Source organism: Deinococcus arboris (genome assembly GCF_009755355.1).
Lineage (GTDB): Bacteria > Deinococcota > Deinococci > Deinococcales > Deinococcaceae > Deinococcus > Deinococcus betulae.
In genome coordinates this window covers 168844-225930 of record NZ_WQLB01000002.1, presented here as the reverse complement: position 1 = coordinate 225930, position 57087 = coordinate 168844, and the positions used below count along the sequence as shown (strand labels likewise).

The 57087-nt window shown below is 66.2% G+C and carries 53 protein-coding genes and 1 pseudogene (2 of these 54 cut by a window edge); 27 read left to right on the top strand and 27 right to left on the bottom strand.

Annotated features, from left to right (window positions below):
• The 12 genes from GO986_RS23180 to GO986_RS02485 form a co-directional block, all read left to right on the top strand.
• Positions 1–118: the 3' portion of a hypothetical protein gene (locus GO986_RS23180; RefSeq protein WP_255449179.1), read on the top strand. The gene continues 14 nt to the left of window position 1, outside the view; only the last 118 of its 132 coding nucleotides appear in the window; its start codon lies off the left edge, out of view; the stop codon is at positions 116–118.
• Between the two features lie 12 nt (positions 119–130).
• Complete coding sequence (locus GO986_RS23175; RefSeq protein ID WP_255449178.1) at positions 131–259, top strand: hypothetical protein; 129 nt, start codon at positions 131–133, stop codon at positions 257–259.
• A gap of 12 nt (positions 260–271) precedes the next feature.
• Entirely contained in the window at positions 272–400 is a 129-nt protein-coding gene (locus GO986_RS23170; RefSeq protein ID WP_255449177.1) for a hypothetical protein, read from the top strand.
• 113 nt (positions 401–513) lie between these two features.
• Positions 514–1446, top strand: a complete 933-nt coding sequence (locus GO986_RS02525) for an ABC transporter ATP-binding protein (RefSeq protein ID WP_157457631.1) — start codon at positions 514–516, stop codon at positions 1444–1446.
• Entirely contained in the window at positions 1439–2218 is a 780-nt protein-coding gene (locus GO986_RS02520; RefSeq protein WP_157457630.1) for an ABC transporter permease, read from the top strand. Before GO986_RS02525 ends, GO986_RS02520 begins: the two co-directional genes overlap by 8 nt.
• Complete coding sequence (locus GO986_RS02515; RefSeq protein WP_157457629.1) at positions 2218–4905, top strand: insulinase family protein; 2688 nt, start codon at positions 2218–2220, stop codon at positions 4903–4905. Before GO986_RS02520 ends, GO986_RS02515 begins: the two co-directional genes overlap by 1 nt.
• A complete protein-coding gene (locus GO986_RS02510) occupies positions 4902–5870 on the top strand; it encodes a DUF6895 family protein (protein ID WP_157457628.1) in 969 nt (322 codons plus the stop codon). Before GO986_RS02515 ends, GO986_RS02510 begins: the two co-directional genes overlap by 4 nt.
• Positions 5867–6775 carry a hypothetical protein gene (locus GO986_RS02505; RefSeq protein ID WP_157457627.1) on the top strand — a complete coding sequence of 303 codons (909 nt, stop codon included), beginning with the start codon at positions 5867–5869 and terminating at the stop codon, positions 6773–6775. The genes GO986_RS02510 and GO986_RS02505 overlap by 4 nt, the downstream gene beginning before the upstream one ends.
• Positions 6756–7304 (top strand): hypothetical protein, encoded by a 549-nt coding sequence (locus GO986_RS02500; protein WP_157457626.1) that lies wholly within the window; start codon positions 6756–6758, stop codon positions 7302–7304. Before GO986_RS02505 ends, GO986_RS02500 begins: the two co-directional genes overlap by 20 nt.
• Complete coding sequence (locus GO986_RS02495) at positions 7291–8004, top strand: ATP-binding cassette domain-containing protein (protein WP_157457625.1); 714 nt, start codon at positions 7291–7293, stop codon at positions 8002–8004. Before GO986_RS02500 ends, GO986_RS02495 begins: the two co-directional genes overlap by 14 nt.
• On the top strand, positions 7997–9502 hold the full coding sequence (locus GO986_RS02490) for a hypothetical protein (RefSeq protein ID WP_157457624.1): 1506 nt from the start codon (positions 7997–7999) through the stop codon (positions 9500–9502). Before GO986_RS02495 ends, GO986_RS02490 begins: the two co-directional genes overlap by 8 nt.
• Positions 9499–10113, top strand: coding sequence for a helix-turn-helix domain-containing protein (locus GO986_RS02485; RefSeq protein WP_157457623.1), 615 nt, complete (start codon positions 9499–9501; stop codon positions 10111–10113). Before GO986_RS02490 ends, GO986_RS02485 begins: the two co-directional genes overlap by 4 nt.
• Positions 10114–10647: 534 nt before the next feature.
• Here GO986_RS02485 and GO986_RS02480 read toward each other — a convergent pair.
• Genes GO986_RS02480 through GO986_RS02470 form a run of 3 tightly spaced genes read right to left on the bottom strand, consistent with a single transcriptional unit; the run spans position 10648 to position 13673 of the window.
• Complete coding sequence (locus tag GO986_RS02480) at positions 10648–12714, bottom strand: MDR family MFS transporter (RefSeq protein WP_157457622.1); 2067 nt, start codon at positions 12712–12714, stop codon at positions 10648–10650.
• Positions 12711–13178: a MarR family winged helix-turn-helix transcriptional regulator gene (locus tag GO986_RS02475; protein ID WP_157457621.1), complete on the bottom strand. Its 468-nt coding sequence runs from the start codon at positions 13176–13178 to the stop codon at positions 12711–12713. Before GO986_RS02475 ends, GO986_RS02480 begins: the two co-directional genes overlap by 4 nt.
• A 30-nt stretch (positions 13179–13208) precedes the next feature.
• Positions 13209–13673 (bottom strand): universal stress protein, encoded by a 465-nt coding sequence (locus GO986_RS02470; RefSeq protein ID WP_157457620.1) that lies wholly within the window; start codon positions 13671–13673, stop codon positions 13209–13211.
• Positions 13674–13865: 192 nt separating this feature from the next.
• On the opposite strand from GO986_RS02470, the gene GO986_RS02465 reads away from it, so the two are divergent.
• From GO986_RS02465 to GO986_RS02440, 6 genes are all read left to right on the top strand, one after another.
• Complete coding sequence (locus GO986_RS02465; RefSeq protein ID WP_157457619.1) at positions 13866–15068, top strand: ROK family transcriptional regulator; 1203 nt, start codon at positions 13866–13868, stop codon at positions 15066–15068.
• 189 nt (positions 15069–15257) lie between these two features.
• Positions 15258–16886 (top strand): ABC transporter substrate-binding protein, encoded by a 1629-nt coding sequence (locus GO986_RS02460; RefSeq protein WP_157457618.1) that lies wholly within the window; start codon positions 15258–15260, stop codon positions 16884–16886.
• A 60-nt stretch (positions 16887–16946) separates the two neighbouring features.
• Complete coding sequence (locus GO986_RS02455) at positions 16947–17933, top strand: ABC transporter permease (protein ID WP_157457617.1); 987 nt, start codon at positions 16947–16949, stop codon at positions 17931–17933.
• The gene (locus tag GO986_RS02450) at positions 17930–19876 is read left to right on the top strand and encodes a dipeptide/oligopeptide/nickel ABC transporter permease/ATP-binding protein (RefSeq protein WP_157457616.1); all 1947 of its coding nucleotides are present in this window, start codon (positions 17930–17932) and stop codon (positions 19874–19876) included. Before GO986_RS02455 ends, GO986_RS02450 begins: the two co-directional genes overlap by 4 nt.
• Entirely contained in the window at positions 19863–20909 is a 1047-nt protein-coding gene (locus GO986_RS02445) for an ABC transporter ATP-binding protein (RefSeq protein WP_157457615.1), read from the top strand. The genes GO986_RS02450 and GO986_RS02445 overlap by 14 nt, the downstream gene beginning before the upstream one ends.
• A 29-nt stretch (positions 20910–20938) precedes the next feature.
• On the top strand, positions 20939–22768 hold the full coding sequence (locus GO986_RS02440; protein WP_157457710.1) for a glycoside hydrolase family 3 protein: 1830 nt from the start codon (positions 20939–20941) through the stop codon (positions 22766–22768).
• Between the two features lie 61 nt (positions 22769–22829).
• On the opposite strand, the pseudogene GO986_RS02435 reads toward GO986_RS02440, so the two are convergent.
• Positions 22830–23468, bottom strand: a pseudogene (locus GO986_RS02435) (SDR family NAD(P)-dependent oxidoreductase); the annotation flags it as partial.
• 265 nt (positions 23469–23733) lie between these two features.
• Between GO986_RS02435 and GO986_RS02430 the strand changes: the two are divergent.
• Positions 23734–24153 (top strand): winged helix-turn-helix transcriptional regulator, encoded by a 420-nt coding sequence (locus GO986_RS02430; RefSeq protein WP_198170359.1) that lies wholly within the window; start codon positions 23734–23736, stop codon positions 24151–24153.
• 307 nt (positions 24154–24460) lie between these two features.
• Here GO986_RS02430 and GO986_RS02425 read toward each other — a convergent pair whose 3' ends face one another.
• Complete coding sequence (locus tag GO986_RS02425) at positions 24461–25660, bottom strand: LysM peptidoglycan-binding domain-containing protein (RefSeq protein ID WP_157457613.1); 1200 nt, start codon at positions 25658–25660, stop codon at positions 24461–24463.
• Positions 25657–26448: a M23 family metallopeptidase gene (locus GO986_RS02420; RefSeq protein WP_232337350.1), complete on the bottom strand. Its 792-nt coding sequence runs from the start codon at positions 26446–26448 to the stop codon at positions 25657–25659. The genes GO986_RS02425 and GO986_RS02420 overlap by 4 nt, the downstream gene beginning before the upstream one ends.
• Before the next feature lie 1021 nt (positions 26449–27469).
• Between GO986_RS02420 and GO986_RS02415 the strand changes: the two genes are divergently transcribed.
• Positions 27470–28756 (top strand): M1 family metallopeptidase, encoded by a 1287-nt coding sequence (locus tag GO986_RS02415; protein WP_198170358.1) that lies wholly within the window; start codon positions 27470–27472, stop codon positions 28754–28756.
• Positions 28757–29322: 566 nt separating this feature from the next.
• On the opposite strand, the gene GO986_RS02410 is transcribed toward GO986_RS02415, so the two are convergent.
• From GO986_RS02410 to GO986_RS02360, 11 genes are all read right to left on the bottom strand, one after another.
• Positions 29323–30331 (bottom strand): IS630 family transposase gene (locus tag GO986_RS02410; RefSeq protein WP_157457611.1). Its coding sequence is split into 2 segments (ribosomal slippage): positions 29323–29862 and positions 29864–30331, totalling 1008 coding nucleotides; the frame shifts between segments, so codons are not numbered across the junction.
• Positions 30332–30650: 319 nt separating this feature from the next.
• Positions 30651–30851 (bottom strand): transposase, encoded by a 201-nt coding sequence (locus tag GO986_RS22500; protein WP_198170357.1) that lies wholly within the window; start codon positions 30849–30851, stop codon positions 30651–30653.
• A 248-nt stretch (positions 30852–31099) separates the two neighbouring features.
• Positions 31100–31465: a hypothetical protein gene (locus tag GO986_RS02400; RefSeq protein ID WP_157457610.1), complete on the bottom strand. Its 366-nt coding sequence runs from the start codon at positions 31463–31465 to the stop codon at positions 31100–31102.
• 68 nt (positions 31466–31533) lie between these two features.
• A complete protein-coding gene (locus tag GO986_RS02395; RefSeq protein WP_369409104.1) occupies positions 31534–32937 on the bottom strand; it encodes an aminotransferase-like domain-containing protein in 1404 nt (467 codons plus the stop codon).
• 47 nt (positions 32938–32984) lie between these two features.
• On the bottom strand, positions 32985–33293 hold the full coding sequence (locus tag GO986_RS02390) for a hypothetical protein (protein WP_157457608.1): 309 nt from the start codon (positions 33291–33293) through the stop codon (positions 32985–32987).
• 292 nt (positions 33294–33585) lie between these two features.
• Positions 33586–34644 (bottom strand): 3-isopropylmalate dehydrogenase, encoded by a 1059-nt coding sequence (gene leuB, locus GO986_RS02385; protein ID WP_157457607.1) that lies wholly within the window; start codon positions 34642–34644, stop codon positions 33586–33588.
• A gap of 57 nt (positions 34645–34701) precedes the next feature.
• Complete coding sequence (locus tag GO986_RS02380) at positions 34702–35202, bottom strand: 3-isopropylmalate dehydratase small subunit (RefSeq protein WP_157457606.1); 501 nt, start codon at positions 35200–35202, stop codon at positions 34702–34704.
• A gap of 9 nt (positions 35203–35211) precedes the next feature.
• Positions 35212–35550, bottom strand: a complete 339-nt coding sequence (locus tag GO986_RS02375) for a hypothetical protein (protein ID WP_157457605.1) — start codon at positions 35548–35550, stop codon at positions 35212–35214.
• Position 35551: 1 nt separating this feature from the next.
• Complete coding sequence (locus tag GO986_RS02370; RefSeq protein WP_157457604.1) at positions 35552–36787, bottom strand: hypothetical protein; 1236 nt, start codon at positions 36785–36787, stop codon at positions 35552–35554.
• A 214-nt stretch (positions 36788–37001) separates the two neighbouring features.
• The gene (locus tag GO986_RS02365) at positions 37002–37166 is read right to left on the bottom strand and encodes a hypothetical protein (RefSeq protein ID WP_157457603.1); all 165 of its coding nucleotides are present in this window, start codon (positions 37164–37166) and stop codon (positions 37002–37004) included.
• A 2-nt stretch (positions 37167–37168) separates the two neighbouring features.
• Positions 37169–38443, bottom strand: a complete 1275-nt coding sequence (locus GO986_RS02360; protein WP_157457602.1) for a homoaconitate hydratase family protein — start codon at positions 38441–38443, stop codon at positions 37169–37171.
• A 301-nt stretch (positions 38444–38744) separates the two neighbouring features.
• Here GO986_RS02360 and GO986_RS02355 point away from each other — a divergent pair, with 301 nt between their 5' ends.
• Complete coding sequence (locus GO986_RS02355) at positions 38745–41468, top strand: hypothetical protein (RefSeq protein WP_157457601.1); 2724 nt, start codon at positions 38745–38747, stop codon at positions 41466–41468.
• A 51-nt stretch (positions 41469–41519) separates the two neighbouring features.
• Here GO986_RS02355 and GO986_RS02350 read toward each other — a convergent pair whose 3' ends face one another.
• A complete protein-coding gene (locus GO986_RS02350; RefSeq protein WP_157457600.1) occupies positions 41520–41840 on the bottom strand; it encodes a hypothetical protein in 321 nt (106 codons plus the stop codon).
• A gap of 175 nt (positions 41841–42015) precedes the next feature.
• On the opposite strand from GO986_RS02350, the gene sdhC reads away from it, so the two are divergent.
• The 4 genes from sdhC (at position 42016) to GO986_RS02330 (ending at position 45480) form a co-directional block, all read left to right on the top strand.
• On the top strand, positions 42016–42417 hold the full coding sequence (sdhC, locus tag GO986_RS02345) for a succinate dehydrogenase, cytochrome b556 subunit (RefSeq protein ID WP_369409103.1): 402 nt from the start codon (positions 42016–42018) through the stop codon (positions 42415–42417).
• Entirely contained in the window at positions 42417–42794 is a 378-nt protein-coding gene (locus GO986_RS02340) for a succinate dehydrogenase hydrophobic membrane anchor subunit (RefSeq protein ID WP_157457598.1), read from the top strand. Before sdhC ends, GO986_RS02340 begins: the two co-directional genes overlap by 1 nt.
• Positions 42795–42818: 24 nt before the next feature.
• On the top strand, positions 42819–44570 hold the full coding sequence (sdhA, locus tag GO986_RS02335) for a succinate dehydrogenase flavoprotein subunit (protein ID WP_157457597.1): 1752 nt from the start codon (positions 42819–42821) through the stop codon (positions 44568–44570).
• A 145-nt stretch (positions 44571–44715) separates the two neighbouring features.
• Positions 44716–45480 carry a succinate dehydrogenase iron-sulfur subunit gene (locus tag GO986_RS02330; RefSeq protein ID WP_157457596.1) on the top strand — a complete coding sequence of 255 codons (765 nt, stop codon included), beginning with the start codon at positions 44716–44718 and terminating at the stop codon, positions 45478–45480.
• 391 nt (positions 45481–45871) lie between these two features.
• Here the strand turns inward: GO986_RS02330 and GO986_RS02325 are convergent, their stop codons facing one another.
• The 9 genes from GO986_RS02325 to GO986_RS02285 all read right to left on the bottom strand — a co-directional run bounded on the left by GO986_RS02325 (position 45872) and on the right by GO986_RS02285 (position 53903).
• The gene (locus GO986_RS02325) at positions 45872–47395 is read right to left on the bottom strand and encodes a GGDEF domain-containing protein (protein ID WP_157457595.1); all 1524 of its coding nucleotides are present in this window, start codon (positions 47393–47395) and stop codon (positions 45872–45874) included.
• 268 nt (positions 47396–47663) lie between these two features.
• Positions 47664–49430: an HD domain-containing phosphohydrolase gene (locus tag GO986_RS02320; RefSeq protein WP_157457594.1), complete on the bottom strand. Its 1767-nt coding sequence runs from the start codon at positions 49428–49430 to the stop codon at positions 47664–47666.
• Positions 49431–49768: 338 nt separating this feature from the next.
• Positions 49769–50263: a hypothetical protein gene (locus tag GO986_RS02315; RefSeq protein ID WP_157457593.1), complete on the bottom strand. Its 495-nt coding sequence runs from the start codon at positions 50261–50263 to the stop codon at positions 49769–49771.
• Between the two features lie 76 nt (positions 50264–50339).
• The gene (locus GO986_RS02310) at positions 50340–50936 is read right to left on the bottom strand and encodes a cyclin-dependent kinase inhibitor 3 family protein (RefSeq protein WP_157457592.1); all 597 of its coding nucleotides are present in this window, start codon (positions 50934–50936) and stop codon (positions 50340–50342) included.
• Positions 50937–51015: 79 nt separating this feature from the next.
• A complete protein-coding gene (gene hemB, locus GO986_RS02305) occupies positions 51016–52023 on the bottom strand; it encodes a porphobilinogen synthase (RefSeq protein ID WP_157457591.1) in 1008 nt (335 codons plus the stop codon).
• Positions 52024–52117: 94 nt separating this feature from the next.
• Positions 52118–52438: a roadblock/LC7 domain-containing protein gene (locus tag GO986_RS02300; RefSeq protein ID WP_224576870.1), complete on the bottom strand. Its 321-nt coding sequence runs from the start codon at positions 52436–52438 to the stop codon at positions 52118–52120.
• On the bottom strand, positions 52435–52776 hold the full coding sequence (locus GO986_RS02295; RefSeq protein WP_224576871.1) for a roadblock/LC7 domain-containing protein: 342 nt from the start codon (positions 52774–52776) through the stop codon (positions 52435–52437). The genes GO986_RS02300 and GO986_RS02295 overlap by 4 nt, the downstream gene beginning before the upstream one ends.
• Complete coding sequence (locus GO986_RS02290) at positions 52773–53123, bottom strand: roadblock/LC7 domain-containing protein (RefSeq protein WP_157457590.1); 351 nt, start codon at positions 53121–53123, stop codon at positions 52773–52775. The genes GO986_RS02295 and GO986_RS02290 overlap by 4 nt, the downstream gene beginning before the upstream one ends.
• Positions 53124–53222: 99 nt before the next feature.
• Positions 53223–53903 carry a tyrosine-protein phosphatase gene (locus GO986_RS02285; protein ID WP_157457589.1) on the bottom strand — a complete coding sequence of 227 codons (681 nt, stop codon included), beginning with the start codon at positions 53901–53903 and terminating at the stop codon, positions 53223–53225.
• A gap of 217 nt (positions 53904–54120) precedes the next feature.
• Between GO986_RS02285 and gyrA the strand changes: the two genes are divergently transcribed.
• A complete protein-coding gene (gene gyrA / locus GO986_RS02280) occupies positions 54121–56556 on the top strand; it encodes a DNA gyrase subunit A (RefSeq protein WP_157457588.1) in 2436 nt (811 codons plus the stop codon).
• A 278-nt stretch (positions 56557–56834) separates the two neighbouring features.
• On the top strand, positions 56835–57087 hold the 5' end (the start) of the coding sequence (locus tag GO986_RS02275) for a helix-turn-helix domain-containing protein (protein WP_198170356.1). It continues 353 nt past the right edge of the window; the window shows 253 of its 606 coding nt (coding positions 1–253); the start codon lies at positions 56835–56837; its stop codon lies off the right edge, out of view.

Here is a 57087-nt window from a genome sequence, read left to right as displayed (position 1 = left end):
CACTGTGCAGAACGAACTCGACGGCGTGGCCGTCCTGGCCCTGACCGGTTACGTCCTGATTATCGCCAACGATGAGCAGCCCGCTTTCGACAGCCTGATCGCGGCTGACGTCAAATAAAGGAGACCTGACATGAACAACTTCACTGTGCAGAACGAACTCGACGGCGTGGCCGTCCTGGCCCTAACCGGTTACGTCCTGATCATCGCCAACGACGAGCAGCCCGCTTTCGACAGCCTGATCGCGGCTGACATTAAATAAAGGAGACCTGACATGAACAACTTCACTGTGCAGAACGAACTCGATGGCGTGGCCGTCCTGGCCCTGACCGGTTACGTCCTGATTATCGCCAACGACGAGCAGCCTGCTTTCGACAGCCTGCTGACCAGCGAAGTCCTGTAATCCACGCCCCGAGAGCCGCCCCCAGGTCTAGCCTGGGGGCGGCTCCCTTTGTTTCTCCGTGCTTTCTCTCTGGCCTGCGTACCGTGCGCGTGACCCACCAGGAGGGGGGAAACATGGACGTATTGCAGGCGACGAACCTCAGAAAGTCGTACCGGTCCGGGGCGCAGGTGGTGGAGGCGGTGCAGGGCGTGAGCCTGAGCTGCCGTGCAGGCGAGGTGGTGGCGTTCCTGGGCGCAAACGGCGCCGGGAAGACCACCACGCTAAAGATGCTGACGGGCCTGATTCGCCCTGACAGCGGCGAGGTGCGTATTTGCGGCGGCGACCCCCACGCAGATGTGCGGGTGCTGGAACGCATCGGTGCGGTGCTGGAGGGCAACCGCAACACCTACTGGACGCTGACCGTGCAGGAAAACTTCGAGTATTTCGGCGTGCTGCGCGGCCTGAGCCGCGCGCAGGTGCGCCGCCGCGTGCCGGGCCTCCTTGAAGAATTTGACCTGACCGACAAGCGCCACACGCAGGTGCAGCGGCTGTCGCGCGGGATGCAGCAGAAGCTGGCCATCGCGCTGGCTGTCCTGCCAGAGCCGCAGCTGCTGCTGCTGGACGAGCCGACGCTGGGGCTGGACGTGCAGGCGACGCTGGACATGCAGGCGCTGGTCAGGTCGCTGGTGGCGCGCGGCTGCGCGGTGCTGCTCACGACCCACCAGCTGGACGTGGCGCAGAAACTCTCGGACCGGGTGGTCATCATGCGCCGGGGGCAGGTCATCACCGAGCAGCCCACCCGCGAATTGCTGCGCGCCTACAGCGGCAGCGGCTTTGACCTGCGGTTTGAGGGCACCCTAAGTGAGCCTCAGCGCCGCGCGCTGCTCAGCCTGGGTGCCGAGGAAGTGGAGCCGGGCCGCCTGTCGTACTTTGGGCCGGGCGCGCTGCTGTACGAGGTGCTCGATGCCCTGCGGCCCCTGGAACTGCGGGCGGTGACCCCCGGCGAGGTGGACCTGGCCGACGTGTTCCTGCGGGTCAACAGCGAAGCGGAGGTGGCGTATGCGTGACGCCGCGCGCCTTTTTCAAGCCGAGTGGCTGCGCTCGGTCATCCTGATGCGCCGCTACCTGGGCAACACGGTGGGCAGCGTGCTGGGCCTGACGGTCGTGTTTCTGGGGTTGTTTTTCAGCACGCGGTACGTGTCGGGCATGAGCAGTTTCGGCGAGCGGCTGGACAGCGTGGTCGTGGGGTACGTACTGTGGTCGCTAATTCTGTTCGTGCTGGCCGACGTGAGCATGGACGCGCAAAATGAGGCGCAGACCGGCACGCTGGAGCAGATCTGCCTGTCCCGCTTTGGGCTGACGCGGGTGTTCGTGCTGCGCAGCCTGACGCGGGTGGTGTGGACCCTGCTGATGAACGCGGTGGTCCTGAGCGTCATCTGTCTGGTCACGGGTACGCGCCTGCACCTGAGTCCCTGGCTGATCGTGCCGGTCGCCTCAGCGCTGATGGGCGCGTTTGGGCTGGCCTTTATGTTTGGGGCGCTGGCCCTGGGCGCCAAGCGCATTCAGCAGCTGCTGAACCTGGCCAATTTTGCCCTGCTGTTCGTGGTGATGACGCCGTTTGAGAAGACGGCCCCCGCCCTGTTCCCCCTGCTTTCGCTGCTGCCGATGGTGCCGGGCGCGGCGGGCGTGCGGACTGTCATGGTGGACGGCAGCGCCCCGAGCCTCCTGAGTGCGGCCGTCATGCTGATCGGCGGCGCGCTGTGGTTCGGGCTGGGCATGCAGGTGTTCCGCCGCGCCGACCGCGCGGTGCGGACACGCGGTCTGCTGGGGAGCTACTGATGACGCCCCCCTGCCCCCCGGCTGCTCACCTGCATGGGTTCCGCCTGGAGCGGCTGCGCCCCCTGCCAGTCCTGGGTGGGTCGTTCGGAGAGTACCGGCACGAGAGCGGCGCGCGGCTGCTGCACGTGGCGGCGCCCGACGAAAGCAGCGCCCTGAGCGTCTCGTTCCGCACGCCCGCCTGGAGTGACGCGGGGCACCCACACGTTCTGGAACATCTGGTGCTGATGGGTTCGCGGCGCTTTCCCGGCCGCGACGCCTTTCAGGCGTGGCAGCGCTGGCAACTGCTGGATTACCTGAATGCCAGCACCACCCGCGACTGGACGGCGTTCACGGCCTCTGGCACGGTGCCCGGCGACCTGCTGGAGACCCTGGACTTCCTGCTGGACGCGGCCTTTCATCCGCTGCTGGAAGACGGAGCGTTCCGGCAAGAAGCGTGGCGCGTGCAGGCCGACGGCTCGCTGGGCGGCGTCATCCTGAACGAGATGCGTGGGGCGCAGGCCCACCCGGCGCGGCGGCTGCGCGAAGCGGCCGGCGCGGCGCTGTTTCCGGGCTCGCCCTACGCCTGGCAATCAGGCGGCACACCTGAAGCCCTGCCAGACCTCACGGTGCAGGCCGTGCGGGCCTACCACGCGCAGCACTACGTGCCGGCCAACCTCACGGTGTTTGTGTACGGCCTGCTGCCGCTGCCCGAGGTGACGCGGCGCGTGGACGAGGTGCTGCGGGAGCTGCGGCGCGGTGAGGCGGCCCCCGCGCCACAGCCGGTCTCGGCCGGGGTGCCCAAGTGGACCGTGACGCACCCCAGCAGCGCCCAGACCCTGGTGGCGTGGGCCCTGCCAGCCAACCTGACCCCGCTGGAGGTTCAGGGCCTGAATGTGTTGGGGCTGGCGCTGCTGGGCCACCCGGACGCGCCGCTGCCCCGCGCCATGCGGGCGCTGGGCGGTCCACTGGCCGACGGCAGTGGCCTGCACGCGGACACCGCCCAGCCCGTGCTGGCCGCCGGGGTGGCGGCGGCCGTGGACGGCAGCGTACTGCTGGAGACCCTCCTGAAGGTGGTGCGTACTCCGCTGTCTGAGTCAGAGGCGCGCGCGGCGCTGGGCCGCTACACCCTGAGCGCCCTGGACACCCAGCACCACGGCTTTCCGTACGGCGTCCAGCTGTCCTTTGACGTGCTGGGCGCGGCGCACCACGGCTACGACGCGCTGCCGCAGGCGCTGGCGGGTGCGGTGCAGACGCTTCAAAGCCTGCCGGACCTGCCGGGCTTCCTGACGGACCTGACGCGCCGACTGGTGGTAGACAATCTGCACCGCAGCGTGGTGCAGCTGGCCCTGGCGGCTGACCCCGCCCCCCGCACCGGGGTCCCGGTGCCGGCCGAGATGAGTACTCCTGAGATGACTCACGCCCCTGCCCAGATCAGCGCACGCCCAGGGACGCTGGCCGAACGGGTTCGTCTGCCCCGTGCGGCGGCCCTTCACGCGGGCGAGGTTCTGGATGTACCGGTGCAGGCGGCGCAGGTAACGGGCGCCCTGACGCAACTGAGCGTCAGCCGGGATCTCAGGAGCCCTCTGACGCTGCTGGGCTGGCTGCCCGCCTACCTGGCTGTGCTGCCGCGCAGCCCGCTTGGGCAGGCACTGACGCGTGAAGTGCAGGCCCTGGGCGCAACCTGGAGCGTGAATGCGGACACCACGCACGATCCACATGATCCGGCCCAGGTGACCCTGAGCGTCACCCTGAACGTGCGGGGCCTGAGTGGCCGCATGCCCGACGTGCTGGCCCGGCTGGGCCAGGACTGGACAGCTCTGAGCCCCGTGTCCGTGGACGCCCCCCAGGCCCTGCGTGACCGGTCCGCCCAGCTGCGCACCCACCTGACCACGCAGGCGGCGCAACTGGGCATGCTGCGCGCCGCGCTGGCCGTCAATCCCGGTTTTGGGGTCCGGGAGCTGTGCGACGGCACCACCGGACACGACCTGCTGACGGCGGCGGCGGCTCACCCAGCGCTGGACAGTACGCTGCGCGCCCTGCATGCCGCCCTGTGGTCCCGCGAAGGCTTGCGCGCGGTAGTTGTGGCCGACGCACCCGGCGCGGCGTTGCCTTCCGTGCTGCGGCCCCTGCTGGCGGGCTTGCCGACTGGCGTCAGCGGCGCGCTGCCCCCTCTGAGCGCCGAACCGACCTGGCCAGCGCTGACCGGCTCGGCGGCGCTGGCCTGGCCAACGGTGCCTTACGCGCACCCCAGCGCCCCGGCCTTTGCCCTGCTGGGCCGCGCCCTTCAGGACGCGCTGCACGCCCCGGTGAGGGCGCAGGGCGGCGCGTACGCCGTGACGGTTCGCGCTCTGCCAGAAGCGGGGGTCATGCTGGCTGTCTCGGCGCGCGACCCGCACCCAGAGCGCACGCTGGAAGTTTTCCGCGCGGCGGCCCGCCACCTGCCCGACCTGCGCGGCGAGGCCCTGGAAGCTGCGCGGCTGGGCGCCGTGCGGCAGGTGCTGCCCCTGCGTTCACAGGCCATGCAGGCGCGGCAGGCGGCCCTGGACGTTCAGTTCGGGTTCGAGCCGCACCGCGCGGCGTTCCTGCGGGGCCTGCTCTCGGCCACACCAGACGATCTGGACCGTGTGGCGGCCAGCCTGACCGCCCCCAGTCTTCCCCCTGACCGCCCTTCTCTGGCGGTTCCCGCTGTTGCCCTGGGGGCCCTATGACCACGGACCATCCGGCGCTGCCGGTCTTTCGCCGCGCGCTCGCGTGGGTGTCGGCGCACCTGGACGCCTTTCATCCCGACCACGCATTCGTGTCGGACCATTCGCTGCGCGTCAAGCCGTTCATTGAGCTGGTGTTCGTCCTGAACCCCTTTCTGCGGCGCGGCCTGCACCATCAGGAGCCGCACCTCGCGGCCCTGGCGGCCTTCTGCGCACAGACGTTCAGCACCTACGATTTTGCCGCCTTCGCGCATCAGGACCCGGCGGGCCTGATCGTGTTCGCCCTGCGCGATGAATTTGACGCGCTGTGCGGGCGCGCTGCGGCGCGGGACGGCCTGCTCGCCCGTTACCGGCAGACCGGCCTGCCCGACCTGGTGCGGGTGAGCCGCACGCCCTACCGCGCGATGGACCTGGCCTACAGCGTGGCGCGCGCTGAGCTGCATTTTGACCCCCGGTCGCTGCTCCCGGACCTGCCCCGTACGGTGCTGGGGACGGGGCGGCCCCTGCCCCACTGCACCGATTCGGACCTGTATTCACTGACGCACACCCTCTTTTACCTGGCCGACCTGGGCGAGGCGGACCTGAGGGCGTGCTGGTCAGACACAGCGGGGCTGGGCGAGACCCTGTGCGGGGCGCTGGGCCTGACCCTGCGCGCGGGCAACGCAGACCTGAGCGGCGAACTGCTGATGTGCCTGGCCTTTCTGGGTGAAACCGACTCGCCAGCGGCCCGCCTGGCCTGGGAGCGGCTGGCGGCCCTGCAACTGCCGTGCGGGGCGGTCCCTGCCCCCAGCTACCGCCCTGGGCGGGACGACGCGGCGCCTGACAGCCAGGCCGGCCACTACCGCTTCACGCAGAGTTATCACACCACGCTGGTGATGCTGGGCGCGGCGATGCCTGCCCTGTTTCCTGCGGCCCACAATCTCCCCGAACTGCCCGCGCTGGGTACGAAAGTGCCGGTGGCCTCATGACGGCGCTCCTGCCGCCGCCAGTGCCCGCTGCCCCTCTGGAAACCCAGGCGTGGCTGACGGTGCTGAACGACACGCTGCCGCGCCAGGTGTTCGGCCCGGAAGCAAGCCGGGACGTGCAGCAACTGGCGACCATCTGCCGCAGCCTGCTGTGCCTGCCCGCCGGGCTGGCCCTGCCGGGCGACACCCGACTTCAGCGGGTGATGGGCGCGCTGCTGCGTCATCCCCTCTGGGAGGACCTGCTGCTCACGAACGCCGAGTGGCTGCACCCGGCCCTGCCAGCCCTGCACCTGTGGCACCGGCACTGGGCGGCCCTGCCGGGCGCACTCAGGCCGGTGCAGCGCACGCTGGACGCCCAGCTGCTCACCCGCGCCGAGTGGACGCCCATGCACCTGCTGGACCTGAGCGTGCACCTGCACGCCCTCCAGGCCGACGGCCTGAACCTGAGCCGCGCAGCCCTGCCCGTTCCGGCGGACGTGGCGCAGACCTCTGCCCTGGGCACCGGCGCCCCAACCTGGCTCTGGTGCTACGAAAAGGTCAGCGTCCTGAACTATCTGCTGCGCGCGGCCCGCAGCGGCGGCCTCGCGGTGCCGACCTGGAGCACCGGGGTCACGGCGGCCAATCTCATTCACGCGCTGCGGGGCTTGCAGGCCCCAGACACGGCCGACCGCGAGGGCGCGCTGCGGGCTGCGGCCGACCACGCGCTGGCCCACGCCCTGAGCGCCGCGCCCAGTTCGCCCCTGCTACGCCGCGCGCTGCAAGTCGCGGCAGACACCCTGGCGGCGTGGCCAGATCCTCAGGACCGCTGGTTGTGGCCCGTGGTGGCCGCCAATCTGGGCGCCGCCGCCAGCCAACTAGAGCCCCTAGTCCCCTCAGGAGACCCACAAGATGCGCGTCGTTCCCTTTGACTTTGAAGCGGCTGCCCGCTGGGCAGCGGACCTGCTGACCCTGCCCCTTTCAGAAGACGCGGCCCAGCTGGCGCGCGACACGGTTGCCTGCGCTGGTCTGACGGTGCCGGCGCTGCCGGCGCAGGCCGAGCCCTTACCCCTGACCACCTGGCTGGACCTGGAGTCGGCGGCGCTTCAGGCGCAGGTGCGGGCGGCGCTGGTCCGGCCACACCCTGCCGGGCTGGACCCACTGGCCGGCATGGTCGTGCCCGGCTGCGCGTTTGCGGCCTGCCGGGACAATGACCTCTCCCTGGCTGCGGCGCTGCTGGAGCTGCTGCTGCACTGGCGCAGCCCCCACGCCGTGGACGTGGCGGATTTTCTGGCCTTCCAGCAGCGGGCCGACGGGGCGTGTGGGTATCTCAATCCACTGCGGCCCGCGCCATTCGCGCGGCACGAGGCGGCCCTGCGTTTCCACCTGCCCGCCACACACGCGGTCACCCGCGCGCTAGCGGCCTACGAACTCAGCGAGGTGGCCCGTGTCCACGCTTGAGGTGCGCGACCTGCGGGTGCGCTTTGGCCGCGCGGAAGCGCTGCGCGGCGTAACGCTGAGCCTGCGCCCCGGCGTGACCGGCCTGGTCGGCGCGAATGGAGCCGGTAAGAGCACGCTGATCCGCACCCTGGCGACCCTGCAGCGCCCCAGTGGGGGCCAGCTGGTCTGGGACGGGCAGGACGTGACGCGGCGCCCTAATGCCCTGCGCCGCGTGCTGGGCTACGTGCCGCAGTCGGGGGGCGCGTATCCGCAGCTCACGCCCACTGAATTTTTGCAGTACATGGGGGCCGCCAAGCGCCTGAACGCGCGCGCGGTGGACGCCCAGATTCCGGCGCTGCTGGACGCCGTGAACCTGAGTGCGCACGCGGGGAGGCCCATCGGATCCTTCTCGGGCGGTATGGCGAGGCGGGTGCTGATTGCCCAGGCGCTGCTGGGTGACCCGGCCCTGCTGATTCTGGACGAGCCCAGCGTGGGCCTGGACGCCGAGGAACGCGCGCGCTTTCAGGCGCTGCTGCGCGAGCAGGGCAAGCGGGCCGCCGTGCTGCTGGTCACGCATATTCAAGAAGACCTGGACGCGGCAGCTGGCCGGCTCCTGACGCTGGAAGGAGGCGTCATTGCCGGAGAGACGGTGCAGCGGCGCACGCCTTCCCCGGTTAGCGGCCCCTTTCCCCTTCCCGAATGGGAGGTGGCCCGTGCCTGACCTGCTGTGGTTGCTGGCGCTGGAACTGCGGCTGCGGGCGCGGCAGGGTGGGTTGCCTCTGCTGGTGCTGAGCATGGTGGTGGTCACGGCGCTGTACCTGCCTGCCAGAGACGCGGCCTACCTGACCCTCAGTGTGGACGGCCAGCGCGGCGTCTACTCGTGGGCCTGGGTCGGCCTGGTGACGGGCATCCTGGGGGCGCTGGCCTTCAGTCTGGCGGCCTTCTTGCTGGTGGGCCGCCGCCCTCAGCGCGACGCGGCGGCTGGCGTGTGGCCCGTGCTGACGGCCAGCCCGGCCTCGCGCGTGGCGCTGCTGGGGGCACGCACCCTGGCCGATACCCTGCTGCTGTGGGCCCTGTGGGGCGTGGTCTTGCTGGGCAGCGCCGCCGTGGTGGCCGCGCGGGCCGAAGCCACAGGCGCGCCTGACCTCCCAGGTCTGCTGCTGCCCGGCATACTGATTGCCTTTCCGGTGCTGGCCCTCGTGGCGGCCCTGGGGACCCTGCTGGACTCTGTGATGCCCCGCGCCCGTCTGGGACGCGGCGCGGCCGGGGTGATGCTCTGGACCGCGCTGGTCGGTGCCGCGCTGGGCACGCCCGCGCCTGTCCCAGACCTACTGGGCGTCCGCGAGCCGCTGCGGCAGGCGACGTTGGCCCTGACGGGCCATGTCCCGGAGCCGTTCACCCTGGCGCAAAGCGGCGTGAACGTGGGCCTGGCTGCCCGCACCGCCCCCCTGGTGCCCCAGCCCTGGACGGGGCTGACCTGGACCCCCACCCAGGTTGCCGAACGTGCTCTGCCGCTGGCGCTGGCCGCGCTGCTGGTGGGTGTGGCGGCCCTGATTGACCCCAGGCGTGGCCAGCCCCGTGCGGCGCGTCCCGTGGGTGCAGCCCGCACCCTGCGGCCCTGGCCCCTGCCAGCCCGGTCAGGGTTGCGGCTGGCTGCCCTGGACCTGCGCGCTGCGCTGCTGGGCGTGCCGCGCTGGCTGCCCCTGCTGGCGGCCTTGCTGGGCGCGGCGGGCCTGAGTGCCGCTACGAATCCCGGTTCACCGCTGCTGCCTCTGCTGCTGATTGTGGGCGTGCCGGTGGCCACGCGGGTGCTGTTTCAGGACCGCGCCGCTGGTGTAGAAGCCCTGCTGGGAACCGTACCGGCTGGCGCGGCGCTGCCCCTGGTCCGAGCCGCGACGGCGTTCGCGGCGCTGCTGGTGCCCACGTCAGGTGCGCTGCTGGTGCTGCTGCCCACCCGCCCCGACCTGAGCCTGGCGCTGCTGGCGTCTGCGCTGTTGACCGCGCTGCTGCTGCTGACCCTGCGTGACCTGGCGGTCAATGACGCCGCCAGCGAGGGCCTGCTATTTCTGGCGTGGTATCTCGGGCCGTTCAATCACCTGGGGACCCTGGACACGCTGAACCCCGAGCACACCCCCCTCGTGCTGGTCCTGAGCGCCGTCCTCATCGCCGCGCATCTGGTCCGCCGCCTGCCCCGCCGCTTCTCGGAGGTACCCGTATGACCACTCCGGCCCCCACCCTGCCGCCGGTTGCGCTGCATGACACGACCGGGCTCTACCTGACCTTTCTGGGTGCCGAGCAGGCCACACTGGACGGCCAGACCCTCAAACTGCGCCGCCGCTTCTGCGAGATTCTGCTGATTCTGGCCACCAACCCCAACGGCTTGACCGGGGGGCAGCTCTCGGCGGCGCTATACGGCGAATGGAGCGACACCCAGAACCAGGCCGTCGAAGTCCACCGCCTCTCCAAGTTGGTGGAGCTGAGCAGTAAACCCTACCGGCTGGTGCGGGTGGTGGGCGCGGACTTTCTGAGCGTGCAGGACCTCTTGATGGAGGGCCGGACCCGTGAGGCCGCGCTGCTGTACCGAGGGGAACTGCTTCCCCTGTCAGATGCCCCGGCGGTGAACGAGTACCGCGAGTATCTGCACGAGAGCATTCGGCAGGCCGCCCTGCTGAGTCAGGAACTGGAGCCTCTGTGGACGCTGGTTGCCCGCTTTCCAGACGACCTGGAACTTATCGAGGCGCTGAACGAGCGGCTGCCGCGTGAAGACGTGCGGCGCGGGATGGTTCAGGCCAGGATGCGTCTGGCCCAGCGCCGGCTGTGCGCTTCTTGACCCGTTGTGGCCTGCGTGGCGGCCGTCCATGAACCGCTTGAGTCAAGTTGAGGTAGATGTGATCCGCATAGCTAAGGTGCAGGAGAGCCGGTTCAAGGCCCGGCGGCGGTATTCCGCGTCAGAATCGTCCATGTAGACCGCTGTCCGTAGTGGTGACTCGCTCCTCTATGAAGCTGTGCTGGCCCACTCACCTCAGGGCGCTTGAAAGACCTCAGGGCCAGATTCCTGTTCAGTAATGCCTCGAATGTCTTATTGATAACGGCATAGGTTCGCCTTGGCACTTTCTACACTTGGCCAGTTTGAAGTTGTCTGGAGCGCCAGCAGCTCAGCAATCTGTGCAAACCTGCGGCGCGATCAACAGATGACCAGCCTGATTTCGAGGTGACGTGCTCTGCCAGTGGCCGTGCGATCCACCTGACTTCTGGACGTATCCCGCGCGGCTCAGGCTGTGCCTAAAGGGAGTTGAGGACGCCTTGGTCATACAAAGAAAAAGGGCGGCGTCATGTGGATATGACGCCGCCCCCTTCTTCACCTTTAATCGGTTCCGATCTCCGTGGACCGGAATTCATCTTCAAGCAGGGTCTCACGAGTGACTTCACGGGGTTTGGCCTCGGGCAGCAGGAAACTGAGCAGCAGGGCCAACACGGTGATGCCCAGTCCGACCTGATAGAGGAGTTCCACTGACCCGGTAAACGCCTGTTTGATGCCCAGGCCCACCCGGTCAATCACGGGCAGTATGTCCGCGCGGGTGGTCTCCAGCCCCTTCAGCACGGGGGCGAGCAGGACTGCCGGTTGGGTGGCCCGCGCCGCCTGCTGCTGAGCCACCAGGCCAGCCTCCACCTGCGCAAAGGCCTGCGGTCCCTGGTCGCCAGCCCCAGTTTGAGCCAGCGTACGGACCTGGGCCGGGGTCTGGGGACTCTGCACCACTGCGGCAATGGCCGCCGGCTCACGGCCCACGATGGCCCGCCGCAGCAGTTGCCGCTGGGCTTCAAACTGCGCGTCAATCGCGCCGGGAAAACCGCCCTGGTTCAGCACCGCGCGCAGTTGCTCAGGCGTCTGTGGGTCGGCCAGCATCTTCTGTATGGCGGCCTGGTTCCCGTCACGCAGCGCTGAGGTATACAGGTCCCGCTGGGTATCGAAACGCTCGTTCACCTGACGCTTGACCTGAGCCGCGTCAAAGCCTTGACTGCCTGCACTGGCGCCGCCAGCGGGGCTGAACTGACTGCGCACGGCGGCGGGCAGGGTGGTGGTGGCCGCCGTCACGCTGGTCTGAATGTTGTCTTTCAGGGTGCTGGCAAACAGGGTGCCCAGAATCGCCACCCCGATGGTGCTGCCCAGAGAACGCAGGAAGTTGCTGGCCCCGGTGGCTGAACCGATATCGCGCGGATGGACGGTGCCCTGAATCGCCAGAGTGAGCATCGGCAGCACAGGCCCCAGCCCCAGCCCCACCACGATCATCTTCCAGGTCAGTTCAAACTGCGTGCTCTGCGGGCTGAGGGTCCAGCCCATCAGGGCAAACCCGATCAGCAGGATGACCGTGCCCAGCACGATGATGGGTTTAATGCCCCCCGTGCGTGCGAACACCTGGCCCGCCACGATGCTGCTGAGCACCAGACCGATGGTCAGCGGAAAGGTCGTGAGCCCGGCGTTGGTGGCCGACAGCCCGATGACATTCACCATGAACAGCGGCAGAAAGACGGTCGCCGCGAAGAACACCACCCCGAGCAGAAAGGTGATCGCCATGGCCACCGAGAACGTGCGGTCCTTGAACATGCGGATGTCGATGATGGGATCGGCGGCGCGGCGCTCGGTGGCCAGGAAGGCGAGGAACGTCACGAGGGCCACCGCGCCCAGACTCAGAATCTGCCACGAGCCCCAGAGGAAACCGCTCTCTCCGGGGGCCACGGCAGTTTTGCCCAGCGAGAGCGCCAGCAGCAGCGAAATACTGAACACGCTGAGCAGCAGGACACCCGGCACGTCAATGGGCGCCCGCTCACGCTCTTGCCGCAGGGCCGGCATAAACAGCATGAAGGCCAGCGCCGCGATGCCCAGCGGCACACTGATGAAAAAGACGTTGTGCCAGCCGAAGTGGTCGGTCACGTAGCCGCCCACCACAGCGCCCAGCACCGTCGAGAGGCTGAACACCGCGCCGATGATGCCGGTGTAACGCCCCCGTTCTTCCGGGAGATAAAGGTCAGCGATGACGGCGTACATCAGGCCGATCAGTGCGGCGCCGCCCAGCCCCTGCACGGCGCGCCCGGCAATCAGGCCGCCGACGCCGTCGGCCAGACCACACACGATGGACCCCAGAATAAACAGCACCGTCCCGAAGATCAGGATGACCTTGCGGCCCCACAGGTCGCTAAGTTTGCCGTAGATGGGAACCAGGGTGGTGCTGGCGAGCAGGTAAGCGGTGGTGATCCAGGAATACAGGCTGTTCTCAATGCCCAGGGCTTTTTGAATGGCCGGGCCGGCCGTGGACACGATGGTCTGGTTCATGCTGGCCAGCAGCACAGCCAGAATGAGAGAGATCAGGCTCAGATTCCTCTGAGCGGGCGTGAGTTTCAGGCCTGTGAGGGCCACAGGTGTCGAGGTGGTCATTCGGACTCCGGGCGAGGTGCGGTGATGGGCGAAGGCAGAGAATCGGTGAGGGCCAGCACGTCAATGGCCGCCAGCAGGGCCGAGAGCCGCTCGGCACCCATGCCCTGCAAATGTGCGGAAATAACCTGCTGAATGGCCTGACTGGCCTGCTGGGTGAGGGCGGCGCCCGGCGGCGTGAGGCTGAGCCGAATGCGGCGGGAATCTTCCGGGTCCAGCTGACGTTCCAGCCAGCCGCGCGCCACCAGGGACTCCAGCAGGCGGCTGAGCTGCGTCGGAATGATGCCCAGATGCGCCGACAGGTCTTTGGGGTAGACGAGACCGCGCTCGACGGCCCGCAGCAGAATGAACCGCTGCAGGTCCAGTTCGCCGGCCTCGGCCAGAACCGGTTCGGCCAGCTGTTTCAAGCGGCGGTTGAGTTGCCAGAGGCCCCCCAGAAAGCGCGCGACCGCATCTTCTGGCAGCACCGCAGGAGCATCTGTCGCGGGCGACGCCACTCAGCGCACCACCAGAACGTCAACGGGCGAGGCGTGGCTGACCATATCGGACACGCTGCCGGCCAGAGCCGCACTCCAGGCACTGGTGTGGCGCCGCCCCAGAACAATCAGGTCGGCCTGCACGTCGTGGGCAACCGTGAGGATGGCGTCAGCGGGTTTAAGGGCAGTGACCAGATGTTCCCGGACCGTCAGGCCACGGCTCCGCAGCGCCTGGGCGGTCTGCTGCAAATGTGTTTCAAAGCGCTGCCGCTCTGCCTGAGCGGTGCGGGTATCGGGACTGCCGGCACCCAGGGCCAGAGCAACATTTTCCAGCCCGCCCTGGCCCTGAGGAATCACTGTGACCAGATGAATGGCCGCGCCGTAGTGTTGGGCCAGTTGCGCGGCCCGCTCGACCGCCAGCACCGAATGGGGAGCGCCGCCCGTGGCAACGAGCAGGCGCGAATAGAGGGGAGGGAGGGGAGACATACCCTCACTCTAAGTCAATAGTTATCTAGTGGCAATAGTTTGCCTTGAGTGAATAAGTAGAAAGGCGCCGATTTGCTTAGTGAAAACGTAGGCAGGAAGCATTGCGGCCTGATGCGGGTCTCCCTGGCTTGACAGCTCGTTTTTGCCGGAGGTACTGTAGACCCATTAAATTAATTAAATAAAGGAGACGAGATGCGCTCCCAGAAAGTGGACCAGCGAGCTGCGCGGGTCATCCACCGAACCATGATTCTGAACGAGCTTCGCCGCTGCGGCCCCCTCAGCCGAACCCAACTGGCGGAACGCACTCAACTCAGTCCTGCCGCCGTCTCTTTCGTGACCGCCGACCTCCTGACCGAAGCCCTGCTGATTGAGCAGGCGCAGCACACCAGCCGGGGCCGTGCCGTGCCGCTGGACGTGAACTATGCCGGGCATTTCGCCGTGGGGCTCAAGGTGATGGAGACCCATCTGGAAGCCGTGCTGACCGATCTCTCGTTGAGCGTCCTGGGCGACCTGACGGTGGCCTACGCCGACCACACGCCGCAGCGGGTGACAGCCGCCGCTGTAGAAGCCACCAACTTGTTGCTGGCACAAGCGGGCCTGAGCCGCGCCCGGCTGGGCGGCGTGGGGCTGGGCCTACCCGGCAACATTGACCCACACACGGGGACCTGCCTGAAGTCCTACCGGCTGGACTGGACCGAGGTGCCCATCACTAGCATGATTTCGGACGCCCTGGGGGTGCCGGTGTGGGCCGACAACGATGTGAACGCCTTCGCCACCGCTGAGCGGCTGGTCGGGCGGGGCAAGCACGCCCGCGACTTTCTGGTGGTCACGGTAGGACGCGGCATTGGCTCGGGGCTGGTGCTGGGCGGCGAACTCTACCGGGGCGGCCGGGGCGGTGCGGGCGAACTGGGGCACCTGCTCTCGGAACCGGGCGGGCGGGTGTGCGAGTGCGGCAAGCGCGGCTGCCTGGAGGCCTACGCCGCCGAGCCCAGCCTGGCGCAGCAACTGGCCGAGTCGGGCGCAAATGTGCCGAACGCCGCCGACTTTGCTGCCCTGGTGGCGAGCGGCGACCCCGGCGCCCTGACCTTGGTGACGGACGCCGGCACGCGGTTGGGCCGCGCGCTGGCGCAGGCTGCCAACTTGCTGGACCCCGAATTGATCATCGTGGGCGGCGAGGGCGTGAGGCTAGGCGAGCCGCTGTTTACGCCGATGCGTTCTGCCCTGTACGCCCACCTGCACACCGCCGATGCCCAGAGCCTCCCTGTGCTCATTGACCCGTGGGGCGACGACGCCTGGGCGCGCGGCGCTGCTGGCCTGGTGGTCGAGCAGTTTTTTGGCGAGTCCTCTCCATCTCCACCAGTTGAAGCCGCAGCGACTTATACGGATTCCGCTTAATTACAGCACAGCCGGAAGGGCACCGTCTGCGCTTCCATATCGCGAAATCCGTACCTGCTCGCTCCGCTCGGATTTCATCGAGCAAAATGCTTGATTCAATCGGAGCCCGTATTAAACCGCCCAACCAAGTTGACGCAGCACACCCTGTCTTGTGCGCCGGGACCCGCTCTGGTCCCGAAAGGACCATCCATGAAGAAGCGCCTCACCCTGACCGCCCTACTCGCCGCCGCCCTGACCGTCTCCGCCCACGCGCAGCAGCCCAAGAACGTCTTTACCGTGGTGCGTCCGACTCAGTGGGGCGCGCAGAACTTCAATCCCTTCGCGCCCGGCGACCAGCACCTGTTGCCGACCAACAGCGCCATCTATGAGTCGCTGTTCTACGTCAACACCCTGAACGGCAAGGTGACGCCGGTCCTGGGCACCAAGTACACCTGGAGCGCCGATAACAAGACCCTGACCGTCAGCACCCGCCCCGGCGTGAAGTGGCATGACGGCTCGGCCTTCAGCGCCCGCGACGCGGCCTTTACCTTCAACTACCTCAAGCAGTACCCGGCGCTGGACACGTCGGCCATCTGGAAAAACGGGCTGGCGGGCGCCAGGGCCACGAACGACACGACCCTGGTCCTGACCTTCTCGAAGGCCAACACGACCATCTTCCCCTACATCGCCGGGCAGATGATCGTGCCCGAAGCGATCTGGAGCAAGATCTCCTCGCCCCTGACCGAGACGAACGCCAAGCCGGTGGGCACCGGCCCCTTCACCTTTGACGCCTACAGTCAGCAGGCCCTGCGCGTGCTGAAAAACCCCAACTACTGGATGAAGGGCCAGCCCTACATCGACGCGGTGGTGTGGGTCTCGACGAACAGCAACGACGCCGCGCTGCTCAAGCTCCTGAAGGGCGAGGCCGATTACGGCTACGTCGGGCAGGCCGACCCCGTGAACGGCTACCAGAAGAAGGGCCCCAACAACCAGTTCTGGTGGCCGGTGACGGGTGACAACTACCTATACTTCAACACCACCAAGGCGCCCTTCAACGACCCAGCCTTCCGGCGCGCCATCTCGCAGGCGGTGAACACTGCGAACGTGGCCGAGAAGGCCTACGCCGGGGCCGCCAAGGCCGCGCACAGCAGCGGCGTCATCCCGGGGCAGCAGGCGCAGTGGCTGCCGGCCGGCACCGCCAGCCTGAAGTACGACATGGCCGCCGCCGACGCTGCGCTGACCAAGGCCGGCTACAAGAAGAATGCTCAGGGCGTGCGTCTGGGCAAAGACGGCAAGCCCCTGCCCACCTTCAAGATTCTGGTCGGCGCGGGCTGGACCGACTTCATCACGATGGCGCAGGTCATCGGCGGCGACCTCAAAAAGATCGGCCTGAACACCCAGATTGACCAGCAGGCCTGGAGCAGCTACGCGGGTGGCCTGCAGACCGGCACCTTCGACATGGGCATCAGCTGGGGCTGGGGCGGCGGCCCGACCCCCTATTACCTGTTCAACCAGAGCTTCGGCCCCGAGTACAGCGCGCCGGTGGGCAAGACCGCGCCCAGCAACCTCTCGCGCTACACCAACCCTGCCGTCACGGCGGCCCTGACACAGTTCCAGAGCACCAGCGACGCGGCCACTCAGAAAAAGGCCATGGCGACCATCGTCAAGACCGTTATGACCGACATGCCCTGGCTGCCGCTGACGGACCGCTCGGAGTTCTCGAACTACTCCACCGTGCGCTTCACTGGCTTCCCGACTGCCCAGAACCCCTACAACGCGGGGACGGCCGACGACACGGCGGGCGCCCGCCTGCTGTACCTGAACGTCAAGCCCAAGTAAGCCCGCCGGGGAGGCCGGGAGGTCTTGCCCGCCTCCCGGCCGAGTCTTTTCGAGGTGTCCATGCCCTACCTGCTGCGCAAATTCCTTTTTCTGCTGCTCACCCTCTGGGCGGCGGTCACGCTCAACTTCGTCCTGCCGCGTCTCGTGCCCGGCGACCCCATCGGCGCCATGCTCGCCAAGTACCAGGGCAAGCTCGACCCTTCGGCGGTGGACGCCCTGACGGTCGCCTACGGCCTGAACGACCAGGGCAGCCTCCTGACGCAGTACGGGACCTACCTGGGCCACATGCTGCGCGGCGACTTCGGGCGCTCCATCGGGCAGTTCCCGACCCCGGTCGTGGACATCGTCGCGCAGGCCGCGCCCTGGACCATCGGGCTGGTGGGGGTCTGCACCGTCCTGGCCTTCCTGCTGGGCAGCGCCCTGGGGCTGTACAGCGCGTGGCGCCGGGGGGGGCGGGTGGCCGACGCCCTGCCGCCCATCGCCCTGTTCCTGAACTCCATGCCGTACTTCTGGTTCGCGCTGCTGCTGCTGTACCTGCTGGCCTTCCGCACCGGCACCTTTCCGCTGAGCGGCAGCCTCGACCCCTTCCTGACGCAGTTCAGCGTCGACTGGTGGAAGAGCCTGCTGCGCCACGCCGCGCTGCCGGCCCTGACCATCGTGGTGACGGCGGCGGGCGGCTGGCTGATCACCATGCGCAACAACGTGATGGGCGTGATGGGCGAGGACTACGTCGCCTTCGCGCGCGCCAAGGGCCTGAGCGAGGGACGGCTGCTGAACCGCTACGTGCTGCGCAACGCCCTGCTGCCGAGCTTCACGGCCTTCGGCATGGCGCTGGGCTTCGTGGTGGGCGGCAGCATCCTGACCGAGACGGTGTTCTCGTATCCGGGGCTGGGCCTCCAGCTCTACAACGCCGTGACCACCCTGGACTACCCGCTCATGCAGGCGATCTTCCTGTTCATCTCCCTGGCTGTGCTCATCGCCAATTTCATCGTGGACGCGCTGTACGCCGTCCTCGACCCGCGCGTGCGCGACGGGAAGGCCGGATGAGAAATCTCCTGACCTTCCTGCGGCGCTCGCCGCGCGCGGCGGCCGGGGCGGCGCTGCTGCTCCTCATGTTCGCGCTGGCGCTCTTCGCGCCGCTGCTCACGCCCTACTCGCCCACCTCGCAGGACTTCGGGACGTGGCTGCCGCCGCAGGCCGGGCACCTCCTGGGCACGACCGCGCTGGGCCAGGACATCTGGACGCAACTGCTGTACGGCGCGCGGCTCACGCTGCTCATCGGCTTCGCGGCCGGTATCGTCGCCACCTTCATCGGTACGGCGCTGGGGCTCACGGCGGCCTACTTCGGGGGCAAGGCGGACGAGGCCATCAACGTGCTCGTCAACGTGTTCCTGGTGCTGCCGGGGCTGCCGCTGCTCATCATCGCCAGCGCTTTTTTGCGCGGCGGCGGCGTGTGGTCCATCATCATCGTCATCGCGCTCACCGGCTGGGCCTGGGGGGCGCGCGTGCTGCGCTCGCAGGCGCTGGCGCTGCGCGGGCGCGACTTCGTCTCGGCCGCCATCGCCTCAGGCGAGCGCCCGCTGCGCATCATCTTCGCGGAGATGCTGCCCAACCTCGCGGGCCTCATCGCGGCGAGCTTCTTCGGCACCGCGCTCTACGCCGTGCTCTCGGAGGCCGGACTGGCCTACCTGGGCATGGGCGACGTGTCGCAGGTCACCTGGGGCACTATGCTGTACTGGGCCGGGGCGCGCGGCGCGCTGCTCCAGGGCGCGTGGTGGTGGATCGCCGCCCCGGGCCTGATGATCGCGCTGCTGGGCACGGCCTTCGCGCTCATCAACTTCGGCATTGACGAGATCACCAACCCGCGCATCGTGAATGCGGGGATGGGCCGCCGCAGGGACCGGCGCCGGGCGGGCAGGGCGAAGGTGGCCCCGGCCCTGGCCGCCACGCCTGCCCCGGCCGCTGACCCGGCTGCTGCGCCGCTGCTGGCCGTCTCGCACCTCGACGCCGGCTACCTCACGCCGCGCACCGGCCGCGCGGGCAGCGGGCGCGTGCGGGCCGTGCGCGACGTGTCGCTGGACATCGCGCCGGGCGAGTTCGTGGGGCTGGCGGGCGAGTCGGGCTGCGGCAAGTCCACCCTGGCCTTCGCGGCGACGCGGCTGCTCGAAGCTCCGGGCACGGTCTTCGGCGGCGAGTCGCGCCTGTCGGGCCAGGACCTGCTGTCGCTGAGCCCCGAGGAGCTGCGCCGCGTGCGCTGGCGCGACTACTCGGTGGTGTTCCAGGCGAGCATGAACATCCTCAACCCCGTGCTGCGCGTGCGCGAGCAGGTGTACGACGCGATGCAGGCGCACGGCGTGAAGGACCCGGCCCGGCTGGAGGCCCGCGCCCGCGAACTGTTCGAGCTGGTGGGCATCCGCCCGGACTACCTGGCCGCCTACCCGCACCAGCTCTCCGGCGGCATGAAGCAGCGCGTGGTGATCGCCATCGCGCTGGCCCTCGAACCCAAACTCGTCGTGATGGACGAGCCGACCACGGCGCTCGACGTGGTGGTGCAGCGCCAGATCCTCCAGGAAATCGACGCGGCCCGCCGCCGCCTGGGCATCTCGGTCATCTTCATCACGCACGACCTGTCGCTGCTCGTCGAGATGAGTGACCGCATCGCCATCATGTACGCGGGCGAGATCATCGAGGAGGCGCCGGCCGCCGACCTCTACGCCCGCCCGCTGCACCCCTACACCGAGCGCCTGATGCATGCCTTCCCGCCGCTGGACGGCCCGCGCGAGCGCCGGGGCGGCATTCCGGGCCGGCCCCCACCGCTGAGCGCCGAACTGCCCGGCTGCCCCTTTTTCGACCGCTGCCCGAGCCGCATGCCCGGCAGGTGCGACACCCAGAAACCCGCCAGCGTGGAGATCGCGCCGGGCCACCGCGTCGCGTGCTTCCTGCACTCGACGGCCGTCAAACCCCAGGAGTACCCCGATGCCGCCGACTGATCCCTCGCCCGTTGCCCCCGCCCTGGAACTGGACGGCCTGACCAAGGTGTTTACGGTGGGGAGGTCCGGCCGCAGCGTGACCGCCGTGAACGACGTGACCCTCACCCTCGGGCGCGGTGAGGTGCTGGGGCTGGTGGGCGAGTCCGGCAGCGGCAAGAGCACCGTCGCCCGCCTGCTCTCGCGCCTGCACGAGCCGACGCGTGGCGCGCTGCGCCTGAACGGCCAGCCGGTCCCCGCGCGGCTCTCGGGCCGCTCCTTGCAGTCCTTCCGCCGGCAGGTCCAGATGATCTTCCAGGACCCCTTCGCCAGCCTCAACCCGCTACACACGGTGGGCTACATCGTGGGGCGGCCCCTCCAGATTCACGGACTGGCGCGCGGGCGCGAGGTGGGGCCACAGGTCGCGGCGTTGCTGGAGCGCGTGGGCCTCTCGCCCGGCGCGGACTACGCCGCCAAACGGCCCCACGAACTTTCGGGCGGGCAGCGCCAGCGGGTGGTGATCGCCCGCGCCCTGGCCGCGCGCCCCGGCGTGATCCTGGCCGACGAGCCGACCTCGGCGCTCGACGTGTCCATCCGGCTCGACATCATGAACCTGCTGCTCGACCTGCGCGACCAGGAGGGCCTGTCCATGCTGTTCATCACCCACGACCTCGCGGGCGCGCGCTACATGAGTGACCGCGTCGCCGTGATGTACGCCGGGCACCTCGTCGAGATCGGCCCTTCCGAGGCGGTGATCGGCAACCCCCAGATGCCCTACACGCAACTGCTCCGGAGTGCGGCGCCCAAACCCGAGGGCAACCTCGGCGCCGGTCCCCTGGAGGCGCGCGGCGAGGTGCCCGACCTCGGCCACCTGCCGCCCGGCTGCCCCTTCGAGCCGCGTTGCCCCCACGCCCGCGCCGCGTGCCGCGAGGGTCTGCCCCGCATGTACGACGTGGGGCCGGGGCATCAGGCCCGCTGCATCCTCCACGACCCGGTGCTGGCCGCGCAGCCGCCCCTCCACCCCCAAGTACCCGCGACCCCCCACGCCCAGATCTGATCCGGACTTTTCCGCACAAGGACGTTTCCATGCTCCAGCACATCCCCTTCGTAGAAGACCTCCTCGCGCGCATGACCCTGGACGAGAAGATCGGCCAGATGACCCAGCCCGAAAAGAACAGCGTGAAGCCCGGCGACGTGGCCCGCCTCGGCCTGGGCTCGGTCCTGAGCGGCGGCGGCGGCAACCCCGACCCCAACAGCCCCCGGGGCTGGCGCGACATGGTGACGGCCTTTATCGCCGAGGCGCAGGAGTCGCGCCTGAGGATTCCGCTGCTCTACGGCTCGGACGCCGTGCATGGGCACAACAACGTGGTGGGGGCGACCATCTTCCCGCACAATGTCGGTCTGGGGGCGACGGACGATCCGGAGCTGCTGCGCCGCATCGGCCGCGCGACCGCGCTGGAGGCCGCCGCCACGAACGTGCGCTGGGCCTTCGCGCCCGCCGTGAGCATCCCGCAGGACTTCCGCTGGGGCCGCAGCTACGAGGGCTACGGCCAGGACCCGGCGCTCGTGGGCCGGCTGGCCGCCGCGCTCGTGGAGGGCCTCAAGGGCGAGGGCTGGAACTCGCCCACCGCCGTGCTGCCCTCAGTCAAGCACTTCATCGCCGACGGGGCGACCGACTGGGGCAGCGGCAAGCGCGCCCGCATGACCGACCCCGACCATGACCGCACGCTGGCGATCGCCCAGATGGGCGAGGACTTCGTGACCCTGCTCGACAGGGGGGCGTGGCAGATCGACCAGGGCGACTCGACCATCGACGAGGAGACGCTGCGCGCCGTTCACCTGCCGCCTTACCGCGCCGCCATCGAGGCCGGGGCCCTGAACGTGATGGTGTCGTACAGCAGCTGGCAGGGCCTCAAGATGCACGCGCACCGGTATCTCATCACCGACGTGCTCAAGGGCGAGCTGGATTTCGGCGGCTTCGTCGTCTCGGACTGGGAGGGCGTGCAGCAGGTCGCGCCCGATTTCGACACGGCCGTGCGCGAGTCCATCAACGCAGGCGTGGACATGGTGATGGTGCCCTTCGACTACGAGAGCTTCATCGCCTCGCTGCGCCGCGCAGTGCAGGCGGGCGAGGTCAGTGGCGAGCGCATCGACGACGCCGTGCGCCGCATCCTGAACACCAAGCATGCCCTGGGGCTGTTCGGGCAGCCGCACACCGACCCGGCGCTGCTTTCCGAGGTCGGCTCGGACGGCCACCGCGCCCTGGCCCGCGAGGCCGCCGCCAAATCGGCCGTGCTCCTGAAAAACGGGGACGTGTTTCCGCTGCCCGAAGATGCCCGCCTGCTCGTGGCCGGAAAGGCCGCCGACGACCTGGGCCTGCAATGCGGCGGCTGGACGATCACCTGGATGGGCGGCGAGGGCGCGACGACGACCGGCACCACGCTGCTCGACGGGCTGCGGGCCGGGGCCGGCGGGCGCCGCATCGAGTACGCGCCGGCCGGCGAGGGCGAGGAACGCTTTCCCGTGGGCCTCGTCGTGCTGGCCGAGGAACCCTACGCCGAGGGTATGGGCGACCGCTCGTCGCTGGCCCTGACCGGGGAGCACCGGGAACTGGTGGCACGCATGCGGGCCCGCTGCGACCAGGTAGCCGTGGTGCTGTACTCGGGCCGCCCCCTGATCGTCGCGCCGGACCTGGAGGGCTGGGACGCCTTCGTCGCCGCGTGGCTGCCCGGCAGCGAGGGGGCCGGGCTGGCCGACGTGCTGCTGGGCGCGCGGCCCTTCACCGGGCGGCTGTCCTTCGACTGGCCGCGTACGCTGGCCGACCTGCCGCGCCGCGAGGGCTCGGACGCGCTGTTCCGGGTCGGCGCCGGGCAGACGGCCGACGTGGTCGAGGAGCGCTCGCCGGTCACGCGCTGAAGCCTGGAAGTGGGGCCAGGGGGCGCGCTGGTGAGAGACCGGGCGCCCCCTGGCAACCCCCCTAGAACCGGAGTCTGGTGCTGAGCATGCCCCCGTCGACATCCAGGATGTTGCCCTGGACGAACGCGGCTTCGGAGGAGACGAGAAACCGGACGCCGTAGGCGACGTCGATGGGCCGGACTGGCCGGCCGGACACGGTCGCGGAGGTCATTGCGTCAAGGACGGCGGCGAAGTCGGCGTTGCCCGGCGTCAGGGTCGCGCCGGGGGCGACCGTGTTGACCCGGACGCCGCGCGGGCCGTATTCCGCCGCCCAGTTGCGGGTCATCTGCTCCAGGGCGGCCTTCGAGGCGGTGTACATCGCCCCGCTGGCGGTGCCGACCCGGCCCATCCAGGACCCGATGTTGACGATGTGGCCCGACCCCCGCGCGGCCATGCCGGGCGCGAGCGCCGCGACGAGCACGTGCGGCGCCCGGATGTTCGTGGCCAGCAGCGCGTCGAGGTCGTGGTCCGGGAGCAGTTCGGTCGGCGTGACCGGATAGACCCCGGCGTTGTTGACGAGGATGTCCACCCCGCCGCCGAGCGCCGCCGTGGCCGCCTGAGCGAAGGCACGCAGCTCGGCGTAGGAGCCGGAGAGGTCGGCGGGCACGGCCCAGGCCTGCTCCCCGGCCGAGGTGACGGCGTCCGCGACCCGCCGGGCGCGGGCGGCGTCGCGGCCACGACCTCGGCGCCCGAGGCGGCCAGGACATGGGCGATGGCCTCACCGATGCCGCTCGTGGAGCCGGTGACGATGGCCTTCTGGCCCGCGAGCCGGGTGTCGCGCGGCAGAGCGGTGAGCAGGTCGGCGTTGGTGTGCAGGTCGTTCGGCATGGGTAGGCCTCCTGGTCGGGACAGGCAGAGCCGAATCAAAAGCGGTTGCATTCCCGAACCGGTTGCAGCCTAGTCGAACTGGTGCGATAATGCAACCAGTGAAGAAGCAAGGCGACGACTTCGTCCGCTCGGGCTGCCCGGTGAGCCTGGGGCTGGACATTTTTGGCGACCGCTGGACGCTGCTCATCGTCCGCGACCTGATGTTCGGGGGCAAGCGCCATTTCCGCGAGATGCTGGCCTCCGAGGAACACATCTCGTCGAACATCTTGGCCGACCGCCTGAAACTGCTGCTGGCGCAGGACATCGTGACTGCCGCCCCCGACCCGGACCATGCCCAGAAGGTCATCTACCGGCTGACCGAGAAGGGCGTCGCCCTGTACCCGGTCCTGATGGCGATCAGTGAGTGGAGCTACCAGTATCGCCCAGTCGAGGAGCGTTACCTTGCAGGCCGCCTCGCCGGAGGCGCCGCTGACGAGGCCGAGGCGATGGCCGACCTGCGCCGGACGCATCTCGCCTGAACCGTGTGACACGGGTACGCTAAAGCTGACCGCCGGCCGGCATCAGTGGGTCGAGTGTCTCAAAGGTGGTGTACAAGGCTGTCAGAGGAGGCTTGTCCCGAAGACTCGCGCATGACCAGTTCAGTGGGATAGGGGAGAAGTGCCATCCTCCGCCGGCTCGACGAGCAGGCGCATAGCGACCTTGTCTTAACCACGATCAAGGCGACCCCCGCTTGGCTGATTGATCCAGGCAAAACTTGCTGATTCCGTCTCCCCTAGGCCCGCTGATTATTCATTGGCGCTTTCTATGGACGCTGGTTTCGGCCTCTCAGGGCAAAAGAGGCAGGACGCGCAGCGATTGGTCCTGCGCGCTGCGGTACACCAGGCGCGTTCCATCTGGCGCCACCTGCCAGTCGTCGCCGGCGATCTTGTCGGCAAGGGACTGAAGTTCTTCCGTCTGCCCTGTGGTCACGTCCATGCGCAACAAACGGTGTGAGGCCAGGCCAGGCTCGTAAGGCACGAGGAGCAGCCGCGTGTTGTCTTGCCAGCGGCCAGAGCCGAAGGTCGGCACGGGCCAGGCCGCTCCGCCTGCCACAGAGACGACGAAGAGTCCATTGCGTCCCGCCGTATCCAGCGTCACCTGAAACAGAACCTGAGTGCCGTCTGGACTGGCCCGCACGCCGCTCAGCTGTTGGCCCTGCGCCAATACGCGCGTTCGGCCTGTGGCCAGGTCAACTGTTAGCACTGAGCGCCGGGCATCATTCCGGGTCAGGCGCCCCGTCACCAGCAGCGTGTCTTCATTCAGCCAGCCCACCAGCCGTCCTCCATACACAGTGACCACCGGGCGGGAAGCAACCGGGGTCTTCCCCCGGAAAGGATCAGCGACAAAGACGGTGAGGGGAATCCAGTCGGTCCGGTCGCCTGCGCCGTACGTCGGCCAGGCCAGGCAGCCACCCAGCGACCACACAGCGTCCCGGCCACTGGTAGGCACCGTGACTGGCACCCCCGAGGCGTCGCCAAGCGGTACGGCTAGCGCCGTCGCCGCGCCCGTGGGCTGCAACCCATACAGGCCACTCTCTGACAGCAGCGTCGGCGGAAGGCGCCAGGTGCCGCTCAGCTCTGTGCCGTCGGCTGGGACGCTGTACAGGCCCACTTCCCGACCGGCGGGCCGATCCAAGAACAGCAGGGATTCTCCATCTGCCGCCCAGACGGGGTGGGGACAGCAGCCGGACCGGGAAACACGCCCGGCGGCAGGGTCAGGGTTCGGCACCTCTGGAGGGGTTGGGACTGAGAAGGGCGCGGGTGAAACGGACGGAACGCCCACGCCGGGCAACGCCAACACCTGGCCCACCTTCAGATTCGTCCCGGTTAGGCCGTTGAGCGCCTGAAGCTGCGCCACCGTGAGGCCCACCGACCGGGCCAGACTGTAGAGGGTATCGCCCGCCTTGACCGTGTAGGTGGCCGCTAACGCTGGAGAAGTCAGGAGGGTTGCCAGAAGAGTGAAGCGCCAGAACAGATTCCGCCTCATTTCTTCACCGGTGTACGTGGAGCGAGGGGCGGCCAGGGCTGCGCGAAATTGTTTAGCAGCGGGCCGTGCAGCCGGACGCTCGGTTGATCTTCGGGCGTCTGCCAGGCGCCGGGCTGGCGCAGGTCCTGCTGGAAGCCCGGGCCGGCCATATCTGGATTGACCAGCCCCAGAGAAGCCCAGTCGGCCCGCAGGTAGCCCACTGGGTTAAAGAGCAGCTGATGCGAGTGGTCGCGAATCTCTAGATGCAGGTGCGGCTCAGACACGCATGTGCCCTGCGAGTCGCCCGACCGGGCCACCACCTCGCCGCGCCGCACGGGCTGCCCCACTTTGACTGCTGGCTTACTCAGCAGATGCCCGTACAGGCTGGATAGGCCGTCTGGATGGTTAATCACCAAGTTGTGCGGCGCAGAACCGTGCGGGCCGTCCACCTCCGAGACGACCCCATCGGTAATCGCCACGACGGGGGTGCCGCAGGGCGCGCTGAAATCCAGCCCAAAATGCATGCCCTGACCATTGCCGTACAGGGTGCGCCGCTGCTCGTAGGCAAAGGCTGTGTTGCCATAGAACTGCCCCAGCAACCAGGTGTCTGGCCCAGGCGGCGAGGCAAAAGGCAGCCCGTACTGTCCGGCAGGACGCGGGAGGCTGGAGAGGGCGGCGGGCTTGCCCGAGTGCGCTGAGGCCGTTCCAATGCCTGTAGGACAGACCATCAGGCAGAGCAGGCAGAACTTCACCGCCGAGCCTGCGATCATGCGGTGCCGTCCTAAATAACGACTGGAAACTGCCAGCATGTGGCCCAGGGGAGAGCCAAAGAGCTCGGGAGCAGGTGTGGGCACAGAGTGAGCTGAGGGCATTCCATCTCATCATGAGGCCCAGAACGGGAAGCCGGGCCAGATGACTTGCTTTCAGATGACGCTCTGGGGCAGGAAGCATACTGGCATGGGTTTGGCAGTAGTTGAGCAGGGCGGAAGTTACTGGGTGAGGCCAGGCCATTCCTGGGTGCTGCCCTCCAAATGGAATCTCACTGCCGCACCTCATCCGTATCTGTAAAGCAGCCTCTGCCTTCGCGAACAAGGTGTGCTGACGGCTCTGCTTGCCAACTGCAATCCTGAGGCGTCACAACAGAGGACAGCTGCTGGACAGCCCCAAGCTCTACCGCAGAAGCGCAGCCAGAAAGACTGGTTTGCGTCGCCATCTGGTTGGGCCGCACCCACGGCTGTTTCAGGGCCATATGAAACGACTGAAATTTAATGTTTCAGATGCGCTGCAATCAGCAGCGGTCCTGGGATGTTCCGCTGAACTGCTGTCCTGATAACGCACGAAATGGTCTCCTGGTCTGCGTCCCTCTTGCCGTACCTTAGGGGATAGACCAGACGGTCCCTCCCCTCAGTTCAGTTTGCGGCCATAGCGGAAAAATGCTGCTCCGCGCCTCTTACTTCGCCAACCCAAGGATTTCAACATGCCTCAAACATCTCCGCTTACTCTGACTTCATCTTCTGCCCAGCCGGCTGGGCTGCCGTCCTCTATCCTTCAGAGCACTGACGATCTCAGGCCGATGATGGGTTTTGTCCGGGAAAGCGATCCGAGAATGAACGACTCGGCCACGTCGAATGATGCGGTGAGGCTGCGCGTGGCCTCGCGGAGAGATGTCGAGCGCCAGTGGCCCAGGCTTAGCGGCGCTATGACCTCTGCTGCGCAGGATCAGGCATGAAGCGCTTAGTCTTGCCCTTGTGGCTGATCCTCTGTACCCCTTCACTCCTGGCCAGCACTGTCACCACTCCAGCAACGGCCCATATACCCCTTGAAACGGCGTTGCGCGATCCGGCCATCGACGTGGAGCACTATGACCTGGACCTCACCAGCGATCCGGCCACCCAACTGCTGGACGGCGTCGCCACACTCAGCGTCTCGCTCAAGCAAGACGCCAGTGAGCTGACCCTGGCGCTGCATGCCTTACCAGTCACCGTCGTCCTGGTGGACGGTCAGCTGGTTCCCTTCTCTCAGTCACCAGATCGCCTGAATATTCAGCTGCCTGAAGTCTTGCCCGCCGGCGCAGCCTTTCAGGTGGTTATCCACTACGGTGGTATCCCGCAGCAAGTTCTGGAGCCGGGTGACAGTGTGGTCAGCGGTGTCGCGGACGGGGTGGGATGGAAGACCATCCGCCGCAGCAGCTATGTGCTGAACGAACCGGACGGCGCGATGTCGTGGTTCCCCTGCAATGACGTTCCGTCGGACAAGGCCACCTACACCTTCCATGTCACGGTGCCGGATACTCTCCGGGCAGTTGCCAACGGGCAGCTGACCAGTACCGTGAGCGGCCCAGGCACCCGCACCTTCACCTACGACATGGACAGCCCGATGGCGACGTATCTGGCCACAGTCCATATTGACCGCTACACGCAGGTCACTCTGCCGCTGCGCGCGGGGTTAGAGGCGATGGTCAGCATACCGACCATGCTCGGTGCAAATTTCCAGAAGGCCAACTGGCAGCAGCTTCCGGCCATGCTTAAATTTATGGAGCAGCAGGTCGGACCCTATCCTTTTGGCACCTTCGGCCTGATCTACACCCAGGGGCAGGACGACTACGCGCTGGAGACGCAGGCGCTCATTACTTATCCTGGGAAGGCCCTGGGAGGCGGTGCCGGCGGCTACCTCCACGAAATCAGCCACCAGTGGTTTGGCAACAGCGTGACGCCCGCCAACTGGCAGGACATCTGGCTGAGTGAAGGCTTTGCCACCTATTTCGAGGACCTGTGGGTTACGCGGGACGCTGCTAGCCTCAAGCAGCGGGTGCTGACACGCTTGAATAAGGCTCAGGCGTCCCGCATGCCTGCACCGTACGTGACTCTCCGTCATGACCTCTTCGCGCCGCGCGTCTACCAACGGGGCGCTCTGGTGCTGCATGCCTTACGGGCTACCGTAGGCGACGCGGCCTTTCAGCGCTTTCTACGCGGCTATTACCAGCGCTTTGCGTACAAAAATGTCAGCACGCCAGACTTCATTCGCGCGGCTGCGGAACTGACCGGTAAACCCAGCGTTACGCTGATGCTACAGCGTTGGATTTACGATGCGGTGATGCCGCCGTTTCCAAAATCTTAGGCTGCCGTTTCCAAGCTTCAACAAGATGTGCGAGACAGGCTGATCTATGCCTGAGCGCGATGCCGTTGTGTCCACTATGTGGGCTGGTGGTCAGTGCTAGATCTTTTAAGTTGATCGGCTCTTGATTTTCTGCGTCTGACACACTTTTTAAATAGCCTTGCTCATAGGAAGGCCAGGAAGAGCCCTCTAAGCCTTTTTGAGGGGTATAGGAGGGGTCTTTCAGTGAGAGTTTTTGACAACAATCTCAATTAGTGTTAAATGGTTGTGTTCTTCATCATTCCGCTTAGGCGCTGTTTTTGGCACTCAGTATTCAGGTGTAAGTACAGCCTCCAACTGCTGACTCTGTTCCGGCAGACAGTAGAACTCCAAGTATGGTTGCTGATGGTGCGCTGGCGGATAGGCAGTTGCGTGGTAAGGGCGTCACTGTCTCCTGATTTCTGCCGAAGTAGGGAGTACAGATTGATGTTGCTCCTTTGTTTGCTTTCGGAGGGTCGGATTGGAGCCAGCCGTGGGTGTCAGGTGTATAGAGACCTCTATAGACAGGGACGGATGGAGGCTGAGGTACCTTATTGATCGCGGCATAAATTCATATCGAACAATTGTTGTGGCAGCCCGACGTATCGCACACGCTGCCACGCCCCCACCAGCTTCTGCTTCAACATCCCGACCGTACGGGCACAAAAGTTGCCCAGAACATGACGCTTGACGTAGGCCCAGACCAACTCAATCGGATTCAGTTCCGGCGCATAGGGCGGCAAATATTCCAGCGACAAGCGTTCGTGGCTTGCCACGAACGCTTGTACGGCCTTGGCCCGGTGAATGCTCGCGTTATCCAGCACGACGACCATCTCTCCAGCCACAGGACGCAGCAGATGGTGGAGAAACCCGATGACATCGCCATGCTTGATCGCGCCGGTCTTGGTGTTCTGAAAGAAGCGCCCATCTGAAGTCATCGCCCCAATCGTCGAGAGCTTCGCCCAGTTCGCGGGCAGCGTGACCAGGGGCGTCACGCCCCTGGCCGACCACGTCCGTCGTCGCACGCCTTTCAGCGCAAAGCCCACTTCATCCAGGTAAATCAGCGTGGCGCCCTCAGCGACCTTTTTTTTTCAACTCGGGTGCCGTCTGTTCTTTCCAAGTGGCCATCCGGAGTTCATTGCGTTCTGCGGCGCGTCCATCCGGCATTTGCGGAGTCCAGCCCAGCTGGTGCAGAAGTTTGCGGACGTGATCGTGGTGATACCAGATCGCAAACCGCCGACCAATCAGCTCACTCACCCGACGAGTGGTCCAGGTCTCGTCGGGGAATCCGTGGGCGAGCGCACCCGCCTTCAGGCGGGTGCGCAGCTGCTCGTGCTGTGCGGGGGTCATCCGAGAGTGGCGACCGGTGGCGACGGTCGCCTGCAGGGTGCCTCTCTTCTTGAGGCGCGCATTCCAGGTGGTGACGGTCACAACAGAGACCCCGAAATGCTCAGCAATGTCGCGGTGGGAGTGCGTGCCCTCCTGCAACCACTTCGCAGCGGCCAATCGACGCTCTTCGAGTTGGGCACGGGTGTATCGGGTCGGCTGCCATTCCGCCATGCCTCAAGATACCAAGACGGATTTTCGCCGTTATTGATAACAGCGGTTGCAGGAACTTCGACTCGTGGCGTTCTCCACCACTAAGGACGAAGGCCATCGGCTTGCCATACCCTTCAGCGCGCAGATGAATCTTGGTACTGAACCCGCCACGGGATCGCCCCAGCGCTTCACCGTCTTGACCTCCACGTGCACTGGCGGCGCATTGATGTGCTCGAACCACGGTGCTATCGACAAAATGCATGGACGAGTCAAGCTGCCCTTGCAAGTCAGCCTCCCGTTGCAATGTTGTCCAGATCGCCTGCCAGATACCTTGAGCAGTCTAGCGACGGAAGCGACTGACCACGGTCGTCCATTTGCCAAATCGTTCTGGAACGTCACGCCAGGGTACGCCTGTGCGCAGGACCCAGACGATGCCACTGATCACTGGACGATGAGCCAGGTACGGCCGCGCTAGAGCAACAAGAGGTGGCAATGGTTCGAGACATGCCCATTGCTCATCGCTGATTTCTTCGCGCCACAACTGCAAAAGATACGCTGGTCCACCGCAGCTCTACACTTGGCTTACAAACCATAGCGGTTCAGGTCAGAAGCAAGGACGCTTCGGTAGCCTCCGGGCTTGGCAGGGCAGGGCCAGGCCACTTGCGGCTGGGGGGCTCTCAAGGCTCACCGCTGGGGCGGCGCCAGCACTCTCAGCTCTGTGACTCCCGCTTCACCCTTCCCACGACAGAGGCCCAGGCAACTTTCCCTGGGCCTCCACCTTCTTCTGCGTTACTGCCGCGCCTCTTTAATATCCAGGCGGCCCGTGAATTTGCTGTAATCCACCACCAGTTCGTATTTGCCCTGGGCGCCGTTGGCCAGCACGTTCAGGCCCCACTGGCCTTTGGGGCAGACCTGGCCGGCCACCTGCACGCCACGGGGGTCCAGCAGGCGCAGGGTGATGGTGCCCCGGTCCACCTTGCAGATGCCGCGCACCCCCAGGGTTTGCTTCTCGTCAAAGGCATTGAAGCCGTAGCGGCTCTCCCCCGTCGCGTTCAGCATGTACGTGGGGGTCAGAGTGACGTACCCAAATCGCAGACCAAACGTGAAGTACATCAGCGTCAGGACAAGGGCCAGAGCCGCAAAAAGCAAGCGCATTGTGAGTCAGTGTACTCCGCCCACACGGGGGGCGGGCGCAGAACGGCGCTGCCCCCAGCCAGGGGCGGTTACATCGGCCCAGGCCGCAGCGCGGCCCCCAGCCGGGCCGCCCCCCCGCGCAGGGCTTCAGGCGGCAGATGCGCAAACCCCAGCAACACGGCTGGCATGCCCACGCCGCTGACCAGTGGCCCCACTGGCGTCAGGCCCACTCCCTGCGCGGCGGCCCGCGCCAGCACGTCGGCCTCGGTCCAGGGAGCAGGCAGAGGGAGGTAGACATGCAGCCCGGCGGCGACAGGAGCAGCGGACCAGCCGGGCAGGGCGGCGCCCAGGGCCTCCAGCAGCACCTCTTGCCGGTGGGCCAGCACCTGCCGGGCGCGGCGCAGATGGCGGCTGTAGGCGCCGCTGCCCAGCACATCGGCCAGCGCCAGGGCGTCCAGGCGGCCCGGCACCCGGTCAGTCAGGGGGCGGGTGCCGGTTAGCACGCGCAGCACCTCGGGCGGGGCCACCAGAAACCCGCTGCGGGTCACAGGGGCCAGGCTCTTGCTGAAGCTGCCCAGCAAAATGACCCGCTCGGGAGCCAGCCCCTGCAGCACAGCAGGCGGGCGGCCCGCGTGGTGCAGGTCGGCGGCGTAATCGTCTTCCAGAATAAAGGCGCCCGTGTCCCGCGCCCAGGCCAGCAGCGCCTGCCGCCGGGCCGCGCCCAGGGTGACGGCCGTGGGGTACTGACACCCCGGCGTGACGTAGGCCAGGGTCGCTGCGCCCGGCAACCGCTCGGTCTGAAGACCTGCGCCGTCCACGGGCACCGCCACCACCTGCGCCCCGGTGGCGGCCAGAGCGGCGCGCGCGCCCGGATAGGTGGGGTCCTCGGCCACCGCCACCCGCCCCGGTTCCAGAAACACGCGGGCCAGGGCGTCCAACGCGCCCTGCGTGCCGCCGGTCAGCATCACCATATCGGGCGTGACCTGCGCCCCGGCCGAGGCATTCAGGTGCGCGGCCAAGGCGCGGCGGGTGTCCAGCGGCCCCAGCGGATCGGAGTCCCCGCCGCGCGTGGCCTGCCCGGCGCGGCGGGCGAGCGCCTGCGTCCACGGCCCTTCGGGGTACAGCTCGGGGACCGGCTGGCCCACCCGGAAATCCACGGCGAAGGTGCCGCCCACTTCCTGCACCTGTCCGGCCAGGGCGCGCTGGGCCCAGCGGCTCAGGGGCAAGGCAGCCGGCATGGGGGGCGCGGCCGTCAGGGGCGGCGCGCTAACGACCGTGCCGCTGCGGCCCAGGGCGCGCACGTACCCTTCGGCCTCCAGCTGGGTCAGGGCGTCCACCAGGGTGTTGCGCGACACGCCCAGCGCGCCGGCCAGGCGGCGGTGACCGGGCAGGCGAGCCCCCTCGGGAATCAGGCCGCGCGACACGGCCTCACGCAGCAGGCGGGCGGTGTGGGCGCGGCGCGTTTCGCCGGGCTGTGCGGGCGGGAGCGGCAGGTCTTCCAGCCAGGCGCCACTGGCCTCTGTGCTGGTGGGGAACGTGCTCAGCGGCGCAGCTCCCGTTCCAGCCAGGCGCGCTGCCCGCCTTCAGCTTCCAGCGCCTGCCCAGCCAGCATCAAAAAGCGCTCGGCGGCAGCTTCGGCGGCCGCCAGGGTGGTTCCGTACGTGGCCGGGTCGCGCAGCAGTTCACGCAGCAGCGGAAAGACCGGCGTGGCCGGGTGCAGCGTTGCTCCCACCTGCACATCGGCGGGCCAGTTCAGCAGCCAGTCCAGGGCGTGGGGCGCAGGTTCCAGCACGCAGCCGCCAGGGTAAGGAATCCGGCCCGGCGCAGGAAAGGTCACGGCGTCACTCATGCTGCCAGCATGCGCCTCAGGAGACAGGGTTGACCAGAGAGAAGAGCACGAAAGGAGGTTTAGCCGAGGGACAGTGACGCAACTGGCGAACGGTTGACAGGCGGCCCTCTTCCAGATGGCTGTGCTGCTGCCGGGACAGGACAGAGCAGGGCCGCTCTCTCCCTAACTCTGTCCTCTCCACACTCAGAGACCGCCGTTCCGAACGCCAGAAACACCCAACGCCGCAGCTGCTCCCCAGTACACCACACAGAAAAGAGGCCGCACGGGCCTCTCTTCTCCTTTCCCGTCCTGTTTAACCCACCGCTGGAGAGGTTTCCAGGGCGCTCAGCACAGCGCGGGTAAAGGTCGCCGTATCGGCCTGGCCGCCCAGATCGCGCGTGGGGTGCGCCCGCAGAGCCAGGGCCACGGCGCGGTCAATCTGGTTGGCGGCGTCGGGGCGTTTCAGGCCGTGGCGCAGCAGCATGCCGGCGCTCTGAATGGCGGCGGCGGGGTTGGCGATGCCTTTGCCGGCAATATCCGGCGCGCTCCCGTGAATCGGCTCGAATAGTCCTGCACCGTCGCCCAGCGACGCGCTCGGCATCAGGCCCAGGCTGCCCGGAATCACGGCGGCCAGGTCGCTGAGGATGTCGCCAAACAGGTTTTCCGTAACGATCACGTCGTAGCGGCTGGGGTTGGCCACGATGAGCATGGCCACGCTGTCCACATACTCATGGTTCAGGTGCACCGTGCGGTACGAGCGGTCACGCAGCGCCTGCACGTCGCGGCGCCACAGTTCAGAAACCTCCAGCACGTTTGCCTTGTCCACACTGGTGACGCGGCCCTTTCGCTGCTCGGCGGCCCAGAACGCGACTTTGGCGACCCGCTCCACCTCTGGGGTGGTGTACCGCATGGTGTTGTAGGCCGCCCCACCCTCAATCTGACGGTCCCCATCAAAGTAGATGCCGCCCAGCAGCTCGCGCACAATCAGGATGTCCACGCCGCGCGCCAGATCGGGTTTCAGGGGCGAGAGGTGTTCCAGGCCTGGCTGAACGCGCACCGGGCGCAGGTTGGCGTAGCAGCCCAGTTCTTTGCGCAGCGCCAGCAGGCCGGATTCTGGCCGCAGGGCGCGCGGCAGGCTGTTCCAGGGGCTGTCGTGCGCGCCGCCCACCGTGCCCAGAAGCACCGCATCGGCGTCTTTTAGGGCGTCACGGGTGCGCGGGGGCAAGGGGTCACCGTACTGGTCATAGGCGCCGCCGCCAATGGCATGTTCTTCCAGGGTCAGGTCGGGGGCCACTTCGCGCAGCACGGCCACCGCCGCCGCCGTGATTTCGGGGCCGATGCCGTCGCCTGGCAGGGTCACAACTTTGGACATAGAAACTCCTTTGAAGGGGTGTGGGAGGTTGACTGGGTGAGCCGAGAGGAAAAAACCCTACAGCCTCCGCTCTACACCTTCTTGCTCTTTCATATATTCCAGCCAGCCGCCCGCCTGTTGCACGTCCAGGGCAAACTGGGGCACTGGCACGAAGGTCAGGGTCTGCCCGGTGCGGGTGTTGGTGATGGTGCCGCCGGCCAGGTCCAGCTCGGCCGGGTCGCGGTCCTGAAAGGCCTCAACGATCCCCTCGCATTCCAGGGCCAGAAAGCCGTTGTTGATGGCGTTGCGGTAGAAGATGCGCGCAAAGTTGGGGGCAATCACAGCCCCAACCCCCGCCCCCCGCAGCGCCCACACCGCATGTTCACGGCTGGACCCGCAGCCAAAGTCGGCCCCAGCCACGATGATGTCACCCGCCTGAACGCGGCGCACAAAGCCCTGGTCGTAATCTTCCATCGCGTATTTCGCCAGTTCGCTTTCTATGTCGGTGGTCAGGTGGCGGGCGGGAATGATTTCGTCGGTGTTGATGTGATCGCGGGCAAAGACATGCACGGTGGGCATAGAAACTCCTTAGGCAGAAAACGCAAGATTCAACAGAAGAGTCGAGGCGCCCGTGACCGGAACACCCAGGGGCGGCCATATCGTCGGACGCTGGTGGTACAGCGCGGCGGCCAAGCCCAGACAGATCAGCCACAGCGCTGCCCACAGCACCCATGACACCGGAAAGGTCAGGTGACGCCACGCCACCGATTCATCCAGGGTGAATTTCATCAGCAGAGCGATAGGCACTGCAGTCACCGCGCTGGCCTGCACCAGCCGAGCCCAGTCCAAAGGCCAGCGCCACAGGCCGTAGCTCAGCCAGGCGGCCCACAGCAGGGCGCCCAGGCTAAGCAGGCCCGGCACGGTCATCTCAGGCGTCTCCAGCGGCGAAGGCCCGCAATTCCTCGGGCACTTCCTCGCCGTACAGGTCGCGCCAGGCAGCCCCGTCAAAGGTCACCTCGGATTCCATAAAGGTCTGGGCCAGCGGGTCGGGGTCCGTCAGGGCGTCCACCGGCACGTCCAGCCGCACGGCCACGGGCACCGGCAGCGCGGCGCCTTCGGGAACGCTCAGTTCGTCCGCAAAGGTGCCCAGCAGCAGTTCAGTGGTCCACTCGGCCCACTCGGCCGGGTCGCCGGCCCCGGTGGCGTCTTTCAGTTCGGTGCGCAGGCGCTCGGCGTCCTCATCGGGTACCTCGCCGGGCGCCCACTCTATGCGGCCATCGGCGTAGACAGTGACCGCCACCGTATCCAGGTCAAAGATGTCTGCCAGTTCAGGGGGAAGGCCGTCCTCGGTGGCCTCGCCGTCTTCATAGGAAATCCAGGTGTCACCGTTTTCGGTGTAGCTGCTGCCGCCCGCCTGCGGGGTGACCTCGACATTGCCCAGGGTGGCGAAGGCCAGGCTCAGGGGCGACTGCAAGGGTGCGGGCTGGCGCAATTCAAAGGTCACCCGCCGGGCCAGCGGGGCAGGCGCCGCCCCATCCTGCACGGCGTCCTGGTGCAGGGCCAGCCAGCCGGCGTCGTCCTCGCCGTGCCACTCGCGCGTCAGGGCTTCCAGGGCTTCAAGCAGTTCGGCGGGTGGCTCGGGTTCGATGTCCACGCGGCCCTCGCGCCACTGCTCGGCGCGGTAGGCGGCCACCACCTCACCCTGAAGGCGCGCCGCCGGGTGCTGCATCAGGTAATTCAGGGCCGCGCGGGGGTCGGCGTTAGATGGAAACGAGGTCCACCTCTGGCCGTCAAACGAGTGCCCTTCCTCACGGACCCGCACCCGGCCACCTTCCACGCGCAGGTCGCGGCCCTCGGGTTTGGCTCCAATCGCCAGTTCGCCGGTTAGGCGGCGGTGCGGCGGCACGGGAATGGTGTCCACATCCTCGGCGGTGTCCAGAAACTTGTCTACCCGCCCGTGCATGACCAGTTGCGTGCGGTAAGCGCTGTTCCAGGCCGCGCCGTAGGGGTGCGCCAGCTTCAGGGCCGACGCCAACTCTTCTCGCAGCCGGGCGTCCTCGGGGGCCCTGACGAACGTCAGCACCCCATCGGCGTCCATCAGGGCTTCAAAGGGATGCACGGCGGGCATCAGGCCCAGTTGTTTGCGTCGTTTGGCTTCTCCCATAGCGGTTAGCTTAGACCGGCCTGCGCGGCCTGCGGCGGGGCGAGGCGGCGAGGCCCTAGGCCCGTAACCGTTCGCGCAGCGCCCACACCACGACGAACAGCGCTATGGGCATGACGGGCGACGCCCCTAACTTCAGGAAGCCCACCAGCACCAGCGCACTGGCACCTGCCACGGCAGCTTGCCGGGCGACCTCCCAGAACCGGGCGCCAGAACACTACCAGGCCATGAAAAGGACGAGCGCCAGCACCAGGCCTCCGGGCACTGCCTGCGCCGCGCGCCTGGACAGCGGCAGTCGCTCGGCGCCCAGCAGGCGAAAGGCCAAGACCATACAGGCCAGCACGTAGCCCCCAAACAATCCTCCCTGCGCCCAGATCTCCACTGTTAATCGGCAGCATTGTACTCACGCGGGTCGCTGATGTAGCCCGCAATGGCGCTGGCAGCCACCGTCGCCGGACTGGCCAGGTAAATCTGCGCGCTGGGGTCGCCCATGCGGCCCACGAAATTGCGGTTGGAACTGGAGATACACACGTCGTCCGGGCCCAGCACCCCCGAATGCATGCCCAGGCAGGCCCCGCAACTGGGGTAGCTGACGCTGGCGCCGGCATCCACGAAGACTTCTAACAGGCCTTCCTGCGCCGCCTGTTTCCAGATGGCCTGGGTGGCGGGCACCACGATCATCTGCACGTTCTCGGCCACCTTGCGGCCCCGCAGAATCCGCGCCACATCGCGCAGGTCGCTGATCCGGCCGTTGGTACAGCTGCCCACGTAGGCGTGGGTCACGGCGATCTGGTCGCTGCCTGCCACCCGCCCGTTGCTGGGAATATGGGGGTAGGCCACGGTAGGTTCGACCGAGCTGGCGTCAACCTCGACCACCACCTTGTAGGCTGCGTCCGGGTCGGAGTGATATTCGGTGTACTGCTCGGGCGAGACGCCGCGCGCCGACATATAGGCCCGCGTGGTGTCATCCACCGCCACGATGCCGGTTTTGCCGCCGGCCTCAATCGCCATGTTGGTGAGGGTGAAGCGGCCTTCCATGTCCAGGGCGTCGATGTAGTCCCCGACCCACTCCATGACCATGTAGTTGGCGCCGTCAGCCCCAATCCGCTTGATGACCTCCAGCACGATGTCCTTGGGCGTGACGCCGGGCTGCGTCTGCCCCGTGACCCGGATGAGCATGGTCTCAGGTACCTTGAACCAGACCTTGCCCGCATAGATGGCGCCGGCCAGGTCGGTGCTGCCCACGCCTGTGGCAAAGGCGCCCAGCGCCCCGGCGTTGCAGGTGTGGCTGTCGCCACTGACCAGCGTCTGCCCCGGCTTCATCAGGCCCGTGTTTTCCAGCACCACATGGGCAATGCCGCCGCGCCCCACGTCGTAGAAGTGCTTGATACCCTTGGCCTGCACCCAGCTCTTGAGTTTCTGGTACATCTTGGCGGCCTTGATGTTCATGGCGGGAACGCTGTGGTCGGGGACCGCCACAATCTGGTCAGGATTGAACACCTGGTCCATGCCGCGTTCTTCCAGCATGCGCAGCGCAGCGGGCGTGGTGATTTCGTGGCACAGGACCCAGTCGGTGGCGCACTCCAGCAGTTGGCCGGGCACCACCCGGTCGTGCCCACTGTGCGCCGCCAGAATCTTTTCCGCAATAGTCATTCCCATAAGAACCCCTCCAAACAAAAAGCCCCCGGCGCAGGTGGCCGGGGGCGTGGTGAATGAACGCTAGGCTGCGCTCAACGCCCCCAACGAAGAAGAAGGTTGGTCTGGGCGGTGAACATGGCGGCAGTGTACGGGGTATGGCAAAGGGGCTGGAAAATTGGTGTAGATGGGTGCGAACCAGCAAAGTTGCCTGATGACTTTCTGATGAGAGGGCTGCCCCCGTCGGGTGGGTGAGCTGGTCGGCGAGTCAGTGGTCAACTTCGCATGTCAAACCGTTTAAGGTCCATTAGAATCCTGAGCGGCTATGAAGAAACTGCACCTTCCCACCGCCATGCTGGGCCTGACCGTTCTGCTGACCGCCTGCCCTCAGCCTGATCCGCCACAGCCTCCTAAAACAACTCCCTTCGCCCTCACGGTCAATCTGACTGGTGTCAGCTCTGCACCTGTCAAGGTCACGAACATCACGACGAATATCGTCTTGAATGAAGGTGCGCTGGCCAGTGGGAAGACGTTCAGCGACCTGAGCGCCAGCACTGTGCTGAAGATTGAGCCCGGTGCAGTGAACGGGTATACCGCGCCTGCGGCGCAGACCGTGACGCTGGACGCGAACAAGACGGTGACGCTGGAGTACAAGGCCGTACAAGCCCCCGGCAACGCTGTTAAGAATGACAGCATTCAGGGCACGGTGACAGGCATTCCTTACGCGGGTAAAGTCGTGCTAGCCGATTTCAACAGTTTTGATCTGAAGAACGTAGGCACACTGAGCAATTCGGGGACTGTAGGCCTCTCGCTGACACAGGTTCCAACCTATCTTGGCCAATTTTTGCCCACCTCGGTGCCAGGATGCACTTTCACTGGCACTGCCAGCGCTAACCCTAATGTGGCTCTGTTCTCCTCACTGGACGTCTTGAGCGCCCAGGATGATCTGCTAGCCTCAATCACTGAAACTGTGATCGCTGGCGCTTCCAACAACAGTACCATCGCCCGGCTGTACAGCGCCTCGGCTGCCACTATCAAGGGAACAATCAGCTGCGGCGGCGTTTTCGCTATTGACCTCACTCTGCAGGCGGGCTGGAACGCCGCCGTGCTGACGCCCACTACATCCGGTTTCAGCCTGAATAACATCACTGCTGACATACGTACCCAGTTACGTGGCGAGATGTACAAGCCTAGCGTCACGGCTCAGCTGCCTAATACCGCGCTTGATTTCACCGCCAATGACACTGTGACTGTTCCAGTGAGCTTTTATCAGGACGGGGCCTTTAACGGTCAGGTCAGCCTGAGCACTGATGTTCCTGGCTTAACTGTGGAACCTACCACGTTGACACTTCCCACACTCAGCACCCAGAGTGCAGGTGCAGCGGCTTACCTGCGGGGCCTCGGCCTCGCACCACAGCGCGTCACTACTAATCTCACCTTTCGTTACAACGGGGGTTCTGCTCAGGGGTCATTCCGCCTAATCGTGAAAAACGACGCGAATATAGAGGTAGGCGGAGGCAGCGGCACTGTTGATGCGCGGCGCCCAGGTATTGGGCTGAGCGTCTACGACACATACAATCTCGTCCTGCGCCCTGAGAAGACGCTCAATATTAACGTCAACGCCCAGAGCATGAATGGCTTCAGCGGAGACGTGACTTTCAGCGCCACTGACCTGCCCGCAGGTGTGACGGTTACGCCAGTCACTAAATCTCTCAGCGGCTTCACTTCGGCGCCCGTTACACTTCAGGCCGCTGCCACTGTGGCACCCGGCACCTATAAAATCACCATGACAGCCGAAGGCAAGGGGGGGGTCAGGGCCACAACCAAGGTGGACATTACTGTCCCCAAACCAGGCGTGACTCTGTCTGCACCCGCCTACAGCACCGCTGCGGCTTACCAAGGCAGTGAAAGTACCGTTTCGGTCGATGTCAGGAGCATTGAAGGCTTTACTGGCGCCACCACCGTGACCTTGACAGACCTGCCCGCAGGCGTGAGCGCCACAGCCAAATCAGTCAATGTGACTCCCGGAGCCACTACGACAGTGCAAATTCCTATCCAAGTCACGGCCGACGCGCCGCTAGGCACCATCACTGTGCGCCTAAGCAGCCCTGACCTGGTCCCAGGCACTGGAACAGATACCGTGCAGTTGACAGTGCGGCCGGCACGTAAATTCATCGGCACCTTCGTCAACCAATCGGCACGCGCTAATGAAGGCGTCTGGATTTCAGGTAACTCGACTTACAACAGCGACACCAATTCTTATACCTCGGCGTTCTCCCGATTCACGGTGGCTGGCGAGGCGGTTTCAACCACGTTGTCCAGTTCGCCGGTGAACCTCGTGACAGCTGAAGGCGGCGTGGTCGTGCTGAGCAGTCCCTCGGAAACAAGTTCGCCTGCCGTCTTTATAGACAATGCAGGGGCAAAGACCAATCTGCCCGCACTGAATGTCGCGCTGAGCGCCATCGCCGAGCAGACAGACACCCAGGGGCGCGTCTGGTTGGTGCGGCGTAGTAGCAACAGCAGTGGTTATGTTCAGATTCTGGCTATCTGGACACCGAGCACTGGCGCCGTGCAAGATGTTCAGACGCTCAGCAACACCAATTATACTGGTGGCCGCTTTGCACTGAGTCCTGACGGCAAGTCAGCTGTTTACCTGGACTACGACTTGTTGAAAATTAATACAGTAACCAGCACTGTCAGTCCTCTCACACGACCATCCATGGCCCGGACAGCCGTTATCGCCAACACGGGCACCGTTTGGACTAACACCTACGGCGAGCTAATTCGTTTTAACGATGACGGCACGCAGACCAAATACAATTTTCCGGGAGATACGTTAGCTGGGTTTGATGCCAAAGACCCTACTACCCTCTGGAGCCGCTCTTACGGGAGTATTATCAAGTTCAATACCTCAACAGGCACTTCTATAACCCTCAGTTTTAACAGCATTCAGAATGCTCTTCCCTCTCCTGCTGGTGGCCTTTACGTGATCAATAGTGAATACACCATGTCAGGTTCAAACAACTACTACCTCTCTCTGATGAAATGACAGTTGAGAGAAGCCGCCTCTGAAGATCAGAGGCGGCTTCTCTATCTCCATTCACCCCAGATCCAGGTCAATCACCGGCAGCGCAGCCTCAGCCTTCACTAGCTCCGGGCTGCGCTGAACATTTGGAATAGCCACCGGCGTACTGCGGTCCACCGGCTCATGGACCTGCCCAGGCCGCACCCAGACGGTGCCGGGGCCAGCAGGACCGCCCAGTGGGCGCGGGCTTCGGGGCTGGGCCTGCTGGCGGGCGGCGCGGATGATGCCGTCTACTTCTTCTTTACTCAGCAGGCCTTTTTGTTCTAGGGTGCCCAGAATGCCCAGCACCATTTTGCGGGTGAACTCGGCTTCTGTGGCAGGGTCTTTGGTGCTCATAGGCAACAGGGTAGCGCGGAAGTGGCGCCCCACCAGGGCGCGCGGCGTTCCGTGAAGTGGGCCAGGGCACGGACGACGAACAGCTGGAGAATGATATCCTTGTGCCCGTCTGAAAGCGTGGTGTGAACGGTCACCCACACGGCATAACAGGTCGCCCTACAGTGGCTGAGGGCGAATCAGGTCGGCAACACAGGGCAAAGCTGCCGAGGAGGAGTTAAGGATGTACCGAGGAAGAGAAGGGCAGTGGGCCTTCCTGCTTCACCGCCTGTCAGGGCTGGCGATTCTGACTTATTTGCTGCTGCACGTCTTCAGCATTGGGTCGTTTATTTTTGGCGAGCGCTTTTACATGGCCATTCACGAGACCTACGACCTGTGGCCGTTTCGGATTGGGCTGTTGTTTGTCACGGCTGGCGTGGTGTACCACGCATTTAACGGCCTGCGCATCATCATCATGGACTTTACGGGGTTTGGCGTCGCCTACCAGCGGCAGATGTGGTACGGCGTGCTGCTGATTAGCGTGGTGGCCTTTATTGGCGCGGCCTGGACGCTGTACCCGCGCCTGATAGGAGGCTACTGATGATTCGCGCCCGCACCTTCACCGATGCCCGGCAGCAGTCCCACAACAATGCCGAACTGAACTGGTGGATTTTCATGCGGATCAGCGGCCTGATTCTGGTGTTTCTGATTCTGGGGCACATCTACATGACCTTTATTCAGGTCAGTGAATCGGACGCCACCTTTGACGCTGTGGTCAATAAACTCGCCAGCCCCGCCTGGAAGTTCTACGACTGGCTGATCCTGGCCCTGTCCCTGATGCACGGGGCCAACGGCGCGCGCTACTCCATTGAAGATTACGTGCGCTCACGCCCCAACCGGGCCTGGGTCAAAGGCGTGTTTTACACCGTCATTGCCCTGGTGTTCGCGTTTGGCACTGTGGGCCTGTTCTCCATCTAATCCGGCAAAGGAAGACTGAAAATTATGCATCATCGTTATGACGTGCTGGTGGTCGGCGCAGGCGGCGCAGGGCTGATGGCCGCGCTGTACGCCGCCAAGGGCAACGTGAGCGTGGCCTGCATTTCCAAGCTGTACCCCACCCGCTCACACACGGGCGCGGCGCAGGGCGGCATCGGCGCGGCGCTGGGCAACGTGCAAGAAGACCACTGGGAATGGCACATGTTCGACACCGTCAAGGGCGGCGACTACCTGACTGACCAGGACGCGGCCGAGGTGTTCGCCAAGGACATCATTGACGCTGTGTACGAGCTGGAACACATGGGTCTGCCCTTTTCGCGTACGCCCGAGGGCAAGATTGCCCAGCGCAAGTTCGGCGGCCACACCCGCGACTTCGGCAAGGCGGCCGTGGAGCGCAGCTGCTACGCCAAGGACCGCACGGGCCACATGATTCTGCAGACGCTGTACCAGCAGAACGTCAAGGCGGGCACCACTTTCTTTAACGAGTTCCACGTCACCGACCTGCTGATTGAGGATGGCCGCTGCCGGGGCCTGGTGGCCTACGAGCTGTCCACCGGCGAGTTGCATACCTTCCACGCCAAGGCCGTCATTCTGGCGGCAGGCGGCTACGGGCGCGTGTTCAAAATCACCTCGAACGCCCTGACCCTGACCGGCGACCTGATGAGCATCTACTACCGCAAGGGATTGCCGCTGGAAGACATGGAGTTCTACCAGTTTCACCCCACGGGCCTGGCTAAGCTGGGTATCCTCGTCACCGAAGGCATTCGCGGTGAGGGCGGCATTCTGCGCAATGACAGCGGTGAGCGCTTCATGGAGCGCTACGCCCCCACCATTAAAGACCTGGCGCCACGCGACATCGTGTCGCGCTCGATCATCACGGAAATTCGCGAGGGCCGGGGCGTGGGCCGCGACAAGGACGCCGTCAACATTGACCTGACGCACCTGCCACGCGAGGTGATTGAAGGCAAGCTAGCCGAAATTACCGACCTGGCGCGGACGTACCTGGGCATGGACCCGGTCAAGGATCTGGTGCCGATTCAGCCCACGGCGCACTACGCGATGGGCGGTATTCCCACTGACCTCAACGGCCTGTGCCTGAGTGACGGGTCGGGCGGCAGCATTGAAGGGCTGTATGCGGCGGGCGAGCAGGCCTGCGTCTCGCTGCACGGCGCCAATCGCCTGGGCACCAACAGCCTGGGGGACCTCGTGGTGTTCGGCCGCCGGGCGGGCATCTACGCCGCGCAGTACGCCCGTCAAGTCGAATACCCCGATATGCCCGAAAGCGCTCAGCGAGACAGTCAGGACCTGCTGGACCGCCTGCGCGACGCCAGTGGCAAAGACAACGCCGCCGCCATCCGCAAGGAACTTCAAGAATCCATGATGAACAACGTCGGGATCTTCCGGAACGGCAAGGACATGGAAAAACAGGTCGGCATTGTGCAGGAACTGAAGGCGCGTTACCGCAACGTCAGCGTGTCGGACCCCAGCCGCCGCTACAACAGCGAGCTGATCGAGGCGATGGAACTGGGCTTTATGCTCGACTGCGCCGAAGCCATGACCAGCAGCGCCCTGAACCGCACGGAATCGCGCGGCGCCCACGACCGCGAGGACTACGCCGAGCGCGACGACACCAACTGGCTGAAGCACACCATGGCCTACAAAGATCTGAACAACGACGGCAACGTCGTCATCGGCTACAAGCCGGTGGCCCTCAAGGGCTTCACACGGGCCTTTGAACCTAAACCGCGCGTGTACTGACCCGTCTCTGCCCGGTGAAGGGGCTCTTTGCTCACCCTTCACCCCAGGCAAAGCGAGTAGGAAGAAGAGGCCGGACTTCCCTGGAGGCCCCGCAAATGAGCCGCCATGAACGCGCCGGAATCCAGCTGACCCCGCAAGGAACCCCATGACCCAGATGACTGCCCCCACCAGCACCAGCGCCGCCCCCGTGGGCGTGCCCATGCTGAACCTGAAAGTCAAGATTCTGCGCTTTGACCCCGACAAGGACAAGAAAGCGCACTGGACCACCTACGATGTCGAAGCCCAGCCGGGCGACCGTGTGCTGGACGTGATTAATCACGTCAAATGGTACCTGGAACCCAGCCTGACCTTCCGCCGCTCGTGCATGCACGGCATCTGCGGCAGCGACGCCATGCTGATTAATGGCCGCAACCGCCTGGCCTGTAAGACCCTGGTGCGCGACGTGGCCAAGAACGGCGGCACCATTACCGTCGAGCCGATTCGTGGCCTGAAGGTCGAGAAGGACCTGCTGGTGGATATGGAGCCGTTCTTTGACTCTTACAAAGCCATCATGCCGTACTTCATCAACGAGTCGCCGGCTCCTGCCACTGAGCGCGTTCAGAGTGAAGAGCAGGCCGAGCGTATGGCGCACTCCAGCAACTGCATTCTGTGCGCCTGCTGCACGACCTCCTGCCCGATTTTCTGGGTGAACGGCTCTTACCTGGGGCCGGCCGCGATTGTGCAGGCCCACCGCTTCATCTTTGACACCCGCGACGAGGCCACGCACCAGCGCCTGGGCATCCTGAACCAGAACACGGGCGTCTGGCGCTGCCGCACTGCGTACAACTGCACTGAAGCCTGCCCGCGCGACATCCCGATCACCCAGCTGATCGAGGAAGTCAAGCGCGCCGTGATGTACGGTCAGGCATAAGACGTAGCAGCACAGGGAGTCCCGGCCACCGCGCCGGGGCTTTTTGTTGGGTAGAGGCTGGCTATGAAACCTTTCTACCGGCTGTAAGCAAGGGGATGCCTTTCGTCCAACTCCTCAGGGGCGGCCCTCAGACCAAGAGACTTGGGGTTCGGGAGACGGGCGATCTTCCATCCCAGACGCCGGGTTGCCAATGGCACACCTGAACTTCGTCTAGCGCCACTGCTCGTACAACCTTGTCTGTTACGTTCGCAAACTGGGAGAGAGTCTACTCACTTCACCCGCCTTGCTTGTGCTGGCTCTGCTGCGGAATTGTCCCAAGTTGCTTCGTCGCTTGCCAAGACCGCTTGGACTCAACGCTCTCTAGAAACCCTACTCTCCGAGTCCGTCTTCCCTAACTGGCCACAGCGTCCTGGGTATAAACCCGGTGGCCACCGCTCCGCTTGGCGGCGTACATCCGGGCGTCGGCCAGCGCCAGCGCCGCGTCGAGATCGGGGGCCGTGGCCTGCACCACCCCGATGCTGGCAGTAACCCCCAGCGCCTCGGGCAGGCCCCAGCGGTGGGTCACCAGCGCGTCGGCCAGGCGGCGCAGGTCAGCCGCCAGATCTGGGGCACCTGGCCCCACCCCTGGAGGACGCACCACCACAAACTCCTCGCCGCCGTAGCGGGCGCACAGGTCGCCGGGCCGCAGAGCCGCCTGCAACAGTCCCGCCACACCGCGCAGCACCTCATCACCAACATGGTGGCCAGCAGTGTCGTTAATGCGCTTGAACTTGTCCACGTCCAGCAGGGCCACCTGCGCAGGCTGAAGGGGCGTGGCCAGCGCCAGGACGGCGGCGCCTGCTTCCATCAGGTGCTGGCGGTTATACAGCCCGGTCAGCCCGTCGCGGCGGCTCAGTTCCTGAATGTGGTCGTGGGCCGCGCGCAGATCACTCAGGGCCGTTTCCAGTTGCACCGCCCGTCCCCGTTCCCGCTCGGCGTCAGCGCGCGCCTGGGCCGTGCAGTGCCAGACTTCCAAGGCGCGCATGGTGCGCTCGCGGCGGGTGCCTTCGGCGGCCTTCCAGTTCTCGCTGTGCTGGCGCTCGGCGCTCAGAGCGCCGGCCAGGTCACCTGCCTCTTCCAGAGCCAATGACAGGGCGTGCAGCAGTTTGGGCTGCTCCCACAGGGTCACGAGTGGCAACTCGGCGCGCAGCCGCTCGGCCGCCTGCGCGCCCTGTCCCCTGGCCCGCAGCAACTGGCATTCTGTGACCAGCAGGTCGCTGCGGGTCTGCCGGATCGACAGGGGCGGCAAGGCATTCAGGGTCGCCAGATGCGCCTCAGCGGCTTCCAGATTGCCCTCGGCCAGGGCGTCTTCAGCCAGCACCATGCGGGCCACGGCGTACAGGTCAGGCCAGGCGTCGGCGGCCAGGGTCAGGACTATGTTCAGGTGGTGCTGACGTTCCTTGGCGGTCAAGCCCAGGGACGCCGAGTAGGACGCGATATTGAGGTGCGCCACGATCAGGGTATCCAGCTCACCTGCGGCGTGGGCGCCGGCAATCACTTCACGCAGAGGCCCCAGCACCCGTTCGGGCGCAATATCCAGAAAGAGGTTAGTCAGGTCGTGCCGGGCGCGCCACTCGCCGTTCACGTCCCCACACGCCTGAGCCACCCGTAACTCTTCGGCATACAGCAGGTGGGCCTGATCGATTTCCAGTGAATCGGAGAGGATGTTGGCCTGCACATTCAGAGCGCGGCCCCGCCACGGGCCAGTCAGGTCCGGCAACACCGTCACCAGACTCTGCATGGCCCGGTCAGGCGACCCCTCGCGCCAGTCCAGATAGGCCTGGACGACCGTCAGTTCCGGCGAGGCCCGGCGAGTGCCGAGCTCAGCGCGCACCCCACGCGGGTCGCGGTTGCGGGCCTGCCACAGCTCTTCCATAGCTCCCGTTATAGGGGCCGCACCCTGACAAGTCTGTGGCAGGGTGCGGCATCAAGGCTGGGTGATACGGCTTCTGTCTGTACCGCTGACAAACCGGGAGGGCACCGATTGGCCAACTGCACGCCTGGAACGCGCCTTTCTTCTCGCACTCCTGGGGACTCGAAGAGCGGCCTTGCAAAGCCGTGCTACTCCGCTCGGAGTCCATCGTCTCTGCAGACGATTCAATCGGCGTCCATGTGAGCGAGTCAACTTCGCTCCCGTTCACCATTCAGGCTTTTGACACTTCAGGAAGCCACTGCCCTTCTGCCAGCAAGGCCAGAAAGGCGCCCACCACCTGCGGGTCAAAGTGGAGGCCGGCCCCGCGCTGAATCTCCTGCACCACCTCCGCGTGCGACCACGCCGGCTTGTAGGGCCGCACCCGGCCCAGCGCGTCGTAGACATCGGCCAGGGCCACCACCCGGCCCACCAGGGGAATGGCCTCACCGGCCAGCCCACGCGGGTAGCCGCTGCCGTCCCAGCGTTCGTGGTGGGTCCAGGCGATTTCCTCGGCCATGGTCAGCAGCGCCGAGTCGCGCCCGGCCAGCATCTGGGCGCCGCGCGCCGCGTGGGTCTGCATCAGCGCCCATTCGTCGGGACTGAGGCGGCCTGATTTCAGGAGCACCTCGTCGGGAATGGCAATCTTGCCGATGTCGTGCAGGCGCGCGGCCAGTTGCAGCATGGCGACTTCTGAGGGGGGCAGACCCAGCCGCTGGGCCAGCAGGGCCGCCAGAGTCCCCACGCGCCGCGTGTGGTCGGCGGTTTCCGAATCCCGGAACTCGGCCACCACCGCCAGGCGTTCCAGCAGGGCAAAGTGACTGGCCTCCAGCTGGGCGGTGCGCTGGCGCACCAGGTCTTCCAGGGCCTCGGAGCGGCGGCGCTCCTTTTCGGCCTCGGCCCGGTGCTGCTGGGTTTCCAGTCGGAAGCGGGCGAGCTGAAAGCGCGTCTCGTTGGCCTCGTCTCGCAGGGCCAGTTCCAGGGTGTGGGTCCGGCGCTGGGTGGCCAGGGCCAGGGCCAGGTCACCGGCCTCCTCCTGCACCTCGGCCGTCTGACGCAGCACGCTGACCAGACCACTCTGCGCCCCAGCCGCTTCCATCAGGGCACAGGCCACGTGAAGGGTCCGCAGGGCCCCAGCCAGGTCGCCGCGCCGCTGCTGCTGGCGGGCCTGCTCCTTGTGCAAGTAGGCCTCGCCCAGCCGGTCCTGCGCCGTGCGCGCCGCCTCAAAGCTCCGCTTCAGCCAGGCCTCAGCCACGTCCTCAAAGCCCCGGTCAAATTCCACCTGGGCCAGGGCCGCTGCCGCTGTGCGCAGCAGCCGCGCGTCATTCATGCGCGCGGCTATCTCGGCAGCCTCGGTCAGCAGCGGGACGGCCTGGGCCAGCATCGTGCGGCCTTTCTCCGGGTCGTGGTCCAGAGTGGCCATGCCCAGGTCGGCATAGGTCTCGCCCAGGTAGGCCAGACCGTACCCGACGCTGCGCTCCTGGCCCAGCGCCCGCTGCATTTCCACGCCCCGCAGGTGCATCGGCACCGCCGCCTCGTATTCCATACGTTTGTGGAGGGTCAGGCCCAGGGCCTGCACTGCGTCCGCCTCTTGCAGGCGCGCCCCCATCGCCGCGTACTGACTCTGGGCCTCACGCTGATAATCAATGGCCGCCGGGTCGCCCAGCTCACCCAGGGTCTTGCCCAGGCACAGCGTGGCGTCGGCCAGCAGATGAGGCGCGCCTGGCCCAGTCGCCAGCTCAATGGCTTCGTTCAGCGGCGCCAGAGCAGCGCGCAGTTGCCCCGTCATCATGTGCCCCAGACCCAGTAGGGTCAGGACTTCGGCCAGCAGGCGAGGATCACCCTCCTGACGGGCCAGCGGCAGGGCCTCTTCCATCAGAGGCAGGCACCGCCACACCTCGGCGGTGCGGGCGGCACGGGCCTCCTGAAGCAAAGTCTGCAGGTGCCCCGCCGGAAGAGGGGTCTCCTGGGAACGTGCGACGCTCCCCTGCGACTCTTGCATGGTGCATTCTGACAGTTGCCGCCAGGGTTCGGGAGGCACCCCCGAAGAGGGTATGGAGAGGGAAATTCGGCCCTTCCACCCCGCCTGAAGGCTGCTCAGATCAGAGGGAGGCCCTCTCAGCGGCTCTACTCAGCACACCCGTCCACTCTGCATGTCAGCATAAACATCTCTTGCTGAGGGCTGTCGCTCATTCAGTGATGGGCGACGGCTCGTCGGTCAGAGCAAGGCTATAGCAGTTCAGGCGCCGCCTGGCAATTTATTCTGCTGCTAACGGGAACAGCTGATCGGCTTCACCACAGGGTCAACGGCGGCCCAACCTCTCTTTGCCCAGCCCTGGCTCAGAACTGCAGGGCGTAGCGCACGCCCGCGCCGTCAATGCACTCGCCCACCCCACGCTCTCGGGTGTCTACCGTCAGGGTGCAGGTCAGCAGCGCGGGTGGCTCGCCCTGGGCACGGGCGATCAGGTTGCCGGTATAAGCGGGCACGGGCCGCCCAGCATCCACGCGCGTCTGGGCCGCCACGGCCGTCGGCTCGCCACTGACATTCGAAGTCCCAAACGCCACACTGACGCCCAGGCCGCCCGGCAGGCTGCCGCCCCCGATCAGGTAGGTGCGCCCGGTATAGGTGCGGCCACCGATGGTCAGCGTCGCGTTGTCCGGCGCAAAGGGGTCACCCAGGCGGGGGCTGAGGGTGCCCCGCGTGAAAGACACGGTGCCCTCGGCGCCGCTCTGGGTGTTCACGATGCGGCCAGGCTGAGCGGCCGTGACCGCTGGCGCACAGGCAGCCAGCAGGGTCAGCAGCGCCGCGCCAAGAAGCGTCTGTAAGGCAGTCATGGTGCGGTTAGTCTAGGCGCTGAACCCTGACCCAGCGTGAGGGTTACGCGCAGAGGGTTCCAGGCCCCCCAACCTCCTACTGGGCAAACGCCTGCAAAAAGGCTTCCTGCTCGGCAGTTTCGACAGCGTGGGGACTACGAGCCTGGCGCACCAGGGCCAGGGCGCTGTCAGCGTCCATACCGGCCTGCACCAGCAGACACGCCGCCGTCAGGCCAGCGCGCCCCAGCCCACCCCGGCAATGCACGATCACGCGCCGACCCTCAAGCAGATGGGTCATCAATTCGTCCAGGTACGATGCAAAATCGTCCGGGTCGTGCGGCGCCCGCCCATCGGGAATGGTATAGGGCACGACCTCCAGGCCATGTGTGCCAGCAGCGTCGTGGTAGCCGTCCATGCCCAGCAGATCAAACTCAAAATCCTCCAGTAGCGGCGCAATGACGCCCGCGCCCTGCTGCGCCAGAGTCCGCATATCGGTCAGCATGTCCCGGTCATGGGTCACGCCAGGCTGGTAGACGCTGCCCCCCTTCTTCCCCGGCGCAAAAGTCAGGCCCAGTTGGCCCGGCCACAGGCCCGTGGGCACCCAGTCAATGCGGATGGGTGACTGCTCGCTTGTCATAGGCGCTCCTGGCGGATAGTCATAGGTTGACCCAACCTCGTAGACAGACTTTTCCATTCTTGATTCGTCGTCATAGCCTCACCTGCTCTGGAGGCTCCAGCCTCAGAGGCGGTCCCTCGCCTTTCCCAATTCGTCGTCATAGGCGCACCTGCTCTTCTTGGAGCCACCGCGCCGCGTCCAGTGCGTGATAGGTGATGATGGCGTCGGCTCCGGCGCGGCGCATGCCCGTCAGGGTTTCCAGCACGGTGCGGCGCTCATCCATGTAGCCGGCCTGGGCGGCGGCCTTGACCAGCGCGTACTCGCCACTCACGTTGTAGGCCACCACTGGCAGGTCAAACTCGCGCCTCAAGAGGCTCAGCACGTCCAGGTAGGCCAGGGCCGGCTTGACCATCAGGGTGTCGGCGCCCTGTTCGGCGTCCAGGCGGGCTTCGCGCAGCGCTTCGCGGTGGCCGCCCGCCGGGTTCATCTGATAGGTGGCGCGGTGCCCCACGCTGGGCGCACTGCCCGCCGCGTCCCGGAAAGGACCGTAGTAGGCGCTGGCGTACTTCACGGCGTAACTCATGACGGGAATGTGGGCAAAGCCCGCCTCGTCCAGCGCGGCGCGAATGGCGGCCACCTGGCCGTCCATCATGGCGCTGGGCGCCACCACGTCGGCTCCCGCCTGCGCCTGAGACACCGCCGTTTGCGCCAGCAGGGTCAGGCTGGCGTCGTTGTCCACCGTCCAGGCGTCGGCGCCGCTTAAACCCGGCACCTCACACAGTGGGCCGCAGTGGCCGTGGTCGGTGTATTCACAGAGGCAGGTGTCCGCGATGACTGTGACGCCCGGCACCTGCGCCTTGATGGCCCGCGTCGCCCGCTGAATCACCCCCTCTTCAGCGTAGGCCTGGGTGCCCAGGGCGTCTTTGTGGTCTGGAATGCCGAACAGGATGACGCTGGGAATGCCCAGCGACAGGGCCTCCCGCGCCTGCTCTACAGCGCTGGCCACCGAGTGCCGGGACACACCGGGCATGGTGGCGATAGGCGTCACATCCTCACGCTCATGGACGAACAGGGGATAGATGAACTGAGAGGGGTGCAGCTGCACTTCCTGAGTCATGGCGCGCAGTGCAGGCGTGCGGCGCAGGCGGCGGGGGCGGTCCATCATGGCCCCACGCTAGCGCGCCCTGGCCGGGGCAAATGCAAACCCGTCCTGGCCTCAGGCCAGAGCGGGTTCGGGGTGATGGGACAGCCCCTCTGCCCTACGCGCTGCCCAGCAGGCGGCGCACGGCAAAGCGGATGCGGCCCAGGCTGGCCACCTCGTCAAAGGCGGTCAGCAGAATCTGGTCGCCGTGGGGGGTCAGCAGCACGGGGCCGCCGTCCACATCCAGCAGCAGTTCCTGCCAGCCGCCGCTTTTCAGGTTGGTTTGCAGGCTGCCAATCACCGCGCGGCCGGCCGCCACCAGGGTCAGCTCGGGGCCGGTCTGCTCGTCACTCAGGCCCACTTTGGCGACCACCTGGCCGTCAGGGGCCACCAGCGCCGCGTGGCGCACGCCGCGCACCGACAGCAGCTCACCAATCACGCGCCCTCCGGCCGGGGCAGGTTGGGCAGGTCCAGCACGATGCGGGCCAGCGTCTGCTGGGCGTTGCGGGTGTCGGTGCCGCGCGTCATGGCGGCCCCCAGAATAAAGTCGGCAATCGTGACGGCCACCACTTCAATGCGCTCGCTGGTAAAGGCGATGCGGGTGACCTCGCCCGCGCCGAGGCGGCGGCAGGTGCGGTCCATGCCGACCCGCAGGGCACTCAGTTCGGCGGCCAGGGCGTCTCCGCCATCGCCGTGGCCTTCGATGGTCAGGCCGTCGGGGCCCACCAGGGCAGCGGCCACCACACCCGGCAGGGTCCGCAGAGGGTCAAGAATCACAGCGTGGCCTCCAGTTTGCGGGCGGTGTCGCGGCCGTACAGCCGGGCCTGACCCAGGTTGCTGCGCCCGTCAATGGCCAGCAGCAGAAAGTAGTCGGTTTTGATGGGATGCAGGTACACCGCCAGACGCTCGCCCCGCAGGTACAGTTCACGGGTCTGCCCGCCGTTCAGCGTCACGTCATAGGCGCTGCTGGCGGCGCGGAAGATGCCGGCGTGTTCGGCCACCATCAGGCTCAGGTCCAGGTCGGTGGTGCTGTGCCATTCAATCAGGAGGCCGTCTAAGCCAGCGAGAGCGGCGGCCCACGCGCCGTCCACGTCCTTCACAAGTTGGGAAAGGTGTTCGAGCATGCTGAGGACATCATAAGGGCCGGCGCCAGGCCAGGCACCGACACGCCCGGACAGCCCCGGTGGGGGCCACTGGGGGCACTGGCCCAGCTGGGCGCCGGGTCAGGCAGTGGCCAGCCGCTGCGCCAGCTGCCGCTGCTCGGCCAGGCTGAAGCCGTAAGCGTCCAGGTAAGCGGCTGGGCTGCCCCAGGTCTGGTCCAGATACGCTAGTGGGCGCAGGACAGCCTCCGGCGCGCAGGGCACGAAGGGCAGCAATCTGGTCCATTCCTCCGGCGTGCGGCGGGCCTGCTGGTCGGCGTAGAACTGGGTCAGGGCCAGGCCAGACGCCGCGTAATCTGCGCCAATCTGCTCTCTGGACAGGCCCGCCAGTTCGCCGCATAGGGCCGCCACCAGGCCTGTGCGGTCCTTGCCCGCGTGGCAGTGAATCAGCAGCGGGCCTTCAGGGGCGTCCAGAAGGGCACCCAGTACCGTCACCATCCCATTCGCGCCGTGTTCAAGCAGCGCCACACCGATGTCGGCGTTGCAGGTCGCGGCAGCGGTGGCTTCGTTCAGGGCGCGGCTGCGGTAAGGCAGCAGCGGCAGATTCAGGTAAACCGGGTGGCCCAGAAACGGCGGCGGGTCCTGCCCACGTTCAGCGCGGGTGCGGAGGTCCAGAATGCGGGCCACTCCCAAGGCCAGCACGCCGCTTCTCCCCTGCCCACTCAGGCGGCTGAGGTTCCCGCTGCGGTACAGGCCGGGCAGGGTCTGGCGGAAGTTCAGGGCACCATCTGGCACAGGGGTCATGAGGCGTGACGATAGCTGGCCCTAGCCGCCGGGCGGGGTGGCCTGAATCCCGATATAGGCGCGGCTTTTAGGCTACAATAGGTCCATTGAGGGAGTCGGTTCTATTACGCCCCAGGCATAATTTCGTGATAGAATCTCTCCATTCCCGGAAAGGCCGGGCCTCACCATTCTGGCTGCCGGCTGACCCGGCTGCTGCAGCCGCCCTGACTGGAGCCACATGACTGGAATTCATCCTGTTGACATCACCAGCGAAGTCAAGACCAACTTCATCAACTACGCCATGAACGTGATCGTGGACCGCGCGCTGCCGGACGTGCGCGACGGTCTGAAGCCCGTGCAGCGCCGCATCATGTACGCGATGATGCTTGAAGGCCTGTACGCCAACCACAAGCACGCCAAGTCGGCGTCGGTGGTCGGCGAGGTCATGAAGAAATACCACCCGCACGGCGACAGCAGCATCTACGACGCGATGGTGCGCCTGGGCCAGTGGTGGAACATGCGCTACCCGATGGTTCACCCGCAGGGCAACTTCGGGTCCATTGACGGCGACCCGCCCGCCGCCATGCGCTACACCGAGGCGCGTATGACCAAGGTGGCCGAGGAAGTTCTGGCCGACCTTGAAAAGAAGACGGTGGACCTCAAGCCCAACTACGACGAGACCACCGAGGAACCGTCGGTGCTGCCCAGCGCGGTGCCCAACCTCCTCATCAACGGCGCGTCGGGGATTGCCGTGGGCATGGCGACAAACATTCCGCCGCACAACCTCACGGAAATCTGCAATGGCCTGCTGGCGCTGATTGAGAACCCAAATATTGGCCTGGACGAGATGATGACCCACGTGCAGGGGCCAGACTTTCCGACTGGCGGGCGCATTTCTAAGGCCGGCATCCGCGAGGCCTACACCACCGGTCACGGCGGCCTGAAGGTGCGCGGCAAGGCCCGCATTGACGAGAAAAACGGCCGCACGCAGATCATCATCTCGGAAATTCCCTATCAGGTGAACAAGACCAACCTGATTCAGACGATTTCCGCGATGTACAAGGCGGGGAAAATCCCAGACATCAGCGCCCTGCGCGACGAATCGGACCGCAAGGACCCCGTGCGCATCGTGATTGATCTCAAGCGCGGCGCGATTCCCACGCTGGTCCTGAATCAGCTGTACAAGTACACGCAGCTGCAAGGAACGTTTACCGTCATCAACCTCAGCATCGTGAACGGCGAGCCGCGCGTGCTGCCGCTGATTGACACCATGCAGTATTTCCTGGCCCACCGCCGGGACGTGGTGACGCGGCGCACCCAGTACGAGCTGGACAAAGCCCAGGAACGCGCCCACATCCTCGAAGGGCTCCTGAAGGCGCTGGACCACATTGACGAGGTCATCAGCCTCATCCGCGCCAGCAACACCGGCGCCGAGGCGCGCGACGCCCTGATGGCCCGCTTTGGCCTGACCGAAGTGCAGTCGCAGGCGATTCTGGACATGCGCCTGCAGCGGCTGGTGGGCCTGGAGCGCGAGAAGCTCCAGGGCGAGTACGACGAACTGCAAAAGACGATTGCCTTCCTCCAGTCCATCCTGGGCGACGAGAAACTGCTGTGGCGCGAGATCAAGAAAGAAATCCGCCACATCCGCGACAGCTACGGCGACGAGCGGCGCAGCGCCATCACCCTGCTGGAAGAGGACATCAGCAAAGAAGACCTGATTGCCGTCGAGGACATGGTCATCACCATGACCAAGGCCGGCTACCTCAAGCGCACCAAACTGGACGCCTACCGCGCCCAGAGCCGGGGCGGCCGCGGCGCGTCGGGCGGCAAGCTGCGCGAGGAGGACGTGAACACCCGCGTCTTCGTGGGCAGCACGCACGATTACCTGCTGTTCTTCACGGACGCCGGGCGCGTGTTCCACGAGAAGATTTACGACCTCCCAGAAGCCGGGCGCGACGCCAAGGGCACCCACATCCGCAACCTGCTGCCCAGCCTGCGCGAAGACGAGAACATCGCCTCGGTGCTGAGCGTTGGGGGCTTTGACGAGACCGGCTGCTTCATCTTCGCCACCCGCAAGGGCATCGTGAAGAAGACGCTAATTACGGATTACGGCAACATCACGTCAGCGGGCCTGATCGCCATCAACCTGCAACCCGGCGACGAACTGATTTCGGTGGGCATCGTGCAGGACGGCGACCATGTAGTGCTGGCCACCCGCAACGGCAAGGCCATGCGCTTTGAGAGCAGCGAGGTGCGGGACACGGGCCGCGCCACCCAGGGTGTCATTGGGATTCGCCTGCGCGACGGCGAGGACGACGCCGTGGTCAGCATGGCGCTGGTGCCGGGCAGCGATGTGGACAGCGAACTGCTGGCCGTCAGCGAGTGCGGCCTGGGCAAGCGCACCCCCGTGGGCGACTACCCCGCCAAGGGCCGCGGCGGCATGGGCGTCATCACCCTGGACGTCACCGACAAGACTGGGAAACTGATGACCCTGGCGCGCGTGGGCGGCAACGAGGAACTGATGGTGCTGACCGAGAAGGGCACTGTGATCCGCACCCGCGTGGAAGAGGTGCGCGTGACCGGCCGCAACGCCCAGGGCGTGAAGGTCATCAACATTGCCGACAAGGACAGCGTGATCAGCGCCTTCCCCATCCGCCGCGAGGACGACCTCTAAGCCTGCGGCCTCTTGGCCGGCCCAGGGCGCGATAGCCCTGGGTTTTTTCTTCCCTGCGATGTGGATTGGGTGAGGCCTGTCCCCTTTCCCTGCGCAGAGTAGACCCGCGCCCAGCGCCATTTCCTTGCCAGATGACCCGTCAGCCAGTCTGTAACCTCAACGTGGATTAAAGAAACAAAACTGTTTACAAAAAAGTGATTTTGGGTTACACTGTGACCATGTCGGGAATGGTCCCGGCGCACAGTTCTCCACACCTTCCGCCTCAGGAGGCGACCACAATGACCACGACAAACACCCGCACCTTTGTTGATACCGTGACCTACCGCCCCGGCGCCGTCATCCTCTACCCCGGCAAGAGCGACATGCTGTACCGCGTTTCGACTGGTCTGGTCCGCGTGCACACCATGGACGACGACGGCAACGGCCTGACCCTGCGGTATGTGAAGCCCGGCGAGTACTTTGGCGAGGAAGCCCTGGCGGGCGTCAACCGCGCCTACTTTGCCGAAGCCGTGACCGACAGCGCCATTGACG

Bases quoted from the DNA above. Each gene is read 5' to 3' on its own strand.
- GO986_RS23175 (WP_255449178.1), top strand. From the start codon at position 131: ATGAACAACTTCACTGTGCAGAACGAACTCGACGGCGTGGCCGTCCTG.
- GO986_RS23170 (WP_255449177.1), top strand. From the start codon at position 272: ATGAACAACTTCACTGTGCAGAACGAACTCGATGGCGTGGCCGTCCTG.
- GO986_RS02525 (WP_157457631.1), top strand. From the start codon at position 514: ATGGACGTATTGCAGGCGACGAACCTCAGAAAGTCGTACCGGTCCGGG.
- GO986_RS02520 (WP_157457630.1), top strand. From the start codon at position 1,439: ATGCGTGACGCCGCGCGCCTTTTTCAAGCCGAGTGGCTGCGCTCGGTC.
- GO986_RS02515 (WP_157457629.1), top strand. From the start codon at position 2,218: ATGACGCCCCCCTGCCCCCCGGCTGCTCACCTGCATGGGTTCCGCCTG.
- GO986_RS02510 (WP_157457628.1), top strand. From the start codon at position 4,902: ATGACCACGGACCATCCGGCGCTGCCGGTCTTTCGCCGCGCGCTCGCG.
- GO986_RS02505 (WP_157457627.1), top strand. From the start codon at position 5,867: ATGACGGCGCTCCTGCCGCCGCCAGTGCCCGCTGCCCCTCTGGAAACC.
- GO986_RS02500 (WP_157457626.1), top strand. From the start codon at position 6,756: ATGCGCGTCGTTCCCTTTGACTTTGAAGCGGCTGCCCGCTGGGCAGCG.
- GO986_RS02485 (WP_157457623.1), top strand. From the start codon at position 9,499: ATGACCACTCCGGCCCCCACCCTGCCGCCGGTTGCGCTGCATGACACG.
- GO986_RS02480 (WP_157457622.1), bottom strand. From the start codon at position 12,714: ATGACCACCTCGACACCTGTGGCCCTCACAGGCCTGAAACTCACGCCC.
- GO986_RS02470 (WP_157457620.1), bottom strand. From the start codon at position 13,673: ATGTCTCCCCTCCCTCCCCTCTATTCGCGCCTGCTCGTTGCCACGGGC.
- GO986_RS02465 (WP_157457619.1), top strand. From the start codon at position 13,866: ATGCGCTCCCAGAAAGTGGACCAGCGAGCTGCGCGGGTCATCCACCGA.
- GO986_RS02460 (WP_157457618.1), top strand. From the start codon at position 15,258: ATGAAGAAGCGCCTCACCCTGACCGCCCTACTCGCCGCCGCCCTGACC.
- GO986_RS02455 (WP_157457617.1), top strand. From the start codon at position 16,947: ATGCCCTACCTGCTGCGCAAATTCCTTTTTCTGCTGCTCACCCTCTGG.
- GO986_RS02450 (WP_157457616.1), top strand. From the start codon at position 17,930: ATGAGAAATCTCCTGACCTTCCTGCGGCGCTCGCCGCGCGCGGCGGCC.
- GO986_RS02445 (WP_157457615.1), top strand. From the start codon at position 19,863: ATGCCGCCGACTGATCCCTCGCCCGTTGCCCCCGCCCTGGAACTGGAC.
- GO986_RS02440 (WP_157457710.1), top strand. From the start codon at position 20,939: ATGCTCCAGCACATCCCCTTCGTAGAAGACCTCCTCGCGCGCATGACC.
- GO986_RS02425 (WP_157457613.1), bottom strand. From the start codon at position 25,660: ATGAGGCGGAATCTGTTCTGGCGCTTCACTCTTCTGGCAACCCTCCTG.
- GO986_RS02420 (WP_232337350.1), bottom strand. From the start codon at position 26,448: ATGCTGGCAGTTTCCAGTCGTTATTTAGGACGGCACCGCATGATCGCA.
- GO986_RS02400 (WP_157457610.1), bottom strand. From the start codon at position 31,465: ATGCGCTTGCTTTTTGCGGCTCTGGCCCTTGTCCTGACGCTGATGTAC.
- GO986_RS02390 (WP_157457608.1), bottom strand. From the start codon at position 33,293: ATGAGTGACGCCGTGACCTTTCCTGCGCCGGGCCGGATTCCTTACCCT.
- leuB (WP_157457607.1), bottom strand. From the start codon at position 34,644: ATGTCCAAAGTTGTGACCCTGCCAGGCGACGGCATCGGCCCCGAAATC.
- GO986_RS02380 (WP_157457606.1), bottom strand. From the start codon at position 35,202: ATGCCCACCGTGCATGTCTTTGCCCGCGATCACATCAACACCGACGAA.
- GO986_RS02375 (WP_157457605.1), bottom strand. From the start codon at position 35,550: ATGACCGTGCCGGGCCTGCTTAGCCTGGGCGCCCTGCTGTGGGCCGCC.
- GO986_RS02370 (WP_157457604.1), bottom strand. From the start codon at position 36,787: ATGGGAGAAGCCAAACGACGCAAACAACTGGGCCTGATGCCCGCCGTG.
- GO986_RS02360 (WP_157457602.1), bottom strand. From the start codon at position 38,443: ATGGGAATGACTATTGCGGAAAAGATTCTGGCGGCGCACAGTGGGCAC.
- GO986_RS02355 (WP_157457601.1), top strand. From the start codon at position 38,745: ATGAAGAAACTGCACCTTCCCACCGCCATGCTGGGCCTGACCGTTCTG.
- GO986_RS02350 (WP_157457600.1), bottom strand. From the start codon at position 41,840: ATGAGCACCAAAGACCCTGCCACAGAAGCCGAGTTCACCCGCAAAATG.
- GO986_RS02340 (WP_157457598.1), top strand. From the start codon at position 42,417: ATGATTCGCGCCCGCACCTTCACCGATGCCCGGCAGCAGTCCCACAAC.
- sdhA (WP_157457597.1), top strand. From the start codon at position 42,819: ATGCATCATCGTTATGACGTGCTGGTGGTCGGCGCAGGCGGCGCAGGG.
- GO986_RS02330 (WP_157457596.1), top strand. From the start codon at position 44,716: ATGACCCAGATGACTGCCCCCACCAGCACCAGCGCCGCCCCCGTGGGC.
- GO986_RS02325 (WP_157457595.1), bottom strand. From the start codon at position 47,395: ATGGAAGAGCTGTGGCAGGCCCGCAACCGCGACCCGCGTGGGGTGCGC.
- GO986_RS02320 (WP_157457594.1), bottom strand. From the start codon at position 49,430: ATGCAAGAGTCGCAGGGGAGCGTCGCACGTTCCCAGGAGACCCCTCTT.
- GO986_RS02315 (WP_157457593.1), bottom strand. From the start codon at position 50,263: ATGACTGCCTTACAGACGCTTCTTGGCGCGGCGCTGCTGACCCTGCTG.
- GO986_RS02310 (WP_157457592.1), bottom strand. From the start codon at position 50,936: ATGGAAAAGTCTGTCTACGAGGTTGGGTCAACCTATGACTATCCGCCA.
- hemB (WP_157457591.1), bottom strand. From the start codon at position 52,023: ATGATGGACCGCCCCCGCCGCCTGCGCCGCACGCCTGCACTGCGCGCC.
- GO986_RS02290 (WP_157457590.1), bottom strand. From the start codon at position 53,123: ATGCTCGAACACCTTTCCCAACTTGTGAAGGACGTGGACGGCGCGTGG.
- GO986_RS02285 (WP_157457589.1), bottom strand. From the start codon at position 53,903: ATGACCCCTGTGCCAGATGGTGCCCTGAACTTCCGCCAGACCCTGCCC.
- gyrA (WP_157457588.1), top strand. From the start codon at position 54,121: ATGACTGGAATTCATCCTGTTGACATCACCAGCGAAGTCAAGACCAAC.